66 protein-coding genes, 1 tRNA gene and 1 pseudogene (1 of these 68 running past the window's edge) are annotated in these 57671 nt (G+C 38.4%); 16 read left to right on the top strand and 52 right to left on the bottom strand.

Annotation, left to right across the window (positions count from 1 at the left end):
- Positions 1-288: 288 nt before the first annotated feature.
- Positions 289-831, bottom strand: a complete 543-nt coding sequence (locus UB32_RS01360; RefSeq protein WP_044390593.1) for a GNAT family N-acetyltransferase — start codon at positions 829-831, stop codon at positions 289-291.
- Positions 832-846: 15 nt separating this feature from the next.
- Positions 847-1755 (bottom strand): DMT family transporter, encoded by a 909-nt coding sequence (locus UB32_RS01365; protein ID WP_044390595.1) that lies wholly within the window; start codon positions 1753-1755, stop codon positions 847-849.
- 165 nt (positions 1756-1920) lie between these two features.
- Between UB32_RS01365 and UB32_RS01370 the strand changes: the two genes are divergently transcribed.
- Both UB32_RS01370 and UB32_RS01375 read left to right on the top strand, forming a co-directional pair.
- Positions 1921-2604, top strand: a complete 684-nt coding sequence (locus tag UB32_RS01370; protein WP_044390683.1) for an MgtC/SapB family protein — start codon at positions 1921-1923, stop codon at positions 2602-2604.
- Positions 2605-2711: 107 nt separating this feature from the next.
- Positions 2712-2784: transfer RNA gene (locus tag UB32_RS01375), tRNA-Ala, on the top strand.
- A 115-nt stretch (positions 2785-2899) separates the two neighbouring features.
- On the opposite strand, the gene UB32_RS01380 is transcribed toward UB32_RS01375, so the two are convergent.
- The 16 genes and pseudogenes from UB32_RS01380 to UB32_RS01445 all read right to left on the bottom strand — a co-directional run bounded on the left by UB32_RS01380 (position 2900) and on the right by UB32_RS01445 (position 17713).
- The gene (locus UB32_RS01380; protein ID WP_084221678.1) at positions 2900-3406 is read right to left on the bottom strand and encodes an NUDIX hydrolase; all 507 of its coding nucleotides are present in this window, start codon (positions 3404-3406) and stop codon (positions 2900-2902) included.
- Positions 3407-3667: 261 nt separating this feature from the next.
- Positions 3668-4507 (bottom strand): tyrosine-type recombinase/integrase, encoded by an 840-nt coding sequence (locus UB32_RS01385; protein WP_052806911.1) that lies wholly within the window; start codon positions 4505-4507, stop codon positions 3668-3670.
- A gap of 13 nt (positions 4508-4520) precedes the next feature.
- The gene (locus tag UB32_RS01390; RefSeq protein ID WP_044390597.1) at positions 4521-5402 is read right to left on the bottom strand and encodes a tyrosine-type recombinase/integrase; all 882 of its coding nucleotides are present in this window, start codon (positions 5400-5402) and stop codon (positions 4521-4523) included.
- Positions 5403-5412: 10 nt separating this feature from the next.
- On the bottom strand, positions 5413-6243 hold the full coding sequence (xerA, locus tag UB32_RS01395; protein WP_044390598.1) for a site-specific tyrosine recombinase/integron integrase: 831 nt from the start codon (positions 6241-6243) through the stop codon (positions 5413-5415).
- A gap of 6 nt (positions 6244-6249) precedes the next feature.
- Positions 6250-7137 (bottom strand): site-specific tyrosine recombinase/integron integrase, encoded by an 888-nt coding sequence (xerA, locus tag UB32_RS01400; protein ID WP_044390599.1) that lies wholly within the window; start codon positions 7135-7137, stop codon positions 6250-6252.
- Between the two features lie 278 nt (positions 7138-7415).
- Positions 7416-7901: a group II intron maturase-specific domain-containing protein gene (locus UB32_RS19210; protein ID WP_084221679.1), complete on the bottom strand. Its 486-nt coding sequence runs from the start codon at positions 7899-7901 to the stop codon at positions 7416-7418.
- Positions 7902-7995: 94 nt separating this feature from the next.
- On the bottom strand, positions 7996-8757 hold the full coding sequence (ltrA, locus tag UB32_RS01410; RefSeq protein WP_198528144.1) for a group II intron reverse transcriptase/maturase: 762 nt from the start codon (positions 8755-8757) through the stop codon (positions 7996-7998).
- Between the two features lie 533 nt (positions 8758-9290).
- Positions 9291-11087, bottom strand: a complete 1797-nt coding sequence (locus UB32_RS01415) for an ATP-dependent helicase (RefSeq protein WP_044390600.1) — start codon at positions 11085-11087, stop codon at positions 9291-9293.
- A complete protein-coding gene (locus UB32_RS01420) occupies positions 11081-13228 on the bottom strand; it encodes an AAA family ATPase (protein ID WP_044390601.1) in 2148 nt (715 codons plus the stop codon). Before UB32_RS01420 ends, UB32_RS01415 begins: the two co-directional genes overlap by 7 nt.
- A gap of 264 nt (positions 13229-13492) precedes the next feature.
- A complete protein-coding gene (locus UB32_RS20640) occupies positions 13493-13627 on the bottom strand; it encodes a hypothetical protein (RefSeq protein WP_277813868.1) in 135 nt (44 codons plus the stop codon).
- Positions 13628-14030: 403 nt separating this feature from the next.
- A pseudogene (locus UB32_RS01425) lies at positions 14031-14408 on the bottom strand (DUF5915 domain-containing protein); the annotation flags it as partial.
- Positions 14402-14608, bottom strand: a complete 207-nt coding sequence (locus tag UB32_RS20830) for a DUF5915 domain-containing protein (protein WP_431305955.1) — start codon at positions 14606-14608, stop codon at positions 14402-14404. The gene UB32_RS20830 and the pseudogene UB32_RS01425, both read right to left, overlap by 7 nt.
- Positions 14609-14946: 338 nt before the next feature.
- Positions 14947-15165, bottom strand: coding sequence for a hypothetical protein (locus tag UB32_RS01430; RefSeq protein WP_044390604.1), 219 nt, complete (start codon positions 15163-15165; stop codon positions 14947-14949).
- Positions 15166-15360: 195 nt separating this feature from the next.
- Positions 15361-16209: a cytochrome c oxidase assembly protein gene (locus UB32_RS01435; RefSeq protein WP_052806912.1), complete on the bottom strand. Its 849-nt coding sequence runs from the start codon at positions 16207-16209 to the stop codon at positions 15361-15363.
- A 223-nt stretch (positions 16210-16432) separates the two neighbouring features.
- Positions 16433-16729, bottom strand: coding sequence for an AbrB/MazE/SpoVT family DNA-binding domain-containing protein (locus UB32_RS01440; RefSeq protein WP_044390606.1), 297 nt, complete (start codon positions 16727-16729; stop codon positions 16433-16435).
- Positions 16730-16858: 129 nt separating this feature from the next.
- Positions 16859-17713, bottom strand: a complete 855-nt coding sequence (locus UB32_RS01445) for a peptidylprolyl isomerase (RefSeq protein WP_044390608.1) — start codon at positions 17711-17713, stop codon at positions 16859-16861.
- A gap of 205 nt (positions 17714-17918) precedes the next feature.
- Between UB32_RS01445 and prsW the strand changes: the two genes are divergently transcribed.
- On the top strand, positions 17919-18611 hold the full coding sequence (prsW, locus tag UB32_RS01450; RefSeq protein ID WP_044390609.1) for a glutamic-type intramembrane protease PrsW: 693 nt from the start codon (positions 17919-17921) through the stop codon (positions 18609-18611).
- A gap of 577 nt (positions 18612-19188) precedes the next feature.
- Here the strand turns inward: prsW and qoxD are convergent.
- The 7 genes from qoxD to UB32_RS01485 form a co-directional block, all read right to left on the bottom strand.
- Positions 19189-19470, bottom strand: a complete 282-nt coding sequence (gene qoxD / locus UB32_RS01460) for a cytochrome aa3 quinol oxidase subunit IV (RefSeq protein ID WP_044390611.1) — start codon at positions 19468-19470, stop codon at positions 19189-19191.
- Positions 19471-19472: 2 nt separating this feature from the next.
- The gene (gene qoxC, locus UB32_RS01465) at positions 19473-20069 is read right to left on the bottom strand and encodes a cytochrome aa3 quinol oxidase subunit III (protein ID WP_044390613.1); all 597 of its coding nucleotides are present in this window, start codon (positions 20067-20069) and stop codon (positions 19473-19475) included.
- The gene (qoxB, locus tag UB32_RS01470) at positions 20066-22015 is read right to left on the bottom strand and encodes a cytochrome aa3 quinol oxidase subunit I (protein WP_044390615.1); all 1950 of its coding nucleotides are present in this window, start codon (positions 22013-22015) and stop codon (positions 20066-20068) included. Before qoxB ends, qoxC begins: the two co-directional genes overlap by 4 nt.
- A 76-nt stretch (positions 22016-22091) precedes the next feature.
- Complete coding sequence (qoxA, locus tag UB32_RS01475; protein ID WP_044390617.1) at positions 22092-22985, bottom strand: cytochrome aa3 quinol oxidase subunit II; 894 nt, start codon at positions 22983-22985, stop codon at positions 22092-22094.
- 627 nt (positions 22986-23612) lie between these two features.
- Entirely contained in the window at positions 23613-23780 is a 168-nt protein-coding gene (locus tag UB32_RS19945) for a hypothetical protein (RefSeq protein WP_157841605.1), read from the bottom strand.
- Between the two features lie 34 nt (positions 23781-23814).
- The gene (locus UB32_RS01480) at positions 23815-25143 is read right to left on the bottom strand and encodes an MATE family efflux transporter (protein ID WP_052806913.1); all 1329 of its coding nucleotides are present in this window, start codon (positions 25141-25143) and stop codon (positions 23815-23817) included.
- 30 nt (positions 25144-25173) lie between these two features.
- Positions 25174-26937: an ABC transporter ATP-binding protein gene (locus UB32_RS01485; RefSeq protein WP_044390619.1), complete on the bottom strand. Its 1764-nt coding sequence runs from the start codon at positions 26935-26937 to the stop codon at positions 25174-25176.
- Between the two features lie 462 nt (positions 26938-27399).
- Between UB32_RS01485 and UB32_RS01490 the strand changes: the two genes are divergently transcribed.
- Entirely contained in the window at positions 27400-28242 is an 843-nt protein-coding gene (locus UB32_RS01490) for a COX15/CtaA family protein (RefSeq protein ID WP_044390621.1), read from the top strand.
- A 76-nt stretch (positions 28243-28318) separates the two neighbouring features.
- Here UB32_RS01490 and UB32_RS01495 read toward each other — a convergent pair whose 3' ends face one another.
- The 6 genes from UB32_RS01495 to UB32_RS01520 form a co-directional block, all read right to left on the bottom strand.
- Positions 28319-29047, bottom strand: a complete 729-nt coding sequence (locus tag UB32_RS01495; protein WP_044390623.1) for a ZIP family metal transporter — start codon at positions 29045-29047, stop codon at positions 28319-28321.
- Positions 29048-29460: 413 nt separating this feature from the next.
- Positions 29461-30378: a cation diffusion facilitator family transporter gene (locus UB32_RS01500; RefSeq protein WP_044390625.1), complete on the bottom strand. Its 918-nt coding sequence runs from the start codon at positions 30376-30378 to the stop codon at positions 29461-29463.
- A gap of 163 nt (positions 30379-30541) precedes the next feature.
- Positions 30542-30880 (bottom strand): ArsR/SmtB family transcription factor, encoded by a 339-nt coding sequence (locus UB32_RS01505; protein WP_044390627.1) that lies wholly within the window; start codon positions 30878-30880, stop codon positions 30542-30544.
- Positions 30881-30999: 119 nt separating this feature from the next.
- On the bottom strand, positions 31000-31206 hold the full coding sequence (locus UB32_RS01510) for a capping complex subunit for YIEGIA (RefSeq protein WP_044390629.1): 207 nt from the start codon (positions 31204-31206) through the stop codon (positions 31000-31002).
- 3 nt (positions 31207-31209) lie between these two features.
- A complete protein-coding gene (locus UB32_RS01515) occupies positions 31210-32121 on the bottom strand; it encodes a YIEGIA family protein (RefSeq protein ID WP_044390631.1) in 912 nt (303 codons plus the stop codon).
- A gap of 143 nt (positions 32122-32264) precedes the next feature.
- Positions 32265-33161, bottom strand: a complete 897-nt coding sequence (locus UB32_RS01520) for a cation diffusion facilitator family transporter (protein ID WP_044390633.1) — start codon at positions 33159-33161, stop codon at positions 32265-32267.
- Positions 33162-33432: 271 nt separating this feature from the next.
- Here UB32_RS01520 and UB32_RS01525 point away from each other — a divergent pair, with 271 nt between their 5' ends.
- The 3 genes from UB32_RS01525 (at position 33433) to UB32_RS01535 (ending at position 36567) form a co-directional block, all read left to right on the top strand.
- The gene (locus UB32_RS01525; RefSeq protein WP_044390635.1) at positions 33433-34800 is read left to right on the top strand and encodes a sensor histidine kinase; all 1368 of its coding nucleotides are present in this window, start codon (positions 33433-33435) and stop codon (positions 34798-34800) included.
- A gap of 2 nt (positions 34801-34802) precedes the next feature.
- Entirely contained in the window at positions 34803-35489 is a 687-nt protein-coding gene (locus tag UB32_RS01530; RefSeq protein WP_044390636.1) for a response regulator transcription factor, read from the top strand.
- Positions 35490-35604: 115 nt separating this feature from the next.
- Entirely contained in the window at positions 35605-36567 is a 963-nt protein-coding gene (locus UB32_RS01535; RefSeq protein WP_044390637.1) for an arsenic resistance protein, read from the top strand.
- A 35-nt stretch (positions 36568-36602) separates the two neighbouring features.
- On the opposite strand, the gene UB32_RS01540 is transcribed toward UB32_RS01535, so the two are convergent.
- Entirely contained in the window at positions 36603-37223 is a 621-nt protein-coding gene (locus UB32_RS01540; RefSeq protein ID WP_044390638.1) for a YdhK family protein, read from the bottom strand.
- A gap of 235 nt (positions 37224-37458) precedes the next feature.
- On the opposite strand from UB32_RS01540, the gene UB32_RS01545 reads away from it, so the two are divergent.
- The 8 genes from UB32_RS01545 to UB32_RS01580 all read left to right on the top strand — a co-directional run bounded on the left by UB32_RS01545 (position 37459) and on the right by UB32_RS01580 (position 42894).
- Entirely contained in the window at positions 37459-37692 is a 234-nt protein-coding gene (locus UB32_RS01545; protein ID WP_044390640.1) for a YkuS family protein, read from the top strand.
- A gap of 327 nt (positions 37693-38019) precedes the next feature.
- Entirely contained in the window at positions 38020-38343 is a 324-nt protein-coding gene (locus UB32_RS01550; protein WP_044390641.1) for a four-helix bundle copper-binding protein, read from the top strand.
- A 266-nt stretch (positions 38344-38609) separates the two neighbouring features.
- A complete protein-coding gene (locus UB32_RS01555) occupies positions 38610-39119 on the top strand; it encodes a hypothetical protein (RefSeq protein ID WP_044390642.1) in 510 nt (169 codons plus the stop codon).
- A gap of 141 nt (positions 39120-39260) precedes the next feature.
- Complete coding sequence (locus tag UB32_RS01560) at positions 39261-39782, top strand: hypothetical protein (protein ID WP_044390644.1); 522 nt, start codon at positions 39261-39263, stop codon at positions 39780-39782.
- Between the two features lie 41 nt (positions 39783-39823).
- Positions 39824-40600, top strand: coding sequence for a hypothetical protein (locus UB32_RS01565; RefSeq protein WP_052806915.1), 777 nt, complete (start codon positions 39824-39826; stop codon positions 40598-40600).
- Between the two features lie 103 nt (positions 40601-40703).
- Entirely contained in the window at positions 40704-42113 is a 1410-nt protein-coding gene (locus tag UB32_RS01570) for an MATE family efflux transporter (RefSeq protein ID WP_044390698.1), read from the top strand.
- Positions 42114-42182: 69 nt separating this feature from the next.
- Complete coding sequence (locus UB32_RS01575; RefSeq protein WP_044390645.1) at positions 42183-42635, top strand: DUF305 domain-containing protein; 453 nt, start codon at positions 42183-42185, stop codon at positions 42633-42635.
- A gap of 31 nt (positions 42636-42666) precedes the next feature.
- Positions 42667-42894, top strand: a complete 228-nt coding sequence (locus UB32_RS01580) for a hypothetical protein (protein ID WP_128721471.1) — start codon at positions 42667-42669, stop codon at positions 42892-42894.
- A 40-nt stretch (positions 42895-42934) separates the two neighbouring features.
- Here UB32_RS01580 and UB32_RS01585 read toward each other — a convergent pair whose 3' ends face one another.
- The 16 genes from UB32_RS01585 to UB32_RS01665 form a co-directional block, all read right to left on the bottom strand.
- The gene (locus UB32_RS01585; protein WP_044390647.1) at positions 42935-43609 is read right to left on the bottom strand and encodes a response regulator transcription factor; all 675 of its coding nucleotides are present in this window, start codon (positions 43607-43609) and stop codon (positions 42935-42937) included.
- A 9-nt stretch (positions 43610-43618) separates the two neighbouring features.
- Positions 43619-44995: a sensor histidine kinase gene (locus UB32_RS01590; protein ID WP_044390649.1), complete on the bottom strand. Its 1377-nt coding sequence runs from the start codon at positions 44993-44995 to the stop codon at positions 43619-43621.
- Positions 44996-45236: 241 nt separating this feature from the next.
- The gene (locus UB32_RS01595; protein WP_044390650.1) at positions 45237-45947 is read right to left on the bottom strand and encodes a multicopper oxidase domain-containing protein; all 711 of its coding nucleotides are present in this window, start codon (positions 45945-45947) and stop codon (positions 45237-45239) included.
- A complete protein-coding gene (locus tag UB32_RS01600; RefSeq protein WP_044390651.1) occupies positions 45919-46125 on the bottom strand; it encodes a hypothetical protein in 207 nt (68 codons plus the stop codon). The genes UB32_RS01595 and UB32_RS01600 overlap by 29 nt, the downstream gene beginning before the upstream one ends.
- Positions 46126-46350: 225 nt before the next feature.
- Positions 46351-46902 carry a class I SAM-dependent methyltransferase gene (locus UB32_RS01605; protein WP_241768400.1) on the bottom strand — a complete coding sequence of 184 codons (552 nt, stop codon included), beginning with the start codon at positions 46900-46902 and terminating at the stop codon, positions 46351-46353.
- 290 nt (positions 46903-47192) lie between these two features.
- On the bottom strand, positions 47193-47447 hold the full coding sequence (locus UB32_RS20345) for a ubiquinol-cytochrome c reductase iron-sulfur subunit (RefSeq protein ID WP_241768401.1): 255 nt from the start codon (positions 47445-47447) through the stop codon (positions 47193-47195).
- A 376-nt stretch (positions 47448-47823) separates the two neighbouring features.
- On the bottom strand, positions 47824-48114 hold the full coding sequence (locus UB32_RS01615; RefSeq protein WP_044390652.1) for a metal-sensing transcriptional repressor: 291 nt from the start codon (positions 48112-48114) through the stop codon (positions 47824-47826).
- Between the two features lie 230 nt (positions 48115-48344).
- On the bottom strand, positions 48345-48596 hold the full coding sequence (locus UB32_RS01620) for an SHOCT domain-containing protein (protein WP_044390654.1): 252 nt from the start codon (positions 48594-48596) through the stop codon (positions 48345-48347).
- 219 nt (positions 48597-48815) lie between these two features.
- Complete coding sequence (locus tag UB32_RS01625; protein WP_044390655.1) at positions 48816-49016, bottom strand: hypothetical protein; 201 nt, start codon at positions 49014-49016, stop codon at positions 48816-48818.
- 272 nt (positions 49017-49288) lie between these two features.
- Positions 49289-50110, bottom strand: a complete 822-nt coding sequence (gene lgt / locus UB32_RS01630; protein WP_044390656.1) for a prolipoprotein diacylglyceryl transferase — start codon at positions 50108-50110, stop codon at positions 49289-49291.
- Positions 50111-50816: 706 nt separating this feature from the next.
- Positions 50817-51044 carry a hypothetical protein gene (locus UB32_RS01640; protein ID WP_044390658.1) on the bottom strand — a complete coding sequence of 76 codons (228 nt, stop codon included), beginning with the start codon at positions 51042-51044 and terminating at the stop codon, positions 50817-50819.
- 15 nt (positions 51045-51059) lie between these two features.
- A complete protein-coding gene (locus tag UB32_RS01645) occupies positions 51060-51344 on the bottom strand; it encodes an SHOCT domain-containing protein (protein ID WP_044390659.1) in 285 nt (94 codons plus the stop codon).
- Between the two features lie 30 nt (positions 51345-51374).
- Positions 51375-51560 carry a hypothetical protein gene (locus tag UB32_RS01650; protein WP_044390661.1) on the bottom strand — a complete coding sequence of 62 codons (186 nt, stop codon included), beginning with the start codon at positions 51558-51560 and terminating at the stop codon, positions 51375-51377.
- Positions 51561-51616: 56 nt separating this feature from the next.
- Positions 51617-52051, bottom strand: coding sequence for a hypothetical protein (locus UB32_RS01655; RefSeq protein WP_052806917.1), 435 nt, complete (start codon positions 52049-52051; stop codon positions 51617-51619).
- A gap of 26 nt (positions 52052-52077) precedes the next feature.
- Complete coding sequence (locus UB32_RS01660) at positions 52078-52326, bottom strand: SHOCT domain-containing protein (RefSeq protein WP_241768402.1); 249 nt, start codon at positions 52324-52326, stop codon at positions 52078-52080.
- A gap of 73 nt (positions 52327-52399) precedes the next feature.
- Positions 52400-52627: an SHOCT domain-containing protein gene (locus UB32_RS01665; RefSeq protein ID WP_044390664.1), complete on the bottom strand. Its 228-nt coding sequence runs from the start codon at positions 52625-52627 to the stop codon at positions 52400-52402.
- Between the two features lie 231 nt (positions 52628-52858).
- Here UB32_RS01665 and UB32_RS01670 point away from each other — a divergent pair, with 231 nt between their 5' ends.
- Complete coding sequence (locus tag UB32_RS01670) at positions 52859-54334, top strand: multicopper oxidase family protein (RefSeq protein WP_052806918.1); 1476 nt, start codon at positions 52859-52861, stop codon at positions 54332-54334.
- Between the two features lie 294 nt (positions 54335-54628).
- On the opposite strand, the gene UB32_RS01675 is transcribed toward UB32_RS01670, so the two are convergent.
- The 4 genes from UB32_RS01675 to UB32_RS01690 all read right to left on the bottom strand — a co-directional run.
- Complete coding sequence (locus UB32_RS01675; protein WP_044390665.1) at positions 54629-55702, bottom strand: copper resistance D family protein; 1074 nt, start codon at positions 55700-55702, stop codon at positions 54629-54631.
- On the bottom strand, positions 55699-56280 hold the full coding sequence (locus UB32_RS01680) for a copper resistance CopC family protein (protein WP_044390666.1): 582 nt from the start codon (positions 56278-56280) through the stop codon (positions 55699-55701). The genes UB32_RS01675 and UB32_RS01680 overlap by 4 nt, the downstream gene beginning before the upstream one ends.
- A gap of 167 nt (positions 56281-56447) precedes the next feature.
- Positions 56448-57062 (bottom strand): class I SAM-dependent methyltransferase, encoded by a 615-nt coding sequence (locus UB32_RS01685; protein ID WP_044390669.1) that lies wholly within the window; start codon positions 57060-57062, stop codon positions 56448-56450.
- 21 nt (positions 57063-57083) lie between these two features.
- Positions 57084-57671, bottom strand: partial view of a heavy metal translocating P-type ATPase gene (locus UB32_RS01690; RefSeq protein WP_084221680.1) — the 3' portion only. It continues 1554 nt past the right edge of the window; only the last 588 of its 2142 coding nucleotides appear in the window; its start codon lies beyond the right edge, outside the window; it ends in the stop codon at positions 57084-57086.

A 57671-nucleotide genomic window follows, 5' to 3' on the forward strand; every position in this document is an offset into this window, starting at 1 on the left:
CTTCTATAATAGAAGCCATGATAATTGATTGTTTGTTGACGCTTGTTTGTTTAGTTTTCAAAGAACAATTTAGTTAGCTTATCGCCAGAAGCGACTTTATTAATATAACCTATTGATTCATTATTGTCAACATCGTTTTTTATTTTTCTTTCAATAAAACTCGAAGTTGCTTTTTAAAATCAATGTTGTTTTTTTGAAGCGAGATTAAATATATCATGTCCAAACTATGTTTGCAATATAATTTTAAAAGAAATATCACAAACAATCCTATTATTAGTTTTTGCATTTCTAAATTAATTTTCCCACTACGATTTGTTTGAGTGATTTCAAATCATTCCATACATAAGCCAGCTCTACATATTCCTGTCCACCAATCTTGTCTATTTCTTCCCCTGCCTTATTAGGCTGAAGACTTTCATAGAACAGACGACTGTGATTTTGTTTAAGCACCCAAACCAGCATGGATGTATAATTTTGCTCTAGTAATGCTTCAATTCCTTCACGCAGAAGCCTCAAGCCCAGTTTTCTTCTTTGGTTTGCTTTCAAAATGTAAATTGCATATAGTTCTCCATCTGCAGTAAACTTCCCTGTACGTTCCTTTCCAAAGGATGCAAAGCCCACTATTTCTCCACCTGGGTTTACCGCGACAAAAACCGGTGAAAGATCGGCCGTTTCAGACAAGTTTTTTTCCCACAACGGTTTCCTATCCTCAATTTTCAAAGAAGCTAAGTAATCTTGGCTTATGATGCCCTCATATGTTTCTTTCCAGCTTTCGACATGGACCTTGGCTATTCCTAGAGCATCTTCTTTTGTTGCCCTTCTTATTTGCATATACATCCCCTCCGATTATATTGAATTTATTTCTGCTCGCTTTTTCATCTTCATGTTTCTTTCATCTACTAAAAATAATGTTATTCCAGCAATAACAACTAACCCACCAGCAACTTGTGTCCAAATAACGTTTTCTTCTAACAAGTAGTATGCAAGGGCAGTTGCTCCTACAGGTTCAAACAGGATTGCCATTGAGATAATCGAGGCGCTAAGCCATTTGATTGACCAGTTAAATAATGTATGTCCAAGCAAAGTCGGGAATAAGGCAAGAAGGACAAAATATACCCAGTCACTTGTCTCATAATGAAAGAACGAATCTCCAACTGCTAATACATAGAAGAACAGAGTGATTGTGCTAATGGCGTAAACAATGAATGTGTATGTTATAAGGGACATTCTTTTTCTGACCGTTTGCCCAAATAATAGATAAACGGTGACTAGCGCACAAGCAGCAATTGCCAAAAAGTCTCCAAACAAGGCGCTTCCGCTGATTTTAAAATCCCCCCAGCTGATGATGACACTTCCTGAAATTGCAATAATCCCACTAATAATTGCCTTAGCAGATATTTTCTCCTTAAAGAAAATATAAACCCCCGCAAACGCGAATAATGGCTGGAGTGTGACCAGTACAGTCGAGCTCGCTACCGAGGTATAGTTTAAAGATTCGAACCAGAGGATGAAGTGGAAAGCAAGGAACACACCTGATATCCCTGAAAACACCCAATCTTGTTTTGTAATAAGACGCAGCTCAGAAACATATTTTATAAGAAATACTGGCAACATAATTAACACTGAAAAAAATAACCGATAAAAGGCAATTACTCCAGATGGAGCAGAAGAAACTTTAACTAAAATCGCTGAAGTTGACACAGCCACTACACCGATTGCAACAGCAAGGTATGGGTTCACTTTAGGTGTTTCCATTTCTCTTCTCCTTCTATTTAAACAATTTGAATACATGTATTTTACTATGGAACTGTTCTTTTAGCTCACTTTTATTAAAATTTTTCGTACAAAAGCGTTTATTTTCCCTTCACCAGGGAAAGTAAATACATCTTATTAGGGGCAGGAGATCACATGCTTTATTCTATGGATATGGAAATTTTAATAAAGTTAGGCATTTCTGCATTTCTGGGTCTAGTTATCGGACTAGAAAGAGAGATAAAGCGAAAACCGGTGGGGCTCAAAACAAGTTTGGTCATTTCAATTGTCAGTTGCCTTTTAACAGTAGTTTCTAGTGAATCTGCCTATATGTTTCCAGGCGATGAAGAGGTAAATATTACAATGGATCCTCTCCGTTTAGCCGCACAAATCGTTTCAGGCATCGGTTTTCTTGGAGCTGGAGTTATTTTAAGAAGGGGAAATGATACGATCTCAGGTCTAACGACAGCTGCGATGATTTGGGGTGCAGCTGGAATAGGAATTACTGTTGGTGCAGGCTTTTATTGGGAGGCAATAGCCGGGGTTGCGTTGCTGATTGTCAGCGTTGAATTGATACCATTTCTGATGACCTTCATTGGTCCAAGACAATTACGTGAGAAGGAAATACGACTTCAATTCAATGTGACTTCTAGAGAAAGCATCGCTGATATTATCACAAAGATTAAGTCAGAAAAAATCTCTTTGAAAAACGTGCGTATCAAAGATTTAGCAGATGAAACCCAACTTGTACAGCTGATCGTGACTGTCGATTTCAGAAGGAAAACAACAGATGTTTATGAGGCTGTTTCGGAAATTGAAGGAATAAACCGAGTTGAAATTGAAGGATTGTAGGAAAAGCCGCTGGAATTGCGGCCTTTTTCAATTTAACAGTAAATTTTATCTTGCAAGTCCTTTGAGTTGGAGATATAATCTTTCTTGTACCTTATCTATTTAGATACGGGGGATTAGCTCAGCTGGGAGAGCGCAACGCTGGCAGCGTTGAGGTCAGGGGTTCGAGCCCCCTATTCTCCATCATCGGAAACCCTTGCGCAGCAAGGGTTTCTTCTATTTATATGATTAGAAAAAGGCTGCCGCAATGACCGCCTATATCTTCTGTCCTTGCACCCGTTAGTGCAACCAGATATAGTTATTTGTGAGAAAGATTTTTTAACCACTTCTCGTTCCACTGAAAATAAAGTTCACTATTTTTACTTTGTAGAAATAAATCTTTAGGGTAAGGTAAAGCGAGTTCAGGCATATTACTCGGATTAAAATATTGAAGTTCAGCCGTTTCGTTATCTATTGGAATTAATTCACCGCTTTGAATAACGCAATCAAACATAAAGACGTTATACTCCACTTGATGACCATTAGGATATTGGTAACGAAAGTCTTTTCCACCAAATACGCCTAATAACTTTTTTGGTACAACATATAAACCTGTCTCTTCCCATACTTCACGAACTACTGCTTCGGCAGGTGCTTCTCCAAGTTCAATGGCACCAGCAGGAAGACTCCACTTTTCGCCATTTCCTTTGTGTTGTAATAAAATTTCTCCCAAGTCGTTTCGAACAATTCCTGCTACACTTGGCATAAAAATCAGTCCATTACCGACTTTTTCTCGGAGTTTTTTATAATAATCCGACATTCCCATTTTCCATACCACCTCGAGTTATATGTGTTACAAAGTAAACTCTCCCCAATATACAAAATCACCTGTTGTTCTTCAACTAAATTGCCCTGTTTGTTCCATAAAGAATTCACCAAAAAAGGCGTTAATCCTTCTTAACACAAATAATGGTATAATTTAAAAAATGACCAAACCCATATATACCAAGGGCTTGGTCATTTTATAACGGTTTTTAATAAAGCGTTAATTTATATTATACGAATAGTTACCTTTTCGAACTTCCACTTACATCCATTGATCATAGATCTCTTTTCGTGCTTGATGGTACAATCGAGCATACAGCTGCGTTTGATGTAGTCCGTTATGTCCCAATAGAACTTGGATACATTCTAGCGGCATTCCCTTCATGGCTAAATGTGCAGCAAATGTATGACGTAACGTATGGGGTGTTAAGTGAATCCCTAGCTTTTTTGTATAGCCTTGAAATTTCAAGTTAATCGTACGAGAACACATCGGACCTGTCCTTGACGTATTGACAAAAGCAAACGGTTGGGAATCCTCTCGTTTCTCTAAATAGGCTTTCAAATGTACTGCACACTCTCGTGTAAATAGGACAATCCGCTCTTTTTTACGTTTCCCATTCGGAATCGTAATCATGCGTTCCGACCAGTTAATATCCTCTTTTTTCATATCAACTAACTCCATAAGACGCACACCGGTGGCATAAAACACTTCAATAACCGCCCTTTCCTCCACCTTCCCTTTTACCAATTGACGCAATTGTAACAGTTCATCCCTTTGCAGATATCTTGGTAGTTTATCCTCCGATTTCGGAATGGGTATTTTTTTCGCTGGATCCTTAGTAAGAAAACCTTCTTCTATGCAATATTTAAAAAACAGCTTGATCCCTGCTAATTTACTGCTCACTGTAGCAACTTTATATTCCCTTGATTCTAAGGAAGACATCCAACCCCTAATATCTTTCGCATTCATTTCTGTGAATGGCTTCTCACAAAAAGCCAATAATTGATTCACTGCTAGTATATACAGATTCACTGTCTTTTCCTCTAATCGAAACCTATAATCCTCTTTAAATTGTTTCAAGCAATTATCTGCGATTATCAAAAAATCTATCCCCTTATCCCATATATTTTCGGTAAAGCGAAATGATCTCCCTCTTGGGAAGCCTAGCGTATATTTGTGTCGTCACAACATCACTATGACCCAATTCATCTCCAATGAACGCTAAATCTGCCCCTTTCGCCAATAATTCAGTTGCGAAGGTATGACGTAATCGATGTGGATGCAAATTTGTTTTGAGTTTTGCTTTCTTTCCCAATTTCATTAAAATAAGCTGGATGGTTCGAACGTGTAACCGCTTACCTGTAGAGGTTACAAAAAGTGCCTTCAGAGAATTTTGACTTAAAGAGATATATCGCTCCAATAAAAGAGCACACTTTTCTGTAAAATGAACAAAGCGGATTTTTTTGCCTTTGCCTACTACGCGCGCTGTACGGTATTCAAGATTTACATCCTCTCGATTTAACTCACTTACTTCACTGACTCGACACCCTGTGGTAAGCAAAAATTCCACCAACACCTGATTTCGAAGAGAGGTGATTTCGCTATGATTACGAATTTTAGCAATTTCATCTTTCTCTAAGTACTTTGGAAGTGTTTGTGAAAGACGAGGAAACCATCGGCTTTTAACTGGTGAACTATCTATATAATTTTCATTTATACAAAACTTGTAAAATGAAGATAGAATACTTAGCCGTAGTCTCAATGTTGCTTCACTAAAATGAGCTCCGTTATTTTTAAACCATTCAAGAATGGTATTTGAGGTCAAAGAGAGATAAGTTTCTTTCATATCCCCAAAAAAGTGTTCTAAAAAATGCCGATATGTAGTAATGGTATTTTGACTTCGGTTTGAAACTTTTAAACTTAATAAAAACTCTCCAATGATTTCCTGATTACTTTCATTCGGTAAGTCTTTCGACAACTCCCAGTAATTATTCATCTTCTCACTCCTATTGGTATAGATCATATTGTTTTTTACGTGCATGTTCCATTAATCGTGTATAAATGCGAGTACTATTAATATCTACATGACCCAGGAGATCCTGAATGTAACTTTGAGGCATATTTTTTTCTGCTAGGTGTGCGGCAAATGTATGACGTAAAGTATGGGGGCTCACCTTAAAACCAAGTGATTTGGAGAAATTACGAAAGTTTTTTTGTATATATTCCCGGTGAAGTGGACCTCCTCTACGATTTGCAAATAAGAACATGCTATTTGTTTCTCGTTTTTCCAGGTATAGTTTTAAGCGTTCCGCACAATCGTGCGAAAAAAGGACAAATCTCTCTTTGGTTCCCTTTCCTTTGCGTATCCATATTTGCCTGGTATCCCATTTAATATCCTCTAATTTGATTTGTAATAGCTCACTAACCCGTACGCCTGTGGAATATAAGGTTTCAATGATAGGACGAAATTGGTAATCATTCCGTGTTAATTCTTGTAACTCGGCCAACTGGCGCCTACTTAAGTAGTATGGAAGGACATCATCTTTCTTAGGGGTTTTTACCGTTGACAATGGATTTTTCTTCAGGAGATTTTCTTCCATACAGTATTGATAAAATGACTTCAATCCTGATAGTTTAATATGTATCGAACGTTTTTTAAGACCTTTTTCCTCTAGGGAGGCAAGCCATGCTCTTATATCAGCAGCCTTCACTTCACTAAATCCTTTTTTACAAAAGCTGAAGAATTGTTGAAGCGAAAGTCTATAACTTCGGATTGTTTCTTTACTAAACCTTGATTGATGATCGTCAAAAAATGACGCTAATACTTCTTCGTTCATGGTTATCTACCCCATTATATTTTGATAAGATGTAATCATGTCCTCAGTTAGAATACGTGCATATATACGAGTTGTGTTTAGATTGGAATGTCCCAATTCATCTGCTATAAATTCAATGGTTGCCCCTCTTGCAAGCATGTTTGTAGCAAACGTATGGCGACAACAATGAGGATGCAACGATTGATTTAACCCAGCCTTTTTTCCAATTTTCCTCGTAATATAATAGATGGATTTGGGTCCTATACGTTGATCGGAATTACTCAAGAATAATGGATCTGATTCTTTACAGATTCTTGTATGTATATAGTCCTTCAATACAAGGGCACACTCTTCCGAAAAATGCACCTTTCTAATTTTCTTTCCTTTTCCCGTTACCTCAGCTGTTCTTTTTTCTAAATTGACATCTTTTATAGAAAGATTAGAAACTTCCGAACTTCTGCATCCTGACGAAAATAAAAATAGCATCAGTGCACGATCACGAAGAACCGAATTTTCTGTTGTAAGCTTTACTTTAGCAAACTCATTCTCGCTTAAATACTTGGGTAAGGACTTTGGAATTTTGGGTCTCCATCTTTTTTTAATAATGACATTTTCTATATACTCTTCCGCAAGACAAAATTGCAAAAATGATGATAGTGCAGTTAGGTAAGCATCTACCGTCTTTTCCTTTTTTCCATTAGTGAAATGTAAAAAGCATTTTCTCACTTCATTGGTTGTTAATTGATTTAAAGGAAGAGTACATATGCTCAAGAACCGTTCTAAAAACCACCGATAGTTTCTTATTGTTCGTTCAGCTTTGTTTTCAAGTTTTAAACTTAGCAAATATTCATCCATGATCGCCCTTGTCGCTTCATCCTCAAGGTTACTCTTCGTGTAATCACTAGATTCTTTCATTTGTTAACCTCTTCTCTATTTTTCTATTAATGATACATATAATAATCTTTAACTAATTTATCTTTTTATATACATTTGTTAAGGACTAATACAAATCAAAAATATAGTCAACACTTCAGATTAACTTCATAAAATGAGCCATAGTATAACTATTGTTCTATATCATAATCAAGCGAAGCTTGGTCAACAAGGTAGTGTGCAACAATCAATTCCTTACAGTTTTTATTACAGGTTTTTCCCTCCATTAAAAGCCACGTACTTGCCTGTTTGTTGTATTATCAGTTATCGTCAGATGAATCGAGTAGATGACTAGCCATTAGCTGGCTAGTCGACCTCTCACACCTTTCAGTTGTTATTGCCCGATGGAGTACTTCGCTAAGAGATATGCGCCAGTATCCCTTACGGGAGTTAGCTGTTTTCATCGCTTTCGTATGGTCTATTCCGTATTTCCGAAGCATTTTATATCTTGTTTTTACTCTTTTCCATCGTTTCCAGATTAATTGCCTTAACCTGTGATTCAACCATTGTTGGATTTCTTTGACGAATATCTTCATGTACGATACACCGTAGTAGTTAATCCAACCCGTGGTTATTTGATTAATCTTTATTGTAATTTTTTCAAAGGTGCCAGGTCTTTTTCGACTTGTCTCTTTTCGTAGTTTCTCTTTGAATCGTTGTTTTGCCGACCTACTAGGTCGGCATCCAACTTTCCCAAGAGATTCTGTAAGTTGAAACCCAGGAATGTCCCAGATGTTGCCGTACATATTTTGCTTTTCTTTTGATTAATTGTTAGCTGTAGATCTTCTTCGATATATTTCGAGACACTTTCCATGACTCGTTCACCTGCACGTTTGCTCTTCACGTAGATGCAAAATCGTCCGCATATCTTATGAAACGATGTCCTCTTCTTTCCAACTCTCTATCTAGTTTATTTAGATAGACATTAGCTAGAATCGGCGAAAGAGGTCCTCCCTGTGGAGTCCCTTCTGTTTTCTCGATGTAGATATCTTTGTCTAGAATTCCTGAACGAAGGAATTTCCATATGAGCTTCAATACGATTTTATCGGAGATAAATTCCTCTAGGTAGGCTCTTAGCCTTTGGTGATGGATGGTATCGAAATAGCTTTTCAAATCACAATCCACCACCATTTTGTATCCCTCTTGATAGTATTGTTCTGCTCGTTTTATGGCTTGGTGTGCATCTCTTCCTACTCGAAATCCAAAGCTGTTGTTCGAAAAGTGTGGGTCAATGATGGGATTGATGACTTGAAGGATCGCTTGCTGGACCACTCTGTCTAGAACACAGGGGATACCCAAGTATCTTTTCGAGCCATCTGGCTTTGGGATGGCGACTCGTTTGACTGGTTGAGGAGTATAGGTTCCATCTTCCAGTTTTTGTTTCAATGCTCGATAGTGTTTCCTCATGTGTGATTCCAGTTCATGTACGGTAATCCCATCTATACCTGGAGCACCTTTGTTTGATTTTACTTTCTTGTAAGCTTTCCAAAGATTATCATCGGCAATAACTTCTTTTATTAAATTGATACCATCTTGTTCTTTCATATCCATGTTGACATCCCTATGCACTCCTATATACTCTTCAGTTTCGAACTTATCCATCAATAGGGAGCCATCTTTCGGTCTATACCACGATGTTTTCTGCATTGAGTCAGGATGTCTACACCTCCTTGTTTTCCAAGATTTAAGATTGTTCAGTCCTTCATTCCGTTCTTGGAATTACTATGACCTCTGCTGACTTCTCACGATAAATCTTGTCCAACCGAATGTTTTACGTTCGTCCGTGAGACCTCCCCGGGTAAGAGCGATAACCTTCTTCTCATGTAACTGCTATATTTACTGCATGGGATTTGGGCAGTATTGGACTTTATCTTGTTTGGCAGATTCGTCCGTCCCAATTCAGCCTTTTATATAGTTTCTGTTCGTCAGTTCGAGAATTTGCATCCGGCTTCCTTCAGATTCCACGTCACCATGGACACTCATGCCATTTGCTAACAGTTCCTACTGCCAAGCCTGTAGTGGACTTTCACCACCAAGTTATCATCCATGCCGGGCGCACCAAAAAACACCCCCCATTTTCATTAGGGGGTGTGTGTGAGAAAAACTCGGAAAATTAACTTCTGGAACTAGATCTCTTATTTCTCTTGATAGTAGGTGCCATCATATTCAAACTTAGCCTGTGCTAATTGATGATTTGTTTGATAGGCGTATCCTGAATTTGCTTTCCTACCTTTTTCAGCAAATAAATGCAGATTTTTTTTTGCCCTAGACCCAATCACATATAACAATTTATTTGAAGCAGATTCCGTAATATAGTTTGGTTGGTTTCTAATAGAACTCCAGTGAGGAATATATCCCCAAAGTAGGCCAAACGCAATCACCGTTTCAAATTCTTCACCCTTAACACCATAGCAGGTATTTATAACAACACCAGTTGAAGGCTTAAATATATTCTTAAAGTACTGAATGTCATCTGGAGTGCCTATAAAATCAGTTGATTCATACCGTGTACGAATACCATCAAAGAATATATCCCATTGTTCCACTAGCACATAGTAATCATTTAAATCGAGTTCTAGTTTATTGAAAAATGCTTTAAACGCTTTTTCCAAATATAGTATGCCATTTGATTCATTCGGTTTTATGGAATTGATTATCTTAAGGTATCTTCTACAGTCTATGTACTCATTTCCCAAAGAACCGTTTGTATAGCCGTTTAAATCATTAATTAGGTGACTCATCCATCTAAAACGGCTCATAGATGTTTTAGGGGTTATTTCTGATAAGAATAGCCTTGATAATTTCCACCAAAAACTCTCCCGATTTGTTGGCAATGGTGAAACCCCTGGTGCATCAAAAGGGATATCTGGTAAAACAGATTTTAATTTTTGTGCAAGTGGGGTTAAAAAATACCACTGGGGTGCTATGATACATATTTCGCTTGGCTTTACACCTTTTTTAATATTATGAGTAATGATATCAGCAAACTCTTTATAAAGATTATCCTTATTTGTTGTTGTATCAAGTGTTATATATCCATGCTCATTTGCACGCTGACCAAGTGCTTCAATATTTACTTCTGTTGACTGAAAATTTCTGAAGAAGTCAACGATTCTTTGTGTAGATCGATAATTTCCAGGAATCTCTTTGAACACTATATCTTGATTTCCGATTTCCTCTTGTATCTCATATAGACTTTTAGGCGTTCCTCCTAATGAGCCATATATTGCCTGATCTGGGTCCCCTACTAGAAATAGTTTACACTTATCGCCAGCCACAGTGAGAACTTGTCCAATAATAGCGTATTGTAAATCCTGTGTATCCTGAAATTCATCAACAAAAATATGAGAAAATATATTTGCCAGGTGTGAGCGTATTTTCTTATTGTTTATTAACATTTTATAGGAATAATAAAGCAATAAATCAAAATCTATTTCCTTGTTTTCTAAGATACTCTCATGGAACTCCTTTGCAATTGCATTATTATATGGGTCAGCATTCATATAATTCGCATTTCTATCCAGTCCTGTATTAATATCGCTAAAAAAAGGAATAGAATGTTTTTTCTTTAGTTCATTTAAAATTTTTCGCTTTTTGTTATCATCAATGATGGAAAATCCGTTAACTAATGCTGGTTCATATGCTGAATATGGTTTAATAATCCACTGATAGCAAAAAGAATGAATTGTGCCAGCCCAAAGCTGCTCTTGTGGAATGCCAAGGTCATCAAGTCTCCTTTGTATTTCCTCAGCCGCCCGATTGGTATAAGTGAGTGCAACAATAAACTTCTTTTTACTATCGAACCTCTCTAACTCATAAGCGATTTTGCGAGTTAAAACGCGTGTTTTTCCGCTACCTGGACAAGCAATCACAAGTGCATTTTTATCCGTTGTCACGGCATCTAGTTGGTTAGAATTTAAACCGTCTAACATACTTGATACCTCTCATAATTGTCAATCAGTAAAATAAGATCATCATTTTCATCTAAGTATTCTTCGCATAATTTTCTTAGCTCGCTATATGATTGCTCAATATCGTTCAGGTTTTCAAGAGCATCTACAAATTCACAAAATTCATCATAGCTGCAATGTTGCTCTATTCTGTACTTAGCCATTTTTACAAAGTGTTTAAATCCAATATGTCCCGCTGCAAACGCAATAGCTTTTAATATATAATCTGGAATGAATGTTTCATAAGTCAATTCCTCTGCAAGTGTAAGGGCAAACCATCCTTTTCCTACAACCTTATCCGCTAGACGAAGTGTTTCAAGTCCAACATTAATATTATCACTGGATTCTAATAAAGCCTTTGAATTGTCTATTGATTTTTTCGATTTATATATTTTGCTTAATGATTGTATTATTTCTCGCTGATTACCGGTTAAAACAAAATCAACTTCAAAAGTATGTTCTGCATAAAATGCTTCAACCCAAGGATTGTCTTTGCAGTATAAATCTAGTTTCTGTTTTCTTTCTTCCCCTTTTATTTCAGAGTTTCGAGATTTCCTTTCCTCAACAGTATCATCGTCTTTATTTACTTTTAATGGTGTAAGTGATATGTCATGATCAGTTATGATGGCACAATGTCTTCTGATTCTTTGATCATGGAATAAATTTGCAATATGGTCGAAGACTGTGCTATTCATATTAATTAAACTGACCCCCATTTCATCAAGGCTTAAACCAAAGACACTTTTAAAAAGAGCTGGTATTAGGACTAGCTCAGCATCTCCTTCAACTAGGATTACACCTTTAGCAAACAAAAGGGTACTCCTTGTAGCATCAAGATAACGCTCAATTTTAGTGCACTCATTATCATCAAGTCCATTACTTGGATGACATACGACAGTTTCGTTAACCTCTTTACATAGAATATTTACCGACTTTATTTTGTTTGCTGAAGAGATATGTGTCGAATGTGTTGTTGTAATGACCTGTGTATTCTGAAATTTGTAATTATCGAACAGCGTTTTCTGAATATGCGTATGAATGTGTGCCTCAGGCTCTTCGATTAATAGGAAATGAGCAGCTTTCTCTTCGGTCGGTTGCTTATACTCATATTCTAATAATTTTAACGTGATATAGATTAAATTTGCCCCGCCCAAGCTTAAATCTTCTAGTTTACCTTGATAGCTTGTATCTTCCCCATCTCCAACCCATAGTGTTAACGATTGGAACAGTTTATTTATATCTTCAGGAAGTTCAGAACGAATACTTACATTTGGTGCATATGTAAAGCCAATTGTTGAATCAAGTGTCTTTTTCACCTTTTCAGCCAATTCCTTAATCTCCGAGAGATTACTGATTGTTTCATTCAAATCTGTTACCTTGCTTGTAATATTTGATGCAGCAGTTACTTGAATATTTTTTGCACTACCCCTTAATAAATTTAATAACGGGCTTTGTCTATTTTTACGTAATTCTGCCATAACATCTCGAAGAGCTTTAATATGCGTACATGCAATTTCTGATCGCACTAAAAATATTTGAGATGTTGTAATACCCAGCAAGTCCTTTTTTTCATCATCAGGATTAGGGAAAATAATATTTTCAAAGTCGCCAACCAATTCTTTATATACTGCTTCAACAGAAAAATCAGCTGTACCTCGAAAATGATAAACACCCTCATATTCATTTATAGTTATTTCGTTTAGAATTTCTTCAAGCTTTTGCTGATCTTTATCTTTATCAATAGATAGCTCGTATAATTTTTTTCTGAATTTTTTATTCGGCCGAAAATAGAAATGATAAGAGCCGCTACTTGAAGCTTCATTAACATGTTCAAGTTTATGAGCTAAAATATTCGCTCCCTCACTTGAATCTAAATCTTCAAATTGAAGAGATATAATAATCCAATGACCTTGCCATCTAGATAAATTCCTATTAAAATCGGTTTCTATTAATTTAGAAGCACTGATGGGTAGATTATTATCAATCATAAGACGTAATGCAAAAAATGCATTTGTCTTTCCTGAGCCATTTTCTCCTATAAGCGTATTTACTCCTGGTTGAAATAAAAAGTTTTGTGAACAGAAATTCCTGAAGTTTCTAATATACAGTTTTGAGATATACATACTCTTCTCCCCTCCTACATCTGAAAAGGCTTCATTACCTATTTTAGCACTTTTTGTAAATATATTGATTGATTGCTCGATTAATGAACACATCTGTTGAAACAGAACGGGAATTAATCCACTGGTATAGTAGTAAAAAGTTGGGAACTAAGTTTATATCTGTGTATCCCATAAACATTGAAAACATGTTAAATAAAAAAAGCCACGTCATTAGCCTGGCATTTTGTTGCATGTAAAGACTACCTATGTATAATCGATTATTTGTTATTTGTTTTCATTGATTACTTTCCAAACATAATTTGTATAAGTTTTTAACCCTTTTGCAATCTCTACTTGTCTCATTCCTTGCTTATGTAACCGTAATATCATTTCTTTCTTTGTCAACTTTTCATCTAACATTCTGATCTCTCCAATCAAGCATTAATTTTTTCATATTATAAAATCAATAAACACTTTTTGAAAAGTAAGCAAGAGATGAGGTTTCTCTATTGTGGACATTTGTTGTGATAGAAGTGGAATACTGCTGAAGAAGTTTTTGACAGTATTGGTCTACCATTTAATATAAGTGCTACTCCAAAATCTAACCCATTAAACGAAAAAGACGCTATCTTGTTCATAGCGCCCGATTGTTGAATATCATATTTCCTTTTAAGTATTGTTGTTTGTTCAGCCAAAGAACCAGTTAAAATTATCGTGCACAGTGAAATATTAAAGTGTCAAGAAAGATAGAAAAATTCAACTTTTTACTGTTGAATCTACTCCCACTCTTATGATTTGTTATAAAAATTAATTTCGTGTTCATTTACTTTAAAACCTTTACCGAATTAATAATGAGGTTTTTTGGGACTAATTCATCAAATTTTATCGATACTGTTTGAAGCCAGGAATCAGTCTGAACATAAAGGTCTACTCGTAAATCAACTGGAAGATCTAATTCCTTTCTAAATGTTTGAACAGCACGAACAAATTCTCTTACTAATCCTACTTCTTTTAACTCCTCTGTCAATTTGGTATCTAATAGTGTCAAGAAATTGCTACCTTCTAATAATTCAAAACCACCCTTGCCTTTTTTATCAATAAGTACGTCATCCATTGTTAGAGTGACATTTTCACCTGAATTTAAAGGTAATTGAATCACTTTTTCTTCAATGAATAGTTTCTTATCGGTATCGTCTAACTTTTCAACTTTATTTTTTCTTCACCAACGGATTTGCCTAACTTTGGCCCGACTACAGCAAAATTTAATTTTAGTTCAATCTCTAATAAATCTTGGTAATTTCCACTAAATTCAACATCTTTAATGTTCATTTCATTTTTAATAATAGACAAATACTTTTCCAATTGAGATATAGTGGACTCTTCTGTCGGAATTACGACCAATTGAGCTAATGGTTGTTTGGTGTTAATTCCTATACTATTTCTAAGGGATCTTGTTAGCTCTTTGCCACCAATTAAAGTCTTTCCTTCACTTGGTTTGCAATTGTTTCAGAATCCAGAACCCATCATGGAATTCAATTTGGGATCATTACATTATGGGTTAAATATGGAACATTTTTTTGTTTTAGGTACATTTTGCAAAAAGTTGAACGTTGAAAGAAGATAAAAATACTTGTTTGTATCCTAATGATGTAATAGCATGATATATATTCTGAGAAAAGTAATCTTGTCTCTGTTTAACCTGCAGTATGGAAATCCCACCTAATAAACATTTTTCGCACTTACCCCTTATTACCTTGTTTTTCATAATAAGCCAAGCAAATATAATAAACAGCTGCTGCAATCAATATAAATAGCCTGTATTCTGTTAATTGATTTTTTTCACTATAGTAATTGGCATCTATTATAGATGTTAATGCCATACCGCCAAATACTATGACTCCAATCACCACAAAAACCTTAAAGTTACTGTTATTCGTTATTTTCCTATTAATACCCAATTATTGTCAACTCCACAAATTTATTGTTTTGTTTTAAAACTATTTTTAATATAAATAAGGCTGTCTATTGCGACAGCCTTACTCATGTGAATAATTTATATAAAAGGGGGGGTCCTATTTCTCTTTTATAATAGCTGTTTTTGTTGCAGATATTATGCATATTTCATTACAATCTAATTACATTATAAATATTAATTAGACTCTTTGATTTTTTCTTAGAGAACTCAAATACTCCTCTTCGAATTTTTCTAGACGGTCTTCAATCTCGTCATTCCTTTGATCTTTTGCCCAAGCAAAAAAGATGAAAGCAATTACCGTTCCATAAATGATTTCTTGGATTATTTTCATTAGTGCTCCACCAGCCTGTTGATCATCCAACGAACTAACCCCAAATAACGAGGGGCTGTGTAAATAGGAATTATACAAAAGTTCCTTAGAGAAAATGATCAATGCACAGGCTGGGGTCAACAGGATGCCCATTCCACACACATAAGCAATTTTATATAACGGTTTCATATTATCCATGCTTTTCACAGGTGACACAACCGGCCACCACATTATAAATGATAATATTAACAAGAAAATAATGGATAGAGTCATATATAGCGAGCTGCCCATGATAAAATCAAAAATGAAAGGGACATGGTAAAAAGAGAAAAAGCCATTAAATAACAATAAAGCAAGGATGGGTTTTGTCAGGATATGATTGGTTCTTTTCAAAAAAGATCTTTTAGAAAAAAATACTTCAAGTTCCTTATCAGGTAAACCGTAAAGAATCAACGGAGGAACCGCCAGGTATATGATGGACTGGATGACCATATGAACCGAGAATAGATAGTCACCAACAGCATCGATTGGAGTACCCAAGGCGAAAATAAATAACCCCGCACCGGTGTAGAAAGAAAGTTTTTGCTTTTGGGAAATATGAAAGTTAGTCGTTCTTTGCTTGTGGTTATAATAAAGAATGATTACAATCCCAATTAAGATAACAAAAATATTCCAATCAAAAACTAACTCTCCTGCTGATTTATATTCCATATTCATTAAATTCACCCCTTATAATTGAATACTTATTTGTTCCCTTTCTTATAGGCCTTGTAAAGAAAAAAACCATAAGCGATTAAAAGAACTGCTAAAACCATGATAAGAACAGTAAATGCCTTAACCATTCCGCATCCTCCCTTACATGTATAGGTGTTCATATTTAAGCGTAAACTTACCAGCACATAATTTCAATAGATTGAAAAAGTAATAAAATTTGATATCATTATAATTGTGGTATTTGAGGTATTAATACAATCCTTGCTAATTGCTGATCTGCCTCTATAAGCAGATAACAGTCGCTTCCGATTCCATTTAAATCCCTAATTTCTTTTGGGATATTTATCACTCCATTGTAAATCGTTCGCTTGTTCAAATATGAATCGCTCTCCTGTGTTTCAATAATAATATTGCCTTGGCGATAGTCTACGAATAATGTGGTGTCTTCATTTATATTCATTACTTTGGTTATTTCTTTAGGAATTGAGACTTGTCCATTTTTATATAGCTTCCTGATAAACATGCAAGTTTCCTCCTATAAAGGTTCTAAAATAGAATAGATAGTACATATATACAGCACAATTGTTTACTCACAAAAATCCCTGTCCAATGATACTTGGACAGGGATTACTTTCCTCATTTAGAAATCAGTCTAACTGTTGCTCAGTATTCCCTTTAAGTCCTTGTCCTTTACAACCAAACCGGCATCTTTCAATTCTTTCTGCATCACCTCTTGAGCTTTTGTCTGATCAATTTTTGAAAGCTTCATTTGATATTCAAGTTCAGACTTCATTTTATCAAAGGACTTTTTCTTCTTTTTATCAGTTAACTCAATAATATGATAACCAAATGAGGATTTTACAGGTTCACTCACCTCATTAACTTCTAGTGTATACGCAGCTTTCTCAAATTCCGGATCCATCTTTCCTGTTCCAAACCAGCCAAGATCTCCGCCCATATCAGCAGAAGCTTTGTCGGTAGAATACTCTTTTGCTAAATCTTCAAATTTATTGCCGTTAGCAAGCTTACTCTTAACTTCTTTGGCAGTCTTCTCATCTTTCACGAGAATATGTCTAGCCTTAACTTCAGGCTTGTAGGCTTCATAGCTATCTTTAAGTTCCTGATCAGTCACCTTGACATCTTTTATTAAGGCTTTTTCCATCAAAAGTTGGCTTTTAAGTACTTCTTTCAATTCGTTCTCATCTTTAATATTATTTTGGGCAAGAACCATTTCAAAGTTTTCACCTGTTTGATCTTTGATTTCATTTAACTTTTTGCTAACTTCCTCATCAGACACTTCGTACTTTTTTGCAAGCACTTTTTCATATACAAGTTCCTGTAATTCTTGTTCTCCGTATTTTTTCTTCATTGCCTTATACAGGTCTTCCTTGGAGATATCCCCAGCTTTAGTTTCTGCAACAACCTCCGAATTTGTGTCACCAGACGAACATGCACTTAAACCTGCTATACTGGCTGCTAACGAAAGCGCAATAATAGTTTTTTTCATATTAACACTCCTAATTACGATAATTGAATCAGATACCAAATAAAGGATTTAAACTAAATGCATATGTGCTCATATAGACATTATGTTACAATGTTATGGAAAGGTCAAGTTTTTCTATGATCTTCTGTTTTCATGTGTTTCCTGTAAAACGTTATCCATAAAAAGCAATAGAATAATCCTTAAGGTTTTTTGAGGAGGGAATGTGGTGGTATCAACCATTACAGCAGGAATAGCACCTGGCGTGGCATTATTGAGCTATTTTTATTTAAAAGATAAATATGAGGCTGAGCCTTTATCCTTAGTTGCTAAAGTTTTCTTTCTTGGGGCCCTGCTTGTTTTTCCAATCATGTTCATTCATTATGTTTTGACTGCTGAGAACATCATTCCAGGACCGATCTTCGAATCTTTTCTATCGGTCGGGTTTTTGGAGGAGTTTTTTAAATGGTTCATAGTTTATTATACTGTATACAGACACCAGGAGTTTAATGAACCCTATGATGGCATCGTATACAGTACAGCTGTGTCATTAGGATTTGCGTCTGCTGAGAATATTTTGTATCTTTTGGCAAACGGAGTCGAATTTGCCTTGAGCCGAGCATTACTGCCAGTATCAAGCCACGCTTTGTTCGGTGTGATGATGGGATATTATATAGGAAAAGCAAAATTCACGAAGGATTTTCGCCTCTGGTTATTATTCCTTTCCATAATGGTGCCAGCCTTATTGCATGGAGGATACACATATATCCTGCTTACTATTAAGAATTGGTTTTTCCCCATAACAATATATATGGTGATCTTATGGTTTATTGGAATCAGGAAAACAAAATTGGCAAACTATCTTAGTGACCAGTTTTATAAAAATAGGCCAAATAAAGAAAAACCCTTTATTAGTCATTAATAAGGGGTTATTTTGGGTATATATTCGTAATACCGATTATTACCTTGTTTGAGAACCGACTTCTATAGCATTTTCAACTAGTGATTAAAAAGACCCTTGAAATCTATGACAAAACAACTCTAGAAGGGTTAATTTACTCCGGTGCATTTAACCTCTTCTGTTTGAATAAAAAAAATATTCATCAATTAAATATCAATAAACATACATTGCTTCAAAAGGCAACAATATATCATGAAAAAACCCAAGAAGTTTGACAATTTTTTGAACTTTTCGAATGATGTATAAAAGAGGTGAATTAGAATGGTAGACATCAGGATGCTTAATCTCATAAAAGTGGTCGGCGGTTTAGCCCTAACTATTGGGTGCGTAATATTTTTATTCGGCTTTTTTGGAAGCGATTCCAAAATTGTCACAGCTGTCGGGATTGGAACAATTGGGGGTTCAGTGATTATTTTTCTTATGGGTATGTTTTTTGTAGTATCTGAAGAAGTGTTAAAAAAAACAAATAAGTAGACAGAACTCTGTGTTTGAAGGTAACAAAAAGAGCGCCCTAATTGACGCTCTTATCCTTCTGTTTTCAATAACCCCACACAAGAGTGAGCAAGGAGCCAAAAATTGTGGCTAGTGCAATAAATACAGCATAATAGATGCTCGTGAAAATTGAACCTTTATCCTCACTCTCTCCAGCATGCATGAACACTACCAACTGGACAGCTGCCTGGATAAATGCAGTAAACAGCAGAATAGTCATTCCATTTGTAAAAGAAATATCTATGAAGTAAACCGTAAGAGCCACTGCCGTAAGAAGTAGTGAGAAAACAAATCCCATTACCTGTTTAAGGGGAAATAATTCTTTCATGTTTACATCATTCCTTTCAAGTAGACGAAGCTGAAAATAAAGATCCACACCACGTCAAGGAAATGCCAGTACAGTGAAAAAATAAATGATTTATTAGCTGTTTCTGGAGTCAATCCATACTTTTTTATCTGCATGACAATAGCCAATCCCCAGAAAACTCCGAACGTAACATGAGCACCATGTGTGCCTAGTGTTGTAAATAATGCCGCTGAAAAACCACTTGTTTGAAGAGTCAATCCTTCGTGGATATATTGAACAAACTCATATATTTCTACACCTATAAACCCAACCCCAAGAACAAGAGTAATGATAAAGAAATTTATCATTGCTTTTGCTCTTCCGAGTCTCATTGCATTAATCCCTAATCCAATCGTAAAACTGCTGGTTAAAAGCAAGAGTGTCTGAATAATGAGGGTAGGAGCCTTAAATACCTCTTCTCCACCAGGACCGCTTCCAGTGCGATCAACCATTATAAAATAAGTCGCAAAAAGTGTTGCAAACAAAGCAATTTCTGCACCCAGGAAGATCCAGAACCCTAATATTTTCAGGCGATTTTCTTCTGTACTATATTCAAGAGGGAGAGTATGATTTATTTTCATTTTTTGATTCCTCCCAATTTCTTCTCAGCTTCTTTTATTTCATCGACAGTGATGTATCGACCATGGTCTTTCTCGAACGAACGATAGAGCATAGTTGCGAATATGCCTATTAACGAAATAATGGCCAGGGTCCACATGCTGAATACCATAGCAAAACCAAATACAAAAAAGAAAGAACTCATGATAAATGGCAACCCACTGTTATTTGGCATATGAATTTTTTCTAGCTTACCAGGAAACAAGTTGTGCCCATTTTTCTTGGCATCCCAAAATGCTTCAGAAGAGTTCACATGAGGGACTAATGCAAAATTATATTCAGGCACAGGACTCTTAGTTGCCCACTCAAGTGATCTGGCATCCCAAGGGTCAGATCCGATGTTTCTTGGAGCGTAGCGAGTGCTGTAATAGATATTGTATACGATTAGTATGAAACCTACCGCAAGACCAAGTGCGCCTATAAAGGAAATCGTATTCCATATTCCAAAACCAGTCGATTCAGAATAGGTGTACATCCTGCGAGCTTGCCCATCAAGACCTGATATAAACATCGGGAAGAATGTCAAACATACACTGATTGCGATAAACCAGAATGACCATTTCCCAATTCGTTCATTCAGCATGAAACCAAAGATCTTTGGCCACCAATAGGTCATTCCAGCAATCATTGCGAACACGACACCAGGAATGATTACCAGGTGAAAGTGAGCTACAAGGAACATAGTGTTATGATATTGATAGTCTGCACTAGCCATTCCCAGCATTACTCCTGTAACCCCACCGATTGTGAAAATTGGAATGAATCCAAGAGAGTATAGCATAGGGACCGTAAAGGTGATTTTTCCCTTCCAAAGGGTAAGGAGCCAGTTGAAGATTTTAACTCCTGTAGGAATAGCAATCGCCATCGTTGTAATAGAAAAAATACTGTTAACCAGCGCACCTTGACCCATAGTGAAGAAATGGTGAACCCAGACTACAAATGACAACGCAGATATAGCGACGATGGAAATGACCATTGACTTATATCCATACAGGTTTCGGCGGGCAAATGTTGGTATGATCTCACTATAGATGCCGAACGCAGGCAAAATTAGGATATATACCTCAGGATGCCCCCACACCCAGAAGAAGTTGGCCCATAGCATATCCATGCCGCCGTTTGCTGTCGTAAAGAAGTTGGTTCCGAATAATCGGTCCATTGTCCCCATCGCCAGCGCGACCGTTAAAACCGGAAAAGCGAAAACGATAATCACATTGGTGATCAGCGCTGTCCAGGTAAACATCGGCATTTTCATTAACTTCATGCCAGGTGCCCTCATTTTCAAGATAGTGACAATAAAGTTAATACCAGTAATTAATGTTCCTAGACCAGCGATTTGAATCGCAATCATATAGTAATTCGTCCCTACCGAAGGACTAAATTCATTTCCCGCCAGTGGGAAATAGGATGTCCATCCTGAATCAGGTGAACCACCAACAATGAAGGAAATGTTAAATAACATCGCTCCCATAAAATATAACCAGAAACTTAAAGCATTCAATCGAGGAAACGCCACATCACGAGCCCCAATTTGCAATGGGACTACAAAGTTCATTAAAGCAGTGACAAACGCCATAGCCATGAACAAAATCATGACTACTCCATGTGTTGTAAAAACCTCATTATATTCTTGGGCATTCAAAAGTGTGTTCTCAGGTATAGCCGTCTGGGCACGCATCATTATGGCATCTACTCCGCCACGGAACAACATCAGCAGAGCTGAAATGAGGTACATGATGCCGATACGTTTATGATCTACTGTTGTTAACCATTGCTGCCATAAATAACCCCACTTTTTAAAATAAGTAAGGCCTGCAAGTATTGCAATAATCGTTAAGCCGATGGCAACCATCGACGCATATATGGTTGGACTTGGGTTTGGAATAGCAAATCTCTCAAAGAACTCCATCTATCGCAACCCCTTTCTGTTATTCATTTAAAATTAACTGCAACATCATTCAGAAACACTGTATTGTTACCTGGTCCTACATATCGTCCATTTTGTCTTGATCCATTGTTTCATTCTCTTTTTCTTTTGATGTCTCTTTCATTTGGTGACCCTCTGGAGGCGGAAGGAAAGATAAATGGGTGCCTGTAAATGTCTGTTGACCAAGGTGGGCAGGTTCTAACAATTTATCAAATTTTTCTGCAGTCATTGGTTCTGCAGTTGCCTTGATTTCATCTACCCATTTTTTGTATTCTTCCTGTTCCATTGCTGTAACGTTAAACGTTTGCTCTGCGAATCCTGCACCTGTAAAACTAGCATTCCGCCCACTATATTCTCCCGGAACATCTGCAGCTAGGTTTAGCTTATTGACCATGTCTGACATAGCGTATTTTTGTCCACCTAATTGCGGAATCCAGAAACTGGAAATCGGTCCAAATGAATAAAGCCTAAATTCTATCGGCCTATTCGTTGGAATAAAAAGATAGTTCACTGTTTCAATATTCTCTTCCGGGTAACTAAAATGCCACTTCCAATTCGAAGAAGATGCATAAATGACTAACGGTTCCTGTTTTTCAAACCCCTTAGGTGTTGACTCAACTTCATATGTAGATTTGACAGTAATAACCGAAAGGAAAATGACAATTATTATTGGAACGCCAACGAATATCGATTCAATTACTTTACTGCCTTTAATATGTGGCGGTTCATAATTTTCATTTTGCTTTGATGCTCGGTACTTCACCAACATGACAATGAAAAGAACAAAAACAACAATAACAACAAATGCCATGGTCCAAATCGAAATCATGATCACATCTGCTGTTGTACGAGCTTGAGGACCTTTTGGGTCGAGGACCGTTAATGGTTCACAACCAGAAAGCATGGCGAAAACACCAAAAATTAAAGTTAAAATCAACCATTTTACCTTCATTGATTTACCCCTTTCTTAGATTAACTGAGGAAGTTAGAAGCCTATCCGATAGATTTCGAATACTATGTAAATTACATCACATACAATTTCATAGTTTTTATTCAATGCCACCAAGAAAAAGAACGCCAAGAATTTAAATATATGAGCATATATACATAAATATCCTAGTAAGCATCTATAGGTTTCTAACACGCTCATAATGTTAACATACTTTAATTGGTGGCTTTATTTTAATTTGTGACAAAATGTTGAAGGTTTTATTTTACAAAATGATAAATAGTCGATTTGGCTGACCTGTTTATGTTAACTACCCGTTAATTGAGAATTGTTTCCTAAAGAGGGTAACTGTTTAAAGAAAATCGTTCAAACAATAGGGGTATGGGAACACTCCTCCACTCCCATTCCGCTTCTGAAACATAAAAAGATCGCTAAACAGCGATCTTTTTATGTTTTTCATTATTATAAATTTTCAGGAAACACCCTGGCAAACAGTCGAAATGCCCACGTAACTAAGTTCTATTATCGTTGGTTTTATAAACCTCATAAATCTTTTCCGATTCTTGACCTTATTGGAATAGCATCAGGTTCACACCGTCAGCCACTCAGGCTTATATTTCAATATAGAAACTATTTATCATGGTCATTTGAACCTAACTTTCTTTCCAATTCTATTAATTCCTTATCTGATTTCTTCTTAAATAAATAGATAACACCTATAGCCAATAAAGACAAAACAGAATACACAATTATTGTTGGCATAAGCTCAATCAAGTTCAAACCTAATACAAATTGCATGTCCATCACTCCCAGTTTATATTCTTATCAAAATTTACGCTAACTCTCTTATAACCTGTCTATTTTTTCGGTACCAAATAAACAATCCTGCACGAAGGGCATTATCAGCAGCAATAGAGACCCAAACAGCGGGTAGGCCATATCCCAACTTCCACGCAAAAATATAGACTCCAAGTGTTCTGATCACCCAAATCCCAATAATTGTAACGATCATTGGAAATGTACTGTTCCCCGATGCCTGGACAGCTGAAGTATCAACAAGGACTGAAGCAAGGAATGGCTGGGAAAACATATCGATCAATAAAACAATCAGCAATAAATGCAGGACCGTCTGATCGGTTGTAAACAACATGCCAATCCATGGGCTGCACGCAGCGAGTATCGCCGTAATCAGCGTCATGGAAACAGCAGATTGGATATAGCTCCATTTTCGGTATTCCTTTGCATCCTCCAGGTTGTTTTCGCCAATCGCCTGCCCGATCAAGGTGCTGGCGGCGATGGCAAACCCTCCGCCAATCGTGTAGGCAAAAGTCGTCAGTGTGCCTGCAATGTTATGGGTAGCATAAACCTCGATACCCATCCGGACAATCAGGCCGAAATAAACGACCTGACCCAGACGCATGGACAGCCGTTCCAAAGTGGCCGGTAGCGCAAACTTCCCCATGCTGCCAGCCAGGCTTCCGACAAATTTAAAATCATCTTTAGACAAAGCGATAGCTGGAATCGACTGCGATTTCAGCCACAGCCGGAGAAATCCGTAAACCCTTGCCAAAATCATGGCAATGGCAGCTCCAGTCAGTCCCCATCCTTCTATTGGACCTACACCGAAAATTAAAATATAGTCCAAAATTACATGAACAGCATTCATTTCGATACCGACCCTAAGTGGCGTCCGTGTATCCCCAATTGCCCGAAAGGTAGCTGACTGTGCCGTGAACAATGCTACAAACGGTGTTAAACCGAGGATGACCTGGAAATAGATAATGGCCGTACTTTTTAGGGCCTCATCTGCTCCTGCCCAGTCCAGCAGTGTATCCGAAAACCCAACAGACACCCCGGAAAATATAAGGCCGGCTATTGCGGAGATCAGAAGACCATGAAAGATAACCGACTTGCTCCGGGCTTCGTTCTTTGCCCCAAAGGCTCTTGATAAAAAAACCGCAAGTGTCGCTGACAATGCGGTAAAAACCCCAATATATGTCATGCTGTAAATATTGGTTACACCGACAGCGTTAATGGCCAGCAACCCAAGCTGGGCAATAAAAAACGAATCAACTACTCCTAATAAACTTTGTAAATAGGATTCCCCAATCGCTGGCATAGCAATATTAAATACTTTTTTTGCTTTTTTCGGAATCTGCAAAATAATTCCTTCTTTCTTTATAATAAAAAATTAATGGGCCACTCCCTGTTCCTTGCTTAAGTTTTGGATGTTAAACAGCTGTTCATAAAGCCCGTTTTTGCCCATTAACTCTCCATGTGTTCCTTGTTCTGCCACTTTCCCATCTTTCATGAAAATAATTTTATCCACATGCGTGATGGTAGAAAGCCGGTGAGCAATTACAATAGTCGTTCTATTTTTCGCTAATCGATCGAGAGAATCCTGGATTAAAGCTTCCGATTCCAAATCCAAGGCAGATGTCGCTTCATCAAGAATCAATATTTTTGGGTTTTTGAGAAACACTCTGGCTATGGCAATTCTTTGCTTCTGGCCACCTGATAACTTCACCCCTTTTTCCCCGATTTCCGTGTCATATCCATTGTGCAGGCTAAGAATGAAGTCATGTGCATTGGCAGCCCTGGCAGCTGAAACGACTTCATCCTCGACCGCAGAAGGATTACCCAATAAAATATTTTCTCTAATCGTTCCGCTAAACAAAATATTGTCTTGGAGCACCATCCCGATATGGCTCCTGAGGCTTCGCTGGGTAAAGTCGTTGATATTGATCCCGTCAATTGAAATTCTGCCTTTTTCTATATTATAGAAGCGGGGAATAAGGCTGATGAGAGAGGACTTTCCTCCTCCGCTCATCCCGACCAAAGCAACGGTACTGCCCGGATGAATCACTAAATTAATATCTTTTAATATATAATTGGCATCTTGGTCATAACGGAACCACACATCCTGAAATTGAATCTCTCCATCCACTTTGGATATTATCTTGGCAGAGGGATGGTCAGTAATATCATAAGGATGATTCCATAATTCCATGACACGCTCAAGTGAGGCCGATGCCTGTGTTAAAAGAGTGGAGGAATTAACGAGCCTTCGAAGCGGGCTATAGATCCGGTCAAGATACCCAAAAAAGGCGACAAATGTACCAAGTGTAACCTCTCCGGTAATCACCTTATATCCTCCGTAGGCAATTACGAGCAAGGGTGCAATATCCGTCAACGTATTGACAACGGAGTTGGTTAGTGCATTCCAGCGAGTAGCTGCAAGTGCTTTTGCTAGGAATTTTCTGTTTCTCCGATCAAATTGGCCCTGATCATATTCCTCCAATGTAAAGCTTTTGACTACCGGCATCCCAGATACACGTTCATGCAGGTATGACTGAACATCTGCAAGGGATTGAGAACGTTCCTTTGTTAATCGTTTTAGACGTTTGTATAATATCCTTACCGAAATGGCATAAAGGGGAAGAATGGCGATTGCCACAAGGGTCAGCTTAGTGTTGAGAGTGAACATAAAGCCCAGAGCGATCGTTAATGTAAAGATATCGAGCCATATATTCATCATCCCTGTTTCGACGATATTCTTCGTTTGTTCCACATCGTTCATGACTCGGGAGATTACTTCACCTGTTTTATTGTTTTGATAAAACCTAAGTGAGAGCTTTTGTAAATGATCATACAGCCGATCACGGATATCATATAATATCCTGCTGGTAATTTCCTGCGCATAATATTGACGAAAATATTCAACTGGGAAGCGAATAATAATGAATAAAACAAACGCAGCAGCAACGACATAACCGAGCTTTAACAGCTTCTGGGAATTAGATATTTCCGCAAGAAGGATTGAGTCAACAGAATACTTCATCACTAAAGGCAGTGTTAAAGGAATTCCGAATTTAACGACACCGATCAGCATTGTAATGACGACAAGTTTCCAGTATGGCTTGACAAATTGACTGTATATCTTAAAGCTGTACATATTAACTCCTTTTGACCACTATTCCACTAAAAAAATACAAATCTATTGTATTTTCCTAGCCGGATTGTATTCTGAAGCCATCAAATATTGAGGGCAAATGCAACAATAACATTGAAAACTAATAAGCTACTTTTTCTATTAAACTCAACACCAGAACCATTTATATAATTATGATATCAGGGGGCCTATAAAATGAATAACTTTGTAAACCAGAAAAATCTGTCCACTCTAAAACATAATATCATTATTTAAGGATGGCAAACTGCAAATTTTTTCCGTTAACCTTTTCACCCTATACATGGTCATGTATTCATATATATAATCAATCTTATAATCACGCTTACTCCCTGTCAACGGGGAATTCCATCAAAGTAGTCTTCGAGTTATTGTGAGAATCTGATATTCATGTTATGTTTTTATATGATTATATGCACATACACAATAGGATTGGATGATTGACAAATGCGAAACAGGTTCCAAAAATTCACGATTGCTGCTACTATTTTGGCCCTTATCCTTGGAAATTTAGTTGTTGCAACAAATTCTGGCGATGCTTGCGGCTCTGACTGGCCGAAATGCAATAGTAAGCTAATTCCAAATTTTTCAAGTATTAATATTCTAATTGAATATTCACACAGACTTTTTACCACTTCTTTAGGTTTTATCATCCTGATTAATGCAATCCTCGTATGGAAAAAACTTAAAAAATCGAACACGAAATCGATTTGGCCGATTTTATCAATCGTTCTGCTGCTCATCCAATCATTGGTTGGGGGTCTGAATGTTTTACTGGGAACTCCGATCGGATTTACAACCCTTGATGTGACTGTAAGTCTTTTTCTGCTGGTATCGGTTATTTATACCCATAACATTCTTGAGCCGCCACTTTTAGGTAAGAAGAGTGCACCGCTCCAAAAAGGTTCCTTTGCATTGTTAGTGTTTATTTTTATTGAAACAATCATTGGGGCTGTTTTCAAGCACTTCCGAATCAGCAAAATGCTTATTACAGATGAAGGCGGAATTTCATATATCTTATATTCAATCCATGGATTACTAGGAATAGCGGCAGTTTTAGCATCATCTTATATTTTATTCTGGTCCTTAAGAAATAAAACGTTCAGGCTGCTGTCTGTTAGTCTGACTTTCTTTCTCTTATTAGCAGGAGTGTACGGGTTTGTTTCCAAGGCTAGTTCACTCGCTCCTGTCTATTCTTCATTCCATATGATTTTTACAATTCTGTCTATTTCAGCCGCTAGCTTCCTGGCAGCCGAGCGAAAAGGTTTTGGGAAAGGAATTACTTCGTAAAATTTTCAGCAAATAATCCAGAAAGCAGTTTCCCACAATAGCTATTGGAAAACTGCTTTTTATTCTATCTATTTTCTCAATGTTCCATAGGCATTAGGACGAGCAATATATAAATCAGCGATGCTCCTAGAAGCAATACGAAAGCTGCTTTCAATCTCGGCAGTTTTTTATAATTTTTCCAAATGCTCTCATAGAAGGTAATATAGCTAAGTGTACCGATTGCAATTCCGTTTAACATGGTTGGCAGCTTGACTGTTGTTGGCTGCAAGCTTGCACCAATTATTGAAGATAAGCCCACTGTGATTGATAAGGCTATACAGAGGCCAATAAAAAAAACTGCTTTTCCTCTTGAGTTTATAAGTACACCCATCAAGATGAATCCTTCAGGAATATGATGAAAAAATGCTGCAGCAAGGAATATCGACGGATTCAGCAATTGTTGTTGAAGATTTAGTCCGAGTGCTAATCCTGTTGGTATGCTGTGGACAAGCAGAGCGAAAAAGGGCAAAAAAATCGTCCACTTGCCTGCTTGAGTATCCGGAGCTTTTCTATGAATAAAAATATCTAAGGTGATCATTACATAAACCCCCAAAAAGATGCCCGCAGCAACACCAATAAAACTTAACTCACTGAATGCTTCGGGAAGTAATTCGAAGCATATGAGACCCAAAAGAAGGCCTCCAGAAAAAACATGTATATATCCGCCCCTTTTAACCTTCCCCGTCAGAATGGCTGCAACGTAACCTCCAATTGTCGTTCCCAGGAAAACAATAAAGAATAGATTGGCTACTCCTCCATAAATCATTCCTCATCAATAGCCTCCGTCCATCACATATGGTTTGTACAATTTATACTCACTAGATGTTCTTGTTATGTATAGTTGGGACCCTCCTAGGATAGTAGAAGGAATGCAGTAAAACGATTGTAAAGAACCTTAGTTTATATATATGAGCATATACTCATAATAGAAGTGGTATTAATCTTTTATGTATATTTAGGTAAAGTTTTATTTTTTTTTACTGCGGGGTCTTTCATTGACTCTTATGATCGTAATGAAAAATCGCAACAAGATAACGGGTATTTACGGACTGGCCCCCTCTAACACAAAAGAGCTTATATTGCTGGAATCCGCTATTAATCTTTCATAGTTGCAGCCATAAAAAAGCCTTCCTTCCTGAAATCAAATCAGGAAGGAAGGCTTTCTTTGCCACTGTTCATTTAATTACAGCCGCCATGGGGATTAGGACATCCGTGTTCTTCTTTTTCAACCTGGATTGTAGCATGGTCAATTCCAAATTCTTCATGGAGAATGGACTGGGATTGTTTTAAAACTTCATCATGACTCCCCTCTCCTGAGATGGAGATGTGACAACTGAGCATATGCTCATCTGATGTAACTGACCATACATGAAGGTCATGTATGCCTTTTACATTTGGTACATTCAACAAAGCAGTTTTTAATTCATTGGTACTAATGCGGATTGGTGTTCCTTCCATCAGAACGTGGAAAGAATCTTTCGTAACTCTCCAGCCGCTAATTAAAATTAATATACATACAATAACGCTGGCAATCGGATCTGCAACACCCCAGCCAAAGAAATAAATTAAAATCGCCGCAACGATTGCCCCTACAGACCCAAGCATATCACCAATAACGTGGAGGAATGCACTTCTTACATTAAGGTTTTCATCTTTGTCTCCTCTCATAAGAATCCAGGCCGCCACAATGTTTACCAGCAAACCAATAAATGCAACAGTGAACATTCCAAGGCTCTGGACCTCTGGAGGGTTAAGAAAGCGATTATAAGCTTCATAAAAGATGTACACAGATATAATGATCAATGTCAAACCGTTTAATGCTGCTGCGATAATCTCAAACCTTCGATACCCAAAAGATTTGGTTTCACTTGCTTTCCGTTCTCCGAGTTTTAAGGCAAACAGACTTAATCCCAGCGCGGCGGCATCACTAAGCATATGCCCTGCATCTGAAAGAAGCGCAAGGCTGTTTGTAAGAATCCCCCCAATAACCTCAACCACCATGTATGATGATATAAGGATAAAAGACAACATTAACGCCTTTTTATTGCTCGAATGGCCATGACTGTGGCCATGGCCGTGTGAGTGTCCGTTTCCCATATTGACCCCTCCTAAAAACATGTATACATACTCATATACAAATATAAAGGATTATCTTTAAATGTTCAAACTTTTTTATGTTTATTTATGCCCCACTTACTTTCTTGTTAATAAAAAAATGACAATCTTCCTTTTAGAAAATTGCCATTATCCAGATATAATTTTAGTGATGACGGGCATGATCGATTGTTTCTTTTAACAAGTCCATAACATGCTGATCGTCACATGAATAATAAATAGTCGTTCCTTCTCTACGGAACTTTACCAGCCTTAAATTTTTCAAAAATCTCAACTGGTGAGAAATCGTGGTTTGAAGCATGCCAACCGACTCTGCTATTTGGTTGACCGAATGTTCATTTTTCGACAGCAAATAGAGTATTTTGATTCTTGTCGGATCCGATAAAGCCTTGAAGGTTTGGGAAACAATAAAAAGGGTCTCTTCATCTAAAACATCTTGATCTTGGTCTTGTTCCTGGTCCCGAATTTTGTCTTGATCAGCCATTTTACTCTCCTAACAATCCTTTTCCTATCATTATATCATTCACTTTATCCCAGAAAAAGTTTGTACCCCTTAGAAAACCTCTTCGGCAGCTTTTATAGAAGGAAATTCAATTTAAAAACTTAAACTCTTATAACTAAATAATCTCCACTTTTCATTTGGACTACATCAGCTTTCATTGCTTTGGCCACGTCCCGAACCATTAACCTCTGCTGTTCTTCATTCTCAGCTAACAGGGTAAGCTGACTGCCTCCCAGTATCCTTTCCTTGTTTAAAGTGACAAATGCCAGAATCTCATAACCTGGTCTCTCTGAAGATTCTCTTCCCATTGTTTATTCCTTTCCGACAAGATTTGTTTTCATGACCGCATGGCTCTTTTTCGTACTTTCAAGCAAAGGGGTCTTTTTAACGGCTTCAATGAGCTTATCCTTGTCTTTAATGATTGGAACGAGTGTCACCACAATCCTCCCTTTTTCATAATCCTTCCTTGTAAAATGATACCGTTTAACCCCCAGGGCCCTCGTTGCTTCAAAAAGTGCAGCCTGCCTTTGTCCGAAGTTGTCCAAAGCAATACGGAAATGTTCCTCGTGAGGGTAAATCACTACAGCCATTCCTTCATTTTTAAACAATGTGGCAGCATTTTCCGTTCCTAACTGGTTCGTCACATACATTCCATCTACAAACAATTCCGATCCCTTCACTTCAATCTTTCCTTCTTCTACTTCAGCGATATCTCCGATTGTTTTTCCTTTAGAAAACCTTTTTAATATGTAAAACCCTACTGCACCCGCAATTGTCCCGGAAATGATATTGATTAATTTCGACTCACTATCCACAATTTGAATCGTGAGGGCAGTCAAAAAAGAAACAATCAATGAAAAATAATTCCTTGCTTCGAATGTCTTTGCGATTCCGTCGATATACGCGTCTCCACGAAAAGCATATTCAGTGTTTTCCACATCTTTCAAACTTTCCCTTTCCGACTTTCTTACATCCCGGAACTGTTGGATGGCAAGCGTCAAAAAAGTCACTGCGACAAAGTTTTTAGTCATTAACGCCGGAATGGCTACTGCACCAAGGGCAGCAGCGACAAACCCGGTAACCAGATGAATCATATAGCCATTCGGATAGCTGGGATATTGCCTGAAATCTTCCTTCACAGTCAGAATCCGTGCCAATGTTCCAACGCAAATAGCCGTAATGATCATAACAATATGCTCAGATGATATCATTCCTTCTCTCATGGCTGCCTCCTTCATTCCTCAGCAGTCATTCCCATTTAGTTTTAGAAAAATACATATCAAATCCAGAGTGAGACTTTTGTATCCACCCCCTGGAAACACTCCCCCCTTTTTAAACCAAAAAGACCAGTCATTTTCACTGGTCCTTAATGGGTATATTCTTCTTTCTCTTTATGGGCAAAACTTTCTCCTTCAAGCTGAAGAGTTGAATGCTTTACTTTAAATCTCTCTTTTAAGAGGCTGGTCGCCTTGTTCAGCAAGTCATCGTTATCAAATTTTGGCTCGACAACGAGATGGCCGCTTAATGAAGGCTGATCGGAAGTGATCGACCAGATATGAAGATCATGGACTTCTTCCACACCTTTCAGTTCTTCAAGTGCCTTCTTCACCTCATCAATATTAATATGTGTGGGTGCTCCTTCAAGGAGAATATGGACCGACTCTTTCGTCACTCTCCAGCCACTGACTAGCACCAGGATTGAGACGACAATACTCGCAATTGGATCTGCAAGATTCCAATTAAAGAACAAAATCAGCAATCCAGCCACTATGGCTCCCACAGAACCTAGCATATCGCCAAGAACATGTAAAAACGCGCTCCGGAGATTGAGGTTTTCTTTCGTGTTTCCCTTTTGGAGAATCCATGCCGCAACTATATTGACAATCAATCCAGCTACAGCAATATATAGCATTCCGGTGTTCACTTCTGGTGGTTCAGAAAACCGGTTGAAGGCTTCCCAAAACACATAAATGGATATTCCAAGTAAAGTGATCCCATTTAAAAAGGCCACCAATATTTCTATCCTTTTATAGCCGTAGGTCTTGGCAGCTGTGGCTGCCTTCTCACCGATTTTAATCGCAAGCAAACTTAACCCCAGCGAAACCGCATCACTTAACATATGCCCAGCATCACTAATAAGCGCAAGACTATTAGTCCAAATCCCGCCAATTAGTTCTACTATCATAAAACCAAAAATCAAAATAAAGCTGATCAGGAGTAACTTTTTATTATTGCTGGATTCATGGCTATGCCCTTGCCCCATTGGTACACCTCCCCTTAACGACTAAATTAAGTTTTCTTATCCTTTATCCTGTATTTTGATGTTTAAAACTATTCGTCGGTTTGTCTCATATTTTGGAAGATAACTATCACAAAAATAGAAAACATAATTCTCATCTTTGTCTTTCCGAAACCTTAGTCGTGCGGGTTATGGTGGTGTATGATTAATATACTTCTAATAAATTGCGTTTTTAAAGAACTGCATATTTTCTCCACAAATTTCGGTTACATTTATCACAATCAAGAAGGTGACTATGTTGAAATTATCTTTAAAGTTAGGTTTGTGGATTTTCATCTGCATTTTACTGATTGAGACAGTTTCGATGATTTTTTTACATAACAATGTTGTCCACTCGCGAATCGACCAGGAATTAGATTCTTTAAAAGCACGCGGGAACAGTCATCGCGACGTACTGGAAATGGCTTTTGATGATTCAACCCTTCAGCATATTGGGTTAATGGAATCGCAAACTGACACGGATGTGGTGGTGACCAATTCCGCTGGAGAAGTTTTATTAACATCCAAGGAGATAAATGGCGGGATGGAACAAGTCCTTGACCATTCCCTTTCACAGCTTCCACGGCAGGGTGTTATTCTTCAATCGGAATGGAATGAGGAAGAGTACATAGCCACCGTTACTCCGTACGAAACGGTAACAGATAATGGATATGTTTATATGTTTCGGGATACAGAAAATGTTAAAGCATTCGTCTCCCAGTTAAACAGGCATTTTATGCTGGCATCGATCTTGATCATATTCTTTATGTTTATTACTATTTTCCTTTTAACAAAGGCACTTACAAGACCGCTTATTTTGATGAAGGAAGCAACGCGAAAATTGAGTAAAGGAGATTTTTCCGTTTCTGTGCCTGTTCAATCCCATGATGAATTGGGTGAGCTTGCCCAATCTATTCAGACATTGGCAAACGACTTGAATCATATTAAACAGGAACGAAATGATTTTTTGGCGAGCATATCCCATGAACTCCGGACTCCATTGACTTATATAAAGGGCTATGCCGATATAGCCCGGCGAACCAATTTAAGCCCACAGGAGCGAACTCACTATTTGCAAATCATTGGTGAGGAATCAGAGCGGATCAACCGCTTATTGGAAGAGCTCTTCTACCTTGCCAGAATGGATCAAAATGAATTTCTCATCACCAAAGAACGTGTCCGGCTCTTTCCTTTCCTTCATTCTATATACGAAAGAGTTTTACCCGCGTTTTTAAATAAAAACATACAGTTACATCTCGATAGCGATCATGATGTATATGTCGATATCGATCCCTCACGGTTTGGACAGGTGCTTTCCAATATTTTAGACAATGCTTTAAAATATTCGAATGAAGGTACTGCAACCACGATCCGGGCATTTAAAAAGGATTGGAATGTTGTCATTTCCATAACGGATCAGGGAATCGGGATTCCCGACGAAGACCTTCCCTATGTGTTTGAGCGGTTATACCGTGTTGAAAAATCCCGCGCCAGGATGACCGGCGGATTTGGTTTGGGGCTTGCGATTGCGAAACAGCTTGTCGAAGTCCATGGTGGATCCATTTCCGTTGAAAGCAGACTTGGAGAGGGGACAACATTTACGATTGTACTTAAGGAGAGCTGAAAATGAAAAAAGTGTTGTTAGTCGATGATGAGCAGAGAATGCTTGATTTGTTGGAATTATATATCGCACCACATGGATATGTTTGTATCAAAAAGAATTCAGGCAATGATGCCCTTTCCTTTCTCGAGAAGGAACAAGTGGATCTGGTCCTCCTCGATGTCATGATGCCAGATATGGATGGCTTGGAAACTTGTGAAAAAATCCGGCAACTCTCCAGTGTACCAGTTATCATGTTGACTGCCCGAAGTGCGGACGAAGATATAGTAAAGGGGCTTAAAAAAGGCGCGGACGATTATGTAACCAAGCCATTTAACGAGGAAGTCTTGCTGGCAAGGATCAATGCGGTGATCCGACGGTTAGATTCAAAGTCAGAAAAGGATACCCTTACTTTTTATGGATTATCAATAAATGAATCAGCTATGGAAGCATTATACAAAGGCAATCCAATTATATTGACGCCAAAAGAATTCTCTCTTTTGAGCACCTTTATAAAAACTCCTAACAGGGTGTTCTCGAGGGATTATCTCCTTACTTCATTATGGAGCTTTAAAACAGAAACGGAAAACCGTACAATCGATTCGCATATCAGAAATTTAAGGGACAAATTGCGGCAGGCAGGATTTCCCGTCGATCAGCATTTGCTAACGGTTTGGGGTGTCGGATACAAATGGAGTTCTGAACGTTCGTGAACCTCTTCCAATAAGCATTTAAAGTGGTACTTGAATAAGCCAAACTTACGGTACATACACACTATGGTAAAATGATGTGAGCTTTCAATTAATTTAGTTTTGGTTGTGATATACAATGAGTTTATTTGAAAAACTATATACTCTGATTATATTTTTAGCAGTAATGATTGGCATTGGGATAGGACAAGTGGGACCAATAAGATCTAATGCGGAAGGCTTTATTGTTCCTTTATTGGTAGCGATGCTTTATATTACGTTCTTACAAATCCCATTTGAGGATATCAAAAATGCTTTTAAAAATATTAAGTTTACCTACACTTCAATCACGATCAACTTTGTCTGGACACCAATCCTGGCATGGCTGCTGGCAATGGTATTTTTAGGTGATAACCCCGCTTTGTATATTGGCTTTATCATGCTGATGGTTACCCCATGCACTGACTGGTACTTAATCTTTACAGGGATAGCCAAGGGGAATGTAGCATTATCAGCTGCAATTTTGCCTTTAAATTTAATCTTGCAAGTCATTTTGCTGCCATTTTATCTTCTCATTTTTGGCGGGACAACAGAGGTTATTGAGTTCACATTTCTAGTGGAAAGTATCTTAATCGTTTTGTTCATTCCATTAGCTTTAGCTTATCTTACGAAAATGGTCTTGAGAAATAAACAAGAGTTAAGAGAAATTCTAATATCAAGGTTCAGCGTGCTACCGATCATTTTTTTAAGCCTTGCAATTGTGGCGATGTTTGCTTCTCAAGGTCAATTACTGCTTGATAACTTAGATTTAATGTGGAAAATTACCATCCCCATTCTATTATTTTTCCTCATCAATTTCTTTGTTGGTCAAAGGGTAGGCCAGCTTATGAAGTTCCCGAACTCCGACAGAACAAGCCTAAGCTTAACTACTTTAGCAAGGAATTCACCCATTGCTTTAGCCATTGCAATGACCGCATTTCCGGACCAGCCTTTAATCGCTTTAACATTGGTGATCGGTCCATTATTGGAATTGCCTATCCTTGCAATCATCACCCAGGTTTTATTAATTATTGCAAGAAAGCACACATCCCTTTTGTCATGATGTGTGTTTTACAACTTTTTATCTTTTAAAAAACGTCATTCTGCAGCTGAAAGTTCCTCTTCTGTCACCCATTTATGATTTTTCACAACTTCTCCTCCGCTTGTTGGAGTGAAATCAATCATATATACGGTAGATCGCTCAGCAGTATCGATTGTCGCTGTTGCCTCGTTCATTCCTTCCATATGCTCTGCCGTCAAAACAACTTCATCACCAGGTTTATAAGGTTGATCTCCCGCATTTTCCAGCTCTTCATGGATTACCCATTTGTGGTTCGATACTTTCTCGCCTCCTGTTGTTGGGGTATAGGAAACAGCATAAACCGTCGTGTCGTATGCTCCGACAACAGTTCCGATTGCTCCATTCATCCCTTGCATATGGTCGGAATTCACCATTACCTCCCTTCCTACTTCAAAGGCAGGATTTTCTGCTTCTTTCAATCCCTCTGGAACCTCACCAGAATCTGAGTGGTTCATCCCCCCATGGTCCCCTTCGTTGTTTTCGGTATTCTCCTGGCTATCCTTCTGGCTGTTCTCGTGGCTAGAGTTCTCATGATCCGCACTTTCATTTTCGTTTTCACTGCCAGTATCTGAACAAGCAGCTAAAACAAGTGCGGTAATGACTGATAGAACAAACAGCGCTAGTTTCTTAGTTTTCATGACGATTCCTCCTGAATGCTCAATTCTTTGTAATAATTAAGGTACCCGATTAAGTTGCAGAAATTGTGCATTTCTGATTACTTTTATTTTTCATCTATATATAATTTATAGTTTTAAATTCCATGCCCATCCTCCCCGCTTGCAAATGAATTCATTTCCAAAATAGAAAGTAATGTTTACATTGATAAAATTCGGTTAAACAAAATATACACCCAAAAAATGAGGAGGGATTGAAATGGCTAAAATTGCTGTTGAAGAGCCACTTACTGATATTAAACAAGCCTTAGAGGAAAAAGGGCATAATGTAGAAATGTTTAGAAATGAAGAAGACTTACCTTCCTGCGACTGCTGCGTAGCAAGAGGGACAGAAGATTTAGCTGATAACCAGTTAAATAATGTACCAGTTGTGGATGCCACAGCTCGTTCTGTAAACGATGTTGTTTCTAAAGTTGAGAACATTGTAAAGTAATCAAATAAGTTCTTGATATAGCACAAGAATTAATAGAGAAAAAGCTCGGAGTATTCCGAGCTTTTTTGTGTACAGGCAGCAAAATATTTTTAACCTTTCCTTGATAACCAGTCCAAGCAATAGCCTAGATTCGGTATGCCTCCTCTTTCATTTCCTTCTGTGTTGTTGAGTACTTGAAATCCATTATATGAGAATTAAAAACATGCACAGAAGCCCAGCTTTCCCCATATTAATGAAACGTCAGATAAAATAAAGGAGGTATGTGTTTTTTATCCAGCACAACCATTCAGACAGTATGGGCAATATTCGGGTGATATGGGAGGTCAAATGGCGAAAGGGTCTTCATTGCTGCATACTATTCAGCACTGTGAAGCAACATGCGAAGATATGGTCACCCACTTGATCGGTTTACAAAATGATGATAGAAGAGATGTTCAGATTCTATTGTTAAGGGACTGTGCCGATATGTGCACATTAATGGCAAAATACCTTGCACGAAACAGCTTTTTTTCTAAAACATTGGCAAATATTTGCGCCTATATCTGTGAACAGTGCGCAATGGAATGCTCCAAATACCCTGACCAGATGTCACAGAATTGTGCCCAGGTTTGCCAGCATTGCGCCCAGGCTTGCAGGGCATTTGCGGCGTAAGTTTGATACCCTGTAGATTAGCTGAAAATAGTGAAAGAAATTACACCAGTAAGGCAAGATGTATTCTTGGATTTACATGGTGTTTTTTTTATACTTGCCCATTCAGACTGGAGATATCGGGAGAAAACATGTATGTCCCGTGCCTATTTAAGTAATAATTTTAAAGAGGTTTTACCTGTACTGACCTACATATATTTAGATTTTCAGACAAAGTACCTTCCTCCTGCAGGATGAATATACTAACAAAAGAGGAGGGTGATAGACAAATGAATTTGCCTGCCGTCGACTTAGGGATTATGGCTGAACATTTAAGTACCCATGAAGGAGTCAACAATAAGCTGAAAATGTACTATTCCTCAGTCCAAAATCCTGTTTTAAAAAATATTTTAGAATTGAATATTAATATGTTAAGAAATCATGTCAGGACCATGCTGGCGCTAATTGACCCTGATCGAACACATCAAGTACATTTGCCTGAATTGCAACGTTTTGATTTTAGTATGGATGCTGGAAAGCTCAGTGAAATCGAACAAGATATTGCCCTTGAAGCAAGGTCCACAGCCAAGCTGATGGGGAGCGATAACTTCAATTCGGCTTTGATGATGAAGGATCCCAACGTCAAAAATATACATCTTCAAATGGCCTATCAAGATGTAAGCATGCAGATGATTTATGATCATTTAATAAAGCATACTCATGGAGAATTCATTCCAACTGTCAGTAAAGAAATGCAGTTCATGACTTTGCAGCACTATAAACATGTGCAAAATGAATAGACTTTTTAGGTCGGGGAGCCGCTTGTTAGCTGGCTCCCAACTTCTTATGGCAGAAGGAATTTGTGCATTTTTTATGCAGTTTATTTGATTAAAGAAGTGGTAGAAAGTAGTGAACCCAAAAATAGAACAGGAGGAATCAATATGTTATTGCCTGCAACTGATATGGGGCTAATTGCCGAACATCTATCAGCCCACGACGGCTTGATTGCAAAAATAAAAATGCATGAAAAAAAGGTCGAGAGCGTCGAATTAAAATATATCCTGAATAAAAAGCTCGATGTGTTAAGGAGTCATGTGAGATTGATGATGGGCATGCTGGATCCAGCCAAAAGTGATTTTGAAGAGGTTCCAACATTGGACGAGCTTCCATCTGGAAACCAATCTGTAGGAAAAGTAAAGAATGGGAGCCAGTTGGACAAGCATATTGCTCTGGAGACAAAAAAGGCGGCTGAGTCCATGGCTTTAGATAACCTGGTTTCTGCACTTAAGATGAAGGACCCTAAGGTCAAGCATGCACATGTTCAATTTGCTCTTCAAGAGATTGAGATTGTTAAGGATGTTACGGAAATACTAAAAGAAATGGGAGCAGAAATCACTCCTCTTGGTACTGAGGAAGAGCAGCAGAAGATCTTGAAGCATTTTGAACACATCTTAAAAGAATAGTTAATGAACATTATAGAAAAATAAAAAGAGGTGATATAAAGATGGAACAAGATCACGGACACCATGGGCATAATCAAATGGACCATGGTGCAAACCATGCCAACCATCAACAAACCACCCCTGCCGAAGCACTGAGAGTAGGCTGGGAGCTGAATCCGAAGGATATTCAGCCTAGACAGGAGACTGAAATTAAACTTTCCCTTAAAGACAGTCACGGAATTCCGGCCACAGCTTTTTCTGTTGTCCATGAAAAACAAATGCACTTATTGGCAATCAGCAAGGACCTTTCCACCTTTCTGCACCTCCATCCTGAGTATATTGGTGATGGAGAGTTTACAGTTAAGACAAAGTTTCCAAGTGCTGGTTCCTATAAACTCTTCGCAGATTTTATGCCCGAAGGCGGCACCCAGCAGTTAGCGACTTTCGAGCATAACGCAGAAGGGGCAGAGAATACACAAACTGTCACACCTGACGAAGTTTTAAAGAAAACGGTAAATGGCCTAGATTTCAAACTATCCTTCGACCGCTTGGCAGCGAATCAGCATCTTACCATGGCGTTTACGATAACAGATGCTGAACCTCAAGTTCCTGTAAAAGAACTGGAACCTTACCTTGGATCAGCTGGTCATGTCGTGATTGTCAGCAGTGACCTGGAGAAGTTCCTTCATGTCCATCCAACTGATGAAAAGACTACTGGACCTACGGTTACTTATATGACAACATTCCCAGAGCCAGGTATTTATAAAATTTGGGGACAGTTCAAGCACAAAGAGGAAATGCATACAGTCCCATTTGTAGTCGAAGTTCCATCTGAATAGCCTGATAATAGCACACTCTCCGTGTGCTATTATTCAATAAAGCTAATCCAACCAAAAGATAGGAGGTGTGGTCTTGAAACAACGAATTGAAACAAGCAAAATAATGGCAGCAGATACGAACAAAGCAAGGTTAAAGCTGATCATCATCCTTGCCATTCCTGCCGTGATTGAAAATTTCTTTCAAACTATACTCGGGTTTGTCGATACTTATTTTGTTTCACAAATTAGCCTGGCTGCAGTATCAGCAGTAGGAGTAACAAACGCCCTACTTGCAATTTATTTTGCCTTATTCATGGCAATTGGAATTGCGGCAAATGTAAGGATTGCAAATTTCATGGGAGCTGGCTTTCCAGAAAAAGCACGTCATATCTCTCAACAGTCCATCGTCCTTTCGATTGCTTTTGGTTTGCTCACAGGAATCATAACACTCTTTTTTGCTGAACCTTTACTAAGATTAATGGGGATTGAAGAAGAAGTATTAGAGCTCGGCGCGTTGTATTTTCGAATTGTTGGAATTCCGTCCGTATTTATGTCGCTCATGTTTGTCATGAGTGCGATCTTAAGAGGAGCCGGCAATACCAGGTCCCCGATGATTGTCAGTGTCGTAATCAACATCGTAAACGGAATTCTTGACTATCTATTGATATTCGGGTTTTTGTTCATTCCAGAAATGGGCATTATCGGTGCCGCAATCGCAACAGTCTTTTCCAGAATGGTTGGAAGCCTGTTCCTTGTTTACTATATAAACCGGGAAAAAGTTCTCAACTTCCGCAGGGATTACTGGAAACCCGATTTAACCCATCTGAAAGAACTCTCGACACTCGGTGCTCCTGCAGCTGGTGAAAGATTATTGATGCGTGCGGGTCAAATCGTTTATTTCGGATTTGTTGTGGCTTTGGGAACTAATTCATTCGCTGCCCATCAAATAGCAGGCAATGTTGAAGTTTTTTCTTATATGATCGGCTATGGATTCGCTACTGCTGCGACTATTCTCGTTGGTCAGCAGGTTGGAGCCGGAAGCTACGAAGAAGCAAAGACATATGCAAAACTATCCACTTATTTCGCTTTCATATCTATGACGGTTCTTGGAATTCTTTTATTTTTCCTTGGAGAATGGACAGGCAGTTTTTTCACTGAAGACCAGGCTGTTATCGGAGATATCGGTACAGCATTGAAAATTTCGGGAGTATTCCAGCCGCTGCTGGCAATCCTTCTTGTCATGACCGGGGCATTCCAGGGAGCAAACAATACAAAGTTTCCTATGTATTTGACCGCTGTTGGGATGTGGGCAGTCCGGACCGTTCTTGTGTATGTCCTCGCTATCATGCTCGACTGGGGTTTGGCAGGTGTTTGGATTGCCATTGGCATTGACATTGGTTTGAGAGCCATCGTTCTGTTGATTCAGTTCAGAAGGGACAAATGGATGGAAATCGAAAAAGCACCTGAACCAAGAGCGGAATGTGATCCACAGACAACAAAGGAAGATTTGCCAGCTTGTGCAAATAGTTATTAATCACTTACTTCAGTAACTGATTAAAGTAAGGAGATACATCAAAAAAATATTTTTAGAGGTGATTTTTTAATGAAACCGTATATGAAATTTGCCGGAATGGTTATTGTCTCTACAATTGTTATGTTTATCTTTAAATATCTCAGCACATTTAAGCTGGATCATGTTTTTTTCAGTGAAACCAGGGCTTATATGGCCCTTTTAATGGGGGCCACAATGGCTGTGATTATGTTGGCTTTTATGCGCAATATGTTAAAAAACCGCAAATTAAACATAGGAATTGCTGTTGGAAGCCTTGTCGTTTTCTTCGTTTCACTCTATTTATTGCGAAGCCAGGTCTTGGTTGATGATGTAGACTATATGGAAGCCATGATTCCCCACCATTCCATCGCCATTTTAACAAGTGAGCGGGCTCAGATAACAGACCCAAGAGTCCGGAGTTTAGCAGACAGCATTATTAAAGCCCAAAAGAAAGAGATTTCTGAAATGAAGAAATTAATAGATGACCTTGAAGATGAAGAATAGCATCAAAAAAAGCCTCCATGAGGCTTTTTTAATGCTTTCTTACAGCTGTCATTTATTTCTGCTTTCTATTGAGAATAATCCAAACGACCAAGAGAATACCCGCAATGATAAAAACCACCCAGATCAGCTGACTGAACCAAAAAACCATATGATTATACATCATTCCCCGTCCCATCATCATGCCCATATGTCCTGGAGGAAACCAGACCATCCGAACGACAAATACAAGGAGAAAAATTCCCATCAGTATGAAGAATGACAATATTATAGCCGGCAATAAACGTTTCATATGATCACCTTTATTCTACTTTATATCCCAATCCCCAGACTGTCTTGACGATGTTCTTGCCGATTCCGGCAGTTTTCAGCTTCTCACGGAGGTTCTTGATATGGGAATCGACAGTCCGGTCATCTCCCGTAAACTCGATGCCCCAAATCTTATCAACAAGCTGCTCCCTCGTCAGGACCGTGCCGCGATTTTCAATCAATGCATGCAGAAGATCGAACTCAGTGTGTGTCAGGGATAACATTACATCCTTATAAACGGCTTCCCTGGCAGTAAGATTGATAATAATTCCTTGATACTTCAGGATCTCATCCTCTGCTCCTTTACTCTTGGATCTTCTTAGCAGAGCCTTGACCCTCGCAAGCAGCTCCTCTGCCTCAAAAGGCTTCACCAGATAATCGTCTGCCCCACTGGACAACCCGGCCACCTTGTCTTTGACTGAGCTTTTAGCCGTAAGCATGATGACCGGAACATCGGATACCTTCCTGACATGTTGGATCGTTTGCCAGCCATCCACCAAAGGCATCATGATATCAAGGATGATTAGGTCAAAATCATTCCTTTTTACTTTTTCGAAAGCCTCCTGACCATTTTCGGCATTTTCGACTTGATAACTTTCCTGCCGCAGATATAGCCCGATCAGCTGTCTCATTTCAAATTCATCGTCTACTACCAATATTTTTTTCATCACTGTCTCCTATTGGTTTTTTAAGTATATAGTGAAAACCGATCCTTGGTTTTCCATGCTTTCGACTTGGATATCACCATCGTGAGCCTCGATGATTTGCTTTACCACATAAAGTCCGAGACCCGTTCCTCCCGTTTTCCTTGCTCTTGATTGGTCGACCCTGTAAAACCTCTCCCAAACAAGTGGAATTTCTTGTTGGGGTATGCCTATGCCTGTATCGCTTATCTCAATGATGACAAGACTTTTCTTTAGGAAAGAACGAATTGATACCCTGCCTTCGGTTGAATACTTGATTCCATTTTCAATCAGATTATAGAAAACCTGCTCCATTCTGTGAATATCCATATTTAAGTACGGAAGGTCACTTTCCAGATTCGTTGTAATTTCAAGCCCTTTTTTCTCTGCTGCCGGTCTAAGGCTTGAAGCCACTCTTTCAATGATTCTGTTTATGTCTGCCTGTTCTTTATTCAATTCGAATTGTCCTACCTGCAGCTTGCTCATTTCAAACAAATCATTGATCATAAAAGAAATACGCTGAGCTTCCTTATTGATGATGTCTAAATATTTGAGGTTCTCCTCTGGATCTTTCGCCATGCCTTTCATCAATACATCACTGTAGCCCCTGATATAAGTGAGTGGAGTACGGATTTCATGCGATACCGCAGAAAGGAACTGATTCCTGCTGTCTTCAAAATACTGAAGCTGCTCCCCGAGCGCCTGAATGGAGCTCCCTAACTTCGCAATCTCATCATCGCCTTTATAAAAAATTTCCTGCCTGTATTTCCCCTGTGACATGTTCATTGTGGCTTCCTCCATTTGCAAAAGAGGTTTTGTCAGCCTTCTCGACAGGAAGCCAATCAAACCAAATGCCAGAAGGAAGATGCCAATGCTTGCAGAAATGATGAGCACATTCATGGTGAACACAATGTCTCTTAGAATGGATGAAGGGTAATACATATAAATGTAGCCTTCACCATTTCCTATGGGAGATACAGATATAACATATTTATGCTGTCGCCAATCACCTACCGCAATTTTCCCTTCCTTAATCTTTGAAGCTGCATTTATATGCTCCAGCATTTCATTGTCTGGAACAGCAGACGATGCGATTATTTTTCCAGCAGGATCGGAAATCAAAACCTCTGTTGGCACTTCCTGTTCCATCATAACGACATGGTCAATCGTTGACTGTTTAAAATTCTTTTTCAGAATACTAGCGTGATTGTTTCCCCTCGCAACCAGCTCCTGCTCAATATAATCGACGAAAATATTTGTAAACATTCCGTACATCGTCAATCCAAAGATCAGCAGCAAGGCAATGAAGACGACGCTGAAAATCATCCCAATTTTAAAAGATACACTATTGAATCTGCTATACCATTTCATCGGATGCTCCCTGGTATTTATTCTATATCACTGCTATTTTTCCGGTCTTTTTAATCTATCATACACTATATTGATTAGCGTAAGTAAACTGCATTCCTGATATGGAAGCTTCCACTTTAAGAGTACTTGATAAATATGGAGATTTCATGGAGAGGAAAATTTTCACATAAAAATCCGCTCTGGAATAACACCAAGCGGATTCTTTATTTCTTTTTCAAGAAATCTACTAAGTAATGAACCGTTAAATATAGCGTAACCTTGTGATCATCCCTCCAGGAGATACTCCATTGTTCGTTTTGTGGAATGGCTTCGTTCCGTTTACCGGCCATATACCTGGATTACTAGCAACTAAATCAACATCAAACCTTTTTCCTGAAGGCAGATTAATTGTATCAAGATATTTCCCTTTTCTTTTAAACGCATCTTCTTCGATTATTTTAAAATCATGCCCATGAATATGCATTGTATGGGACATGTTGGCATTATTGATGAACCGTACCCTTACTTTCTCACCGTAGCGGACATCGAGTGGTGTTGTGTCCGGAAAGCTTTTTCCATTAATAGTGAAAAAATTAGGGTTACGATTCAAGTTCTTTGGCTTGAACACCTCTGACTCCAAAGAACTCAGCGCTGGCTGGTCAATTTCCCATTGCTGTATTAACAATACATAGTCCCGGTTAGGGATTTTTATCTCCTGTCTTGGCAATACGATCAATACACCCATTAAACCATTGCTTTCTTGCAACGGATTGGAGGAGTGATAAAAAAAGGAACCACTTTGCCATGCTACAAATTGATACAGGTGTGACTTTCCAGGATGGATAAAGGGAGTTGGTTCAATTTCCGGCATTCCATCTTGAACATTAGGCTTTGATAGTCCATGTACATGGAGCGCTGTTTTTTCTTCGAGTCTGTTTTCAACTTCAATATAGACTGTTTTCTCCCTCCACAACTACTAAAAGAGGGGCCGAGGTTGAATTGTTGTATCCAACACCATCAATGACAATGCCTGAAACAATCTCCCTTTTTATCGGCTCTGCCCTTAGCTTAAAATATCGGCCGCCAGATACTTCCTTATATTCAGCCTTTTTGACATCAGGCATTTCCAGCAAGTTCTCCCACATCTGCATTGGCCTGTCCTCCCCTGTCATGGTTTCTCTTCTATCTATATGTGACACGGAGAAGCAATATTAGTTGTTTTCCAGGCAATCATTAGTAAGAGTAAAGGTTGAGATTTAAGAGTGTACTTTTATTGAAAACTCGGTCTTGTCCGAATACGAAGCTTATACTTATGAAAGCACAAAAAACAAACTAAATCACCACAAAAGCGGTTCATATCCTGAACCGTTTTTCGCCTATTTATCTGGAGATAACACCAGTCTTCTCATGATTGAACTCATCAGACGTTTTTCGCCTACAACGGATAATCCGGCTGCTTTAATATTTTCCATCGTTTCACGGTTGATGTTTGCACCCCACATCCTTACTGTTATGGGGTTAAGCACATCCATAACCACCCCCGCCATCGGGTTTTCGCTTCTCATATGCTCGAGCATCAATATCTGTCCATCCGGTTTGCAAACCCTTCTTAACTCCTTCAACCCCTGTACCGGGTCGGGAACGGAACAAAAAACACAGGTAGAGACAATCGTGTCGAAGGTGTGGTCTGGAAAGGGAAGTTCCTGAATATCCGCCTCAATGAGTTCGATGTTATAAGGAGCGAGCCGGGATGCCTTTTGTTTAGCATACTTCAGCATTTCGCTGCTGAAATCCACTCCAGTCAAGGACTGAATGCTGTCTGGGTAGGAAGCGAGGTTCGCTCCTGTCCCAACCCCCGCTTCAAGTACTTTTCCGGAAGCAAGGTTTAACAAGTCACGCCTCCAGTCTTCCCTGATCATTTTGTCCATGCTGTCATAAACTTTCGAGACTCGGTTGTACCTTTTTTTTTTTCATTTAGATTTTGATCCAACAGAAGCCATCCTTTCTGATGAGTAATCTGCTTTTTGGTATGTGCCCATTTTACGGCAACTTCTGCAGAAATGTTGTAGCTAACCTCTTCCTTTTATAGGGGATGTGAAAAACTAAGCAAGCCGCCAAATAGTCAGCAGGTTTTTAGTGTAAGGTTTTCGAAGTCATTTCCGCCATTCCTTAATCGCCTTGGCTACAGTTCTGTAACTTGATGTGCTATGGAAACATCTCAAGTCCTTTTGGCCGGACTTAACACAGGAATATAAACGTCGTTATCCTTAACAAACCCTTCAAAAATATCCAATGGCCTTGGCGGCGGTCCTCCAATATTTATTCCATTTTTGTTATATTCTCCTCCATGACAAGGACAGTAGAATTGAATTCCTTCCTTTACTTTCTTTTCTTCCGCTTCACCTGCGATGCAACCGAGATGTGTACATACTGGAGACATAATTAACAATTCATCTTCCTTCGTTTTGTTCACATTAACAAAACCGTCCAGATTTTGTTCTGTCCAACCATCCTGGACTGTTACTTTATAAGAAACTTTCTTTGGAAAGGGCCCTTCTCCAATTCGTTTAAAGGACCAAGATTTACCATAGAACTGGTGTCAATATTACTTTCCTCTTTACTGCAGGCACTTAAACCTGCCGGCAGAAAGGAAAGGGCCAACATCCCTGCTGTCCCTTTTAAAGACTTCCCCAAAAACTTCCGGCGATTCAACATGTAGCTTCATCTCCATGTTTTTGATCAAACACTACCAAATAATTCCGCAAAAATTATGAATGTGAAATTTGCATTGATGTCGTCTTTAAGTACGCAGAATGCATCCCTGATAAAAGGAGTGTAAATCTATCGTTTCACTGATTCATCTCAAATTGTGCAGAAATATATGAACTTTTCACTAACATATTTACAGCCTCATTTACTGCACTATAGTCTTCTTTTATGGAGTGTTTGTCATTTATGAGAGAATTTTGGAGATCGTTTGCGACAATGTAAGCTAATGCTCTATCTGTGGCACTTCGAATAGAGGACAATTGGTTCACAACATCAGCACATGCTTTTTCTGATTCCATCATTTTACCAACCCCGCTGATTTGGCCCTCAATTCTCTTAAGGCGGTTTACTGTTTCTTTGCTATAGAACATGCCGTCCCCTCCTTTTGTAATTTAAATATCATTCTAAACAAAAGGTATGGAGATTTTGTCGAGACTAAGGAATTTTTCACTGAAGAGTATGGGTAAAGTTTAAAAAGAAAAAAGCGGCTCCGTGCCGCTTAAGACAATATATTTCCGTACTTGGCGCTTCTATTTAAAAGGTACCCTCCACATGTGAGACGGTGAGGAGAGGCTCTAAGACGACCCACCGAGAAGTGCTATTACTGCTCTAATTTTTGTTTTAAACGATCGTACTCTTCTTCTGAAATTTCACCTCTCGCAAGTCTTTCTTTCAATGTCCCAAGTGAGTTGTTGCCGTCAGTGTTGGTTGAACTGTGATTTGACTTATTCTTAAAAAACACTATGGCTACAGCTATAACCACCACGACTATAATGACCAGCAGTATTCCCATTATTCCTGGACCAAAAAATCCTGTTCCCATCCCATTACCGGGCCCGCCACCATTCATCATAAACTACACTCCTTTCCTGATCTACTCTATTTATTCCCGTGCGGGTATTAAGTTAAGAATTGAAGGGTGTTATGGAAAGACGTGCACTTTCTTATGTAAAAAGGTTCACCTCAGAATGTTAGTCTCCAAGATGAAGAACCCCATAACACTAGGTACTATGGGGTTCCAGAATTTTATAATGTTAACAGGAGTAACCTACTCCTGTTTAGATGGAAGTTGTCATCCGCCTTCAACACAAGTTGCCGAGGAACTTCCTAGAAAATTATTTAATTCCTTAAGTAGTGTATTAAGACGATTGCCATCAACCACTTTTTCTAAAGGTACTGCTGAAATTGATATGTTATACTTCTGGAAGACAACCACGGAGTTTTCCCAAATCTCAATAATTGACTTTGATGACATATTTGGTTGTATTACCATACTAGTATTCTCCTTTTAAAAACGTTACCTTAACTATATCATTTATTCCTTATAGTCCAAATTGTTAAATAAGAATGTTTAAAACGCAAGGTTTCATACACCTTGCGTTTTCATATGCATATACTGCTAAGTAATGCTGTTTGCTCTGTTGCCATGCCCCTGGTGGCTTATAAGCAACTTATTTGGGCATGGGGATAGTTCCTTCTTCAATAATTCAATCGCGTCTCCAAGCTAGCATTTATAAGATTCAAATGTAGATGTTGAAAGTGCTCTTACCTTTGGACCGTTTTATCTTTATACCCCATTGCCGATAACCCTTTATACCTTCTAAACCAGAATAGAAAAAGAGCTATGCCAATTAAAGCCAGTGACATGATCTGGGCTATCCTAAAACCATCCGTCAACATTAGACTGTCTGTTCTTAGTCCCTCCACAAAGAATCTGCCTGCAGAATAACAGATGAGATAAGTAAGAAAAACTTCCCCTCGTTTGACTCCAAGCTTTCTGACTCCAAGGAGGATAATGAATCCTGCGAGATTCCATAATGATTCATAAAGGAAGGTTGGATGATAGTAATTTCCATCTATATACATTTGATTAATAATCCAGTCTGGAAGCATTAGATTTTCAAGGAATACTCTTGTCACCTCTGTGCCGTGCGCTTCCTGATTCATGAAGTTTCCCCAGCGGCCTATCGCCTGGCCAAGTATAATGCTTGGAGCAGCAATGTCTGCGAGCTGCCAGAAGGAAATCCCTTTTTTTCGCGCATAGACAATGGCTGTTGCCACTGCTCCGATCAATCCCCCATGAATGGCGATGCCACCTTCCCAAATCGCGATAATTTGTCCCGGATTGTCCAAATAATATTCCAGTTTGAACAAAACGTAATAAAGTCTCGCACTAAGAATCGAGATAGGAATAGCCCAGAGCAACAAATCCGAAAACACATCCTGTTGCAAACCACGTCTGGTCGCTTCTCTTGTAGCAATTATCCACCCGAGGAACATTCCAAATCCAATAATAATACCGTACCAATAAATAGTGATAGGCCCTAATTCCAGGGCTATTCGATTAATTGGTTCAAAGTTCTCCACATACTTCACCTCATTCAAGTCGTATATCCATCATCATACAGAGGAATTTTGAATTTTATATGAAGACGCCGTAATAATTTTGTATAGTATCTCCTCGACGTCTTCGGGTTCGGTCCTTTATAAATGAAGAAACGGCTGTATGCAGACCGTTTCTTCTAGGGGGGTTAAAAAGTAACCATCTTCATATTAAAGGATATTTGTGCATTTTATAAGGATGATCATCTTAAAAAAATAGCCATTCATATCGTTAAACTCATCTAAACCCCTATAAATCATGTTTTTTTACTTGTGCAACGTTTTTTCCTGATATTTGTCAATGCTGGGACATTTACCGTTTCTTTTATTAAATGAATCTGCTCAATCCTTAATTTCTGCACTTTTTTAAAAATTGTCTTTAAACAAGACCTATCCCTTCCAGTCAATAATCCAGGAGTGATTTCCAAGTCGTATTGGCTAATAAGGATGGGATTCAATACCGAATCCAGCCGGATGAACTCGGATCCCAGTTTGCATGCAGGAAGATGGATTACAAGGAGTATTTGTATTTGCAAAAGAAGGGAAGCAGACGGCCGATAGGCCTCACACTAGCGATGACCTCTGGCTTTGGACGGAAGGGCGAGGATTCATTACGTCTCTTTTATAATAATATGAAAGTAAAACCCAAACCCTTAAAATAAGCTGCCGAATAGGCAGCCAGATTTTAGAATTAGGTTTTTGAAATCCTTTCATATTCACTCTGGGATATTTCTCCTTTAACGTAACGAAGCTTCAATGCTTCAGCTGGAGATTCCTTTTGAAATGAATCCTGTGTCTGCCTTTTGAAAGAAAACATTAGGTCAACGACCAGCTTCCTTGCCAGCTTGACCAGTTTGAATAAATCGCCTGTCCTCAACAGGTAATAGAAGACGATCGCAATTAAAACAAGATTTATCACTTCATTTCACCCCAATCATGATTGGATGGTTCTCAAGATTTGCTGGAACTCTTCAAAGGTGATTTCCCCTCTGGCGTATCTCAGCTTTACCATTTCTTCTGCTTCGATTGCCTGTGTATTCCCTGGCTTTGGATTGATGGCTGCCCGGTTTTTGAAAAGAAGGTAAGCTCCAACCGCAATCAGCCCAAGGAAAATTAGTGTCGAGAAATTGAAATACGGCATCATTCCAAACTGGCTGTAGCCAGAAGGACCGTTAAATCCGTATCCATTTACAAAAGAACCCATATGTCCGCCCATCATGTTCATCTGCTCCTTTCAACCATATTAAAATTAAATGAGATTTTTCAGTTTCATGTATTCTTCTTCAGAAAGTTTCCCTGCGGCATACCTCAGGTCAATGATCTTTCTTGCTTGATCATCTCCAGTATCCTGAGGATCCGTTTTCCCAAAGAATTTTTGCAAATCGCCTGTCTTATACAGATAAAAACCGATTGCCAGGATCAATAGTGCAAACATCGTTCCATTCCTCCCTCAAATTTTTAATTGGAGGCCGGATCAACCGGCCTGTATGTTTATAGTGCTGTATTTCCCATGCCCTCGAATTTCCTGCTGTTGGCCGCTCCATCTGTCCCATGCATGCCTTTATACATTTCTTCCAGATCCTGATTGCTCAAATCGGGGTGCATTTCCTGCATATATGGCTTCATTTGCCCAAAGTTGATATTCTGTTCATCCATGAATTTTTGCATATCCTCAAAATTCCCGGACTCCATCATTTGGTTCATTTCATTGAGGTCGACACCCTGACTCTCCATGTACTTCTGCATGTTTTCAAAATTGCCCTCATCCATGACGCTGGACATATTGCTAAAATTAATTCCTTGCTGCTTCATATAATCGAAAGGCCCTGCAGGGTTTTCTTTCGCTGATGCCATGTATAGCCCCGTTCCTCCCGTTGCGATCAGGGCAGCTGCCAATGCTCCAGTAATGATTGTTTTTTTCATCATTATAAAACACTCCTTATTTACGTTTTTTATAGTAGATTTTCCTTGATTTGTTCAAACTCCTCGACAGTGATTTCACCCCGTGCCAGTCTGGCCTTTGCCACCTCAAGTGCTTCATTGCTCCCTGACTGGCGGGGTTGCGTTTGGCTGTTCCCTCTGTTCTGGTTCTGGTTGAAAGCAAGATACAGCAGGTAACCGATTGCCAGGATTATGATGAGCATCATCAGTGATCCACCTCCCATCCCAAAGCCTCCAAAGTAACCTGGTCCCATCATCATTTCCTTCTCCTTTCCATTTCTTTATACTTTCATTCTCTATCAAAAAGATGTAGAAAGTATGGAGGTTACGCGATTATTTTAAGAGTGTTTCCTTCATTTTCTGGTACTCTTCCACGCCGATTTCCCCTTTTGCTAGCCTCATTTTCAATTGTTCCATCGCTTCACTGGAATCAGAACGATTTGGCTGATCCGGTCCCTTTTTGTTTTTCAACAGCAAGTAGATCAAGAAGCCAACCAGCAGCAAACCGATAAACCAGCCAATCGGCCCGCAGCCAGCAGCCGCAAAACTAGGTCCCATCATCGGAATCCCTCCTTTCGTGATGTTGTGTGTGCCTCTATGCTTTAACTATAAAATCGAATCATGGAGAAAATATGTAGGAAAATAAAAAAGCAGGGGCATCCTGATCCTGAGTTTCAAAATTTTTGTGTGCATTATAATTCGGTCTACATACTTTTTGCATATTTACAAGGTAGAATTATAAAATACCCCCCACCGGTTAAAAACACAATTTGATAAGGAGGTACTGCATTAATGGATAAATACGATAAATACAATAGAAGAAAATTTCTCTCTTATTCCTTAAAGGGAGCCGCAGGATTAGCAGCTATTTCTCTTGTTCCTGTTGGAGTAAGTAAATTTTTAAATAACAACGGCGGAATGATGAATGAAACTGATAATAATGAAATTCCATTCAGCGGGGGCACTCCTTTACCTATTCCTCCGCTGCTTAAAAATACCAGTTCGATTCCAAATAAAGCTGAGTTCCAGCTTTCAGCTCAAATCGCTAAAAAAGAATTCATTGAGGGGAAAGAGACAGACACTTATGGTTACAATGGAAATTATCTCGGTCCTGTCATTAGAGTCAGAAAAGGTGATGAGGTTTCTATAAAAGTTAAAAACAACCTAAAGGAAGAGACAACAGTCCACTGGCACGGGCTTGAAGTAGACGGGGAAAATGATGGCGGTCCTCACTCCCGGATTATGCCAGGTGAAACCTGGAATCCAAAGTTTACGATTAATCAGCCTGCATCAACCTTATGGTTTCATCCGCACTTGATCCACAAAACTGGAGAGCAGGTGTATAAAGGACTCGCAGGTTTATTCTATGTAGATGATGATGTCTCAGATAACTTGAACCTCCCTAATGAGTACGGCGTGAACGACATTCCACTTGTGATCCAGGATAAGAAGCTTGATGCAAATGGCAGGTTTGAATACAAACTGGGAATGCATGACGTCATGATGGGCCTCCAGGGGGGCACGATTCTTGTCAACGGTGCAGTTAACCCTTATCTTGAGGTACCTAAAGGCAAAATGCGCTTTCGCTTGTTGAACGGTTCAAACGCCAGAATTTATGAGTTGCTTTTCAGCAATAACCAGAGTTTTTATCAAATAGCGAGCGATGGCGGATTACTTGAACAGCCTGTCGGGATGACAAAATTGGTGATCAGCCCAGGAGAAAGAGCGGAAATCATAGTTGATTTCTCTGAATTTAAAGATGGCGATACTGTTGAACTAACAAACCAAGGTACCGAATTCATGAAATTCATGGTAACTGATAAAAAACAAAAAGACTTTATTATCCCAAACCAACTAGCAAAAATTGTAAAAATAGATCCATCAAAAGCTTTAAAAACAAGGGAATTCATTTTCCAAGGAATGGGAATAAATGTAAATATAAATGGTAAACAAATGGATATGGATCGAATAGATGAGTACATGGATATCAATACAACAGAAATCTGGGAAATCTCCAATGAGAGCACTGGGATGATGGGAGGAATGGCTCACCCATTCCATGCTCACGGGATCCAATTCCAAATTCTGGACCGTGACGGCAGCCAGCCTCCAGCAAATGAATCCGGCTGGAAGGATACGCTCCTTGTCTATCCAGGGGAGAAGGTCAGGGCGATTGCTACTTTCAAGTATCCCGGAATTTTCATGTACCACTGTCATATTCTTGAACATGAAGACGCCGGCATGATGGGACAATATAAAGTGGAATAAACACCGATTTGAAAAAGATCATATTTTACTCTTTATAAATATTTTCTGGAAATAAACTTGTCTTTCCACTTTATCAAATAACATCAGATAATTAAATTTTTCACTTAAAACTTTGGGTGAAAATTTAGATGATAGTAATACATTAAAAGGAGTTGGGTTATCCCCAACTCCTTTTATTTGCTATCCTATAGATTGCTGTCCTTTTTTCTTCATAGTCAACAAAGTAAAGCCAATTATTTCAAATAAAACACAAACCAAAATAGTTACATTCAGGTTTTAAAAAAATCATTTTACTTAATGAGCACCAGTCATCAGCGTAATATAGGTAATAAATACAAAAAATACCCCAAAAAGGACTGACAATAGTACAGAATCTTTTTTAGTAAAACTAAATATCATAAAAACTACAACAATAACCGATAAAAATCCACCAACTATAAAGAAAGAATCTACGTTCAATTTAACTACTGTATCGGGTAAAAATGGATGAAACCACTCATACAATGGAGAGTAACCTTCTGTTTGTATCATTGTTTTAATGTCGTGCGGTGGAGATTGAATTCCCAGGGTTCCAGTCACAATAAATATCAATGATATAAATATACTTTCTGCTTTCATCCATTTAATCGTTGAGGGATAGGGATGTTCTAATTGTTTTTTTCTCATCGATATTCCATTTATAAACGCAAAAGCTACTAAAGGAATTATTAGTATATGTTTAACTAATAAAGCCTGCCCATATGGCAACATCCAAGAAGAGACATAATCTTTAGGTTCTACAACTAACTTCATGGTCATGAAACCACTTAGAATGATTAAAACTAGAGAAAGAATAGCTGTTGGTGTGAACCAAGACAAAAACTTACTCCAATTACGCAAGTCTTTAGAGAAGAAAGAAACAATCAATAATATCCCTGTCCAAACCGTTATACCAAGAAAATGTATTGTGTGAGAGGTCAAGCCATACCAAAACGATAAACTGGCCGCATGACTTGAATAACCAACAGCGATTACCATCAAAAGAACGAGAAAAGCTTGAAAATACTTGGGTTTCTTATATAAAACCATGAAATATAAAAGAAGTCCTACCCATGAAGTAAACATCCAAGCTTTCCCTACTTCAAAATTATATAAAACTGATTTTAACGTTTGCCAAAAACCTAATGCTTCAATAAAATAAAAAACTACTTGAACTAGTGGTCCTACTGAAGCAAAAATGATTCCCAGTATCGAAAGAAAATATACTGACCTTGGAATATCAATCGTTGGTTTATAATTTCCGGGAATGAGCTGTAAAATGATAGCTCCCACTAAAATAGAGAAGGATACATATAAAACAGTTTCAGATACTATTAGGTAATAGGTCATTTTTTATCCTTTCTGAATAGAAAGAATGCCATAATTAGTATTGTTAAGGAGGCTAATGGCAAAAACCACTTTTTAATGGTTGAACTTCCTATTTGATTTACTTGTTCATTTCGAGACAAATTGTTATCATTCTTTTTCTGCTCTAAAGCGGGCTGTTCTGGGTCCTCAGTTTGTTTCTCGGTTTCAACTACTTTGTTAGAAGATTCATTTTGATATTGATTGGGCACTTGAACAGTAAAAGAAATGGTTCCCTCCAATGGATGGCCATCTTCTCCGACTATTTTCCAAATAGCCTTATACTGCCCGTTGCTTAATGGCTTATCTAATTGTCCTATTAATTTATCTTCTTCAATCGTAATATTTTTCACTTCAATTGTCTGGTTATTATATGTTAGAAAGAGTTCACCAATTGTTTCGATTTTTGTTTCAAAGGTGATATCTATCATATCAATAGGTTCCTTTACAATTTCTGCTTCTGAAGGTTTTGATTCTTTTATATAAGAATGGGCGAAGGCCACGATTTTTGAATCGATGCTTAGTAGGATCAAAATTATTAACATAAAGATTTTTTTCAACAATGAATACCTCCTGTTTAACTAAAACTTCCTATTATGACATACTATGTATCTTCATTTCAGTGATAAGTGAAATGAAAGGCCATCTTTGCGATCTCAAATTAAATATAAATAAACTACTCATGAAGAAGCCCACATTCACCATTCCAAATGTGGGCAAGATACACAAATTAAACTTTCCTTAATACGATTTTTTGGTACATACCATTAAATAATATATCTTTTTTCTCTATTAATTTTACATTCTCAGACTCAGACAAGATGGCATTAAAGGATATACCAATATCTGTTCCCAATATTCTAATCAATGGCCGAATAAAACGTTTCGATAGTGGAAGGTCCCTGGTGCTGTCAGCAAATTTATCAAAAACAACAATCTGTCCACCACTTTTCGTAACTCGGACCATTTCATCAAAGGCTTTTTTGCCATCGGGAACGACAGTCAATATTAAGCTGCCAATGACATAATCAAATGTATTGTCTGGCAAGTTCATGCTTTGGGCATCCATTTGTATAAAATCAATTTTTTCGCCTTCGTACTTCTTTCTTGCTTGATTCAGCATGTCTTCTGAAAAGTCTATAGCTGTTACCTTGAGGCTGTTATAAGGGACGTGATTGATATCCGCCCCTGTACCAACCCCAACGAAAAGCACGGAATCTCCTGCTTTAAACTCTATATCTTGAAATACTCGTTTTCTTGCTTCTAAAAATAGTCCTGAATTAAAAAAGTAATCGTAGATGGGGGACCAAATTTTATAGATGAATCGATTCCAATTATTATTCATCTGATAACCCCGTTCATTAAATTATTCTTTTACCCTCAAAAGTCGTAATCCGTTTAAAGTGACAATAAGAGTAGCTCCCATATCAGCAAATATAGCGATCCATAAGGTAAGCCATCCTGGTATCACTAGCATAAGAGCAATTAGCTTGATTGCCAGGGAGAATGTAATGTTTTGCTTGATGATCGTTAATGCTTTTCTGCTGAGCTTGATAGTAAACGGCAGTTTCTTGAGATCATCGCCCATTAAAGCAATGTCTGCAGTTTCCAGAGCCGTATCAGTCCCTGCTCCTCCCATGGCGATTCCTACAGTGGCAGAAGCTAGAGCAGGTGCATCGTTGACCCCATCTCCAACCATGGCCACTTTACCATGTTCATCACGCAGTTTCTTGATAAATGCCAGTTTATCCTGTGGAAGAAGTTCCGCTTCGATATCAGACACTCCGACTAATTTACCAATTGCATTTCCAGTCCCTTTATTGTCACCTGTCAGCATGATGGTCTTCTTTATACCAAGCTCATGCAATCTGGCAATAGTGGAAAGGCTGCTTTCCCTAACTTCATCAGCTACTGCAATCAAGGCTGATAAACCATCAGTGGTACCCACAACCAT

The sequence above is a fragment of the Mesobacillus subterraneus genome, assembly GCF_000934845.1.
Classification (GTDB): Bacteria; Bacillota; Bacilli; order Bacillales; family Cytobacillaceae; genus Mesobacillus; species Mesobacillus stamsii.

What these genes read in the sequence shown, in the direction of transcription:
- UB32_RS01360 (WP_044390593.1), bottom strand. Translation starts at nt 831, where the DNA reads ATGCAAATAAGAAGGGCAACAAAAGAAGATGCTCTAGGAATAGCCAAG.
- UB32_RS01365 (WP_044390595.1), bottom strand. Translation starts at nt 1,755, where the DNA reads ATGGAAACACCTAAAGTGAACCCATACCTTGCTGTTGCAATCGGTGTA.
- UB32_RS01370 (WP_044390683.1), top strand. Translation starts at nt 1,921, where the DNA reads ATGGATATGGAAATTTTAATAAAGTTAGGCATTTCTGCATTTCTGGGT.
- UB32_RS01380 (WP_084221678.1), bottom strand. Translation starts at nt 3,406, where the DNA reads ATGGGAATGTCGGATTATTATAAAAAACTCCGAGAAAAAGTCGGTAAT.
- UB32_RS01390 (WP_044390597.1), bottom strand. Translation starts at nt 5,402, where the DNA reads ATGAATAATTACTGGGAGTTGTCGAAAGACTTACCGAATGAAAGTAAT.
- xerA (WP_044390598.1), bottom strand. Translation starts at nt 6,243, where the DNA reads ATGAACGAAGAAGTATTAGCGTCATTTTTTGACGATCATCAATCAAGG.
- xerA (WP_044390599.1), bottom strand. Translation starts at nt 7,137, where the DNA reads ATGAAAGAATCTAGTGATTACACGAAGAGTAACCTTGAGGATGAAGCG.
- UB32_RS19210 (WP_084221679.1), bottom strand. Translation starts at nt 7,901, where the DNA reads ATGTACGGCAACATCTGGGACATTCCTGGGTTTCAACTTACAGAATCT.
- ltrA (WP_198528144.1), bottom strand. Translation starts at nt 8,757, where the DNA reads ATGGATAAGTTCGAAACTGAAGAGTATATAGGAGTGCATAGGGATGTC.
- UB32_RS01415 (WP_044390600.1), bottom strand. Translation starts at nt 11,087, where the DNA reads ATGTTAGACGGTTTAAATTCTAACCAACTAGATGCCGTGACAACGGAT.
- UB32_RS01420 (WP_044390601.1), bottom strand. Translation starts at nt 13,228, where the DNA reads ATGTATATCTCAAAACTGTATATTAGAAACTTCAGGAATTTCTGTTCA.
- UB32_RS20640 (WP_277813868.1), bottom strand. Translation starts at nt 13,627, where the DNA reads ATGTTAGATGAAAAGTTGACAAAGAAAGAAATGATATTACGGTTACAT.
- UB32_RS01435 (WP_052806912.1), bottom strand. Translation starts at nt 16,209, where the DNA reads ATGAATATGGAATATAAATCAGCAGGAGAGTTAGTTTTTGATTGGAAT.
- UB32_RS01440 (WP_044390606.1), bottom strand. Translation starts at nt 16,729, where the DNA reads ATGTTTATCAGGAAGCTATATAAAAATGGACAAGTCTCAATTCCTAAA.
- UB32_RS01445 (WP_044390608.1), bottom strand. Translation starts at nt 17,713, where the DNA reads ATGAAAAAAACTATTATTGCGCTTTCGTTAGCAGCCAGTATAGCAGGT.
- qoxD (WP_044390611.1), bottom strand. Translation starts at nt 19,470, where the DNA reads ATGAAAGAATTATTTCCCCTTAAACAGGTAATGGGATTTGTTTTCTCA.
- qoxC (WP_044390613.1), bottom strand. Translation starts at nt 20,069, where the DNA reads ATGAAAATAAATCATACTCTCCCTCTTGAATATAGTACAGAAGAAAAT.
- qoxB (WP_044390615.1), bottom strand. Translation starts at nt 22,015, where the DNA reads ATGGAGTTCTTTGAGAGATTTGCTATTCCAAACCCAAGTCCAACCATA.
- qoxA (WP_044390617.1), bottom strand. Translation starts at nt 22,985, where the DNA reads ATGAAGGTAAAATGGTTGATTTTAACTTTAATTTTTGGTGTTTTCGCC.
- UB32_RS19945 (WP_157841605.1), bottom strand. Translation starts at nt 23,780, where the DNA reads ATGCAATTTGTATTAGGTTTGAACTTGATTGAGCTTATGCCAACAATA.
- UB32_RS01485 (WP_044390619.1), bottom strand. Translation starts at nt 26,937, where the DNA reads ATGTACAGCTTTAAGATATACAGTCAATTTGTCAAGCCATACTGGAAA.
- UB32_RS01490 (WP_044390621.1), top strand. Translation starts at nt 27,400, where the DNA reads ATGCGAAACAGGTTCCAAAAATTCACGATTGCTGCTACTATTTTGGCC.
- UB32_RS01495 (WP_044390623.1), bottom strand. Translation starts at nt 29,047, where the DNA reads ATGATTTATGGAGGAGTAGCCAATCTATTCTTTATTGTTTTCCTGGGA.
- UB32_RS01500 (WP_044390625.1), bottom strand. Translation starts at nt 30,378, where the DNA reads ATGGGAAACGGACACTCACACGGCCATGGCCACAGTCATGGCCATTCG.
- UB32_RS01505 (WP_044390627.1), bottom strand. Translation starts at nt 30,880, where the DNA reads ATGGCTGATCAAGACAAAATTCGGGACCAGGAACAAGACCAAGATCAA.
- UB32_RS01510 (WP_044390629.1), bottom strand. Translation starts at nt 31,206, where the DNA reads ATGGGAAGAGAATCTTCAGAGAGACCAGGTTATGAGATTCTGGCATTT.
- UB32_RS01515 (WP_044390631.1), bottom strand. Translation starts at nt 32,121, where the DNA reads ATGAGAGAAGGAATGATATCATCTGAGCATATTGTTATGATCATTACG.
- UB32_RS01520 (WP_044390633.1), bottom strand. Translation starts at nt 33,161, where the DNA reads ATGGGGCAAGGGCATAGCCATGAATCCAGCAATAATAAAAAGTTACTC.
- UB32_RS01525 (WP_044390635.1), top strand. Translation starts at nt 33,433, where the DNA reads ATGTTGAAATTATCTTTAAAGTTAGGTTTGTGGATTTTCATCTGCATT.
- UB32_RS01530 (WP_044390636.1), top strand. Translation starts at nt 34,803, where the DNA reads ATGAAAAAAGTGTTGTTAGTCGATGATGAGCAGAGAATGCTTGATTTG.
- UB32_RS01535 (WP_044390637.1), top strand. Translation starts at nt 35,605, where the DNA reads ATGAGTTTATTTGAAAAACTATATACTCTGATTATATTTTTAGCAGTA.
- UB32_RS01540 (WP_044390638.1), bottom strand. Translation starts at nt 37,223, where the DNA reads ATGAAAACTAAGAAACTAGCGCTGTTTGTTCTATCAGTCATTACCGCA.
- UB32_RS01545 (WP_044390640.1), top strand. Translation starts at nt 37,459, where the DNA reads ATGGCTAAAATTGCTGTTGAAGAGCCACTTACTGATATTAAACAAGCC.
- UB32_RS01550 (WP_044390641.1), top strand. Translation starts at nt 38,020, where the DNA reads ATGGCGAAAGGGTCTTCATTGCTGCATACTATTCAGCACTGTGAAGCA.
- UB32_RS01555 (WP_044390642.1), top strand. Translation starts at nt 38,610, where the DNA reads ATGAATTTGCCTGCCGTCGACTTAGGGATTATGGCTGAACATTTAAGT.
- UB32_RS01560 (WP_044390644.1), top strand. Translation starts at nt 39,261, where the DNA reads ATGTTATTGCCTGCAACTGATATGGGGCTAATTGCCGAACATCTATCA.
- UB32_RS01565 (WP_052806915.1), top strand. Translation starts at nt 39,824, where the DNA reads ATGGAACAAGATCACGGACACCATGGGCATAATCAAATGGACCATGGT.
- UB32_RS01570 (WP_044390698.1), top strand. Translation starts at nt 40,704, where the DNA reads ATGGCAGCAGATACGAACAAAGCAAGGTTAAAGCTGATCATCATCCTT.
- UB32_RS01575 (WP_044390645.1), top strand. Translation starts at nt 42,183, where the DNA reads ATGAAACCGTATATGAAATTTGCCGGAATGGTTATTGTCTCTACAATT.
- UB32_RS01580 (WP_128721471.1), top strand. Translation starts at nt 42,667, where the DNA reads ATGCTTTCTTACAGCTGTCATTTATTTCTGCTTTCTATTGAGAATAAT.
- UB32_RS01585 (WP_044390647.1), bottom strand. Translation starts at nt 43,609, where the DNA reads ATGAAAAAAATATTGGTAGTAGACGATGAATTTGAAATGAGACAGCTG.
- UB32_RS01590 (WP_044390649.1), bottom strand. Translation starts at nt 44,995, where the DNA reads ATGAAATGGTATAGCAGATTCAATAGTGTATCTTTTAAAATTGGGATG.
- UB32_RS01600 (WP_044390651.1), bottom strand. Translation starts at nt 46,125, where the DNA reads ATGCAGATGTGGGAGAACTTGCTGGAAATGCCTGATGTCAAAAAGGCT.
- UB32_RS01605 (WP_241768400.1), bottom strand. Translation starts at nt 46,902, where the DNA reads ATGGACAAAATGATCAGGGAAGACTGGAGGCGTGACTTGTTAAACCTT.
- UB32_RS01615 (WP_044390652.1), bottom strand. Translation starts at nt 48,114, where the DNA reads ATGTTCTATAGCAAAGAAACAGTAAACCGCCTTAAGAGAATTGAGGGC.
- UB32_RS01620 (WP_044390654.1), bottom strand. Translation starts at nt 48,596, where the DNA reads ATGATGAATGGTGGCGGGCCCGGTAATGGGATGGGAACAGGATTTTTT.
- UB32_RS01625 (WP_044390655.1), bottom strand. Translation starts at nt 49,016, where the DNA reads ATGGTAATACAACCAAATATGTCATCAAAGTCAATTATTGAGATTTGG.
- UB32_RS01645 (WP_044390659.1), bottom strand. Translation starts at nt 51,344, where the DNA reads ATGATGGGCGGACATATGGGTTCTTTTGTAAATGGATACGGATTTAAC.
- UB32_RS01650 (WP_044390661.1), bottom strand. Translation starts at nt 51,560, where the DNA reads ATGTTTGCACTATTGATCCTGGCAATCGGTTTTTATCTGTATAAGACA.
- UB32_RS01655 (WP_052806917.1), bottom strand. Translation starts at nt 52,051, where the DNA reads ATGATGAAAAAAACAATCATTACTGGAGCATTGGCAGCTGCCCTGATC.
- UB32_RS01660 (WP_241768402.1), bottom strand. Translation starts at nt 52,326, where the DNA reads ATGATGATGGGACCAGGTTACTTTGGAGGCTTTGGGATGGGAGGTGGA.
- UB32_RS01665 (WP_044390664.1), bottom strand. Translation starts at nt 52,627, where the DNA reads ATGATGGGACCTAGTTTTGCGGCTGCTGGCTGCGGGCCGATTGGCTGG.
- UB32_RS01670 (WP_052806918.1), top strand. Translation starts at nt 52,859, where the DNA reads ATGGATAAATACGATAAATACAATAGAAGAAAATTTCTCTCTTATTCC.
- UB32_RS01675 (WP_044390665.1), bottom strand. Translation starts at nt 55,702, where the DNA reads ATGACCTATTACCTAATAGTATCTGAAACTGTTTTATATGTATCCTTC.
- UB32_RS01685 (WP_044390669.1), bottom strand. Translation starts at nt 57,062, where the DNA reads ATGAATAATAATTGGAATCGATTCATCTATAAAATTTGGTCCCCCATC.